Source organism: Buttiauxella warmboldiae (assembly GCF_003818135.1).
Classification (GTDB): domain Bacteria; phylum Pseudomonadota; class Gammaproteobacteria; order Enterobacterales; family Enterobacteriaceae; genus Buttiauxella; species Buttiauxella warmboldiae.
On sequence record NZ_RPOH01000018.1, the window covers coordinates 1 to 40,748 of the forward strand.

The window sequence follows — 40,748 nt, forward strand, 5'->3', positions numbered from 1 at the left end:
GCTATAGTTGTGAGGGAAGGGTGCCCCCACGCAGCGGTTTCAATATTATCAAACCCCACAATTGCAATATCTTCAGGTACTTTTAACCCACGCTGTTCGCACATATTAATGGCGATCATCGCGGTAACGTCGTTGTAGGCGAAAATAGCATCAGGAGGCGTTGGAAGATTGAGTAGTTCGTTCATGGCATAAATCAGCGACTGCTCGGTATCAACCAAAGGAGACGCAATCACCTCATATTCAGGCGGCATAAGAATTTGTGCTTCATACAGCGCCTGACGATAGCCTTTTTCACGCTGGCGGATACTGTAATGGGAAAGTGTACTCGCCAGGAAGGCGATACGTTTTCGCCCAAGATTAAGCAGGTGTTGGGTCGCTAAATATCCCCCCTGAACATTATCCGGATTGACACAAGGCAAACCGGGTGACCATAAATCAACCAGTACCATCGGTAATTTCATTTGCGCGAGCGTGGCTATCAGCTGGGGCTCAAAGTAACCGGCGCAAATCAGAGCATCTGGATGATGCAGCAGCACCTGGTCATTTATGGCATCCTCCGGGCCAATTGCCAGAAAGCTCATCGCAATCCCTTTAGCGCGACAGTGATCTTCCACTCCCAGCAGTAATGAGGAGTAAAAGGGTAGTGCACGCGCAATATCATGCTGGCGATGCAACAAGAAAAGAACCCGTTTTATCTTGTCATTATGCAGCCGGGAAAAGTCGTATCCCTGTTGTTCAGCAATGGCCACAATACGCTGGCGAGTCTCTTCTTTCAGGCCTGGCTGCCCTTTTAACGCACGTGAAACTGCGCCGACGGAAACCCCACACGCCTGCGCAATATCTCTAATTCTTACTGGCTTAGTCATGCCTCTCCCATTTAATGTCCTGATGTACTGTGGTGCTCATTCGCATCTTCCTTGTTGCGCTGAAAAGACTGGGCCATTTGCCGCTGACCGAGCCATGCAGCACCTCGTACTCCACTGCTGTCACCGTATTTTGCTGCAATCAGCGGGGTGCAACAGCGTTTACCAAATATATACTCTGCCATACGTTGCTGTAGCGAGGGATAAAGCTCAGCAATATTTGAGACCCCGCCCCCTATAACGATGATATCCGGATCCAGCAGATTAACCACACCAGCTAAAGCCCGGGCCACTTGATCAAGATAGTTATCCCAACACCGTATCGCAGCCGTATCATTGGCCCTGACAAGCGAGATGATGTCAGGGACTTTACCCTGTTTACTATAATTTTGATGGTACTGGCGTTCAAGCCCGCTACCTGAAATAAAGGTTTCCAGACAATTATGCTGGCCACAATAACAGGGGGAGATAATGCCATCTTTTTGCGGATTGTAATGGGGAAGTGGGTTATGGCCCCATTCCCCACAGCAGGCATTTGGCCCGGTCAGTAAGTGCTGCCCAACCACGACACCACCTCCACAGCCAGTTCCCAGAATCACTCCAAAAACTACATGATGCCCAGCGCCATTCCCATCTATCGCTTCGGAAAGGGCAAAGCAGTTAGCGTCATTCGCGACGGCAACAAATTTTCCCAACAATTCAGCGATATCAGCCGCAAAAGGCTGCTGATTAATTACTTGAATATTTGAATTCTTAATCAGATTTGTTTGCGGATCCGGCGTGCCGGGCAAACCGATACCAATGCTCACAGGACCGGGAGCATGGCTTGCTGCTTCCTGAATAATGGTACGAATGCTTTGCAGGAAAGCCGGGTAGCTTGATTTACAGGTCGCATAACGTTGGCGCCAGATGATTGTTCCTTGCTCATCGAACAATACGGCTTCTACTTTAGTTCCACCAATATCCAGACCCAATCTATTTGTAGTTTTCATTAAGTTACCTGCCAGTTAGCGGTTTGATTACTAAAAATAACATTTTAAGGGTGTGGCGATCATTAACTGGAGCCTGTTGCTGCTCTTTTTGATGGTTTTTTGTGGTTGTAGTCACATTGCATGCCATTAAAACATAGAGAATATGATGCTTGTCACGCTTTAATAAACAGCAATCTTTGCAGGGCTATTGTTAGTCATTATGGTGAGTGAGGTTTGTTTACTAAAAATAACTAATGAGGTGTCTATGTCTTCGTCAGGAAACGGGATACAAAAACAGAACTACCTTTTATCAAGCCTGTGGTTTCTGTTTTTCTTTATCTGCTGGGGGGCTTGCTTTCCCTATTTATCTCTGTGGCTCACCGAAAGAATTGGTATCAACTCTGCTGAAGTAGGAATGGTCTATACCTGTATTGCAACTATCGCCGTTATCTTCCAGCCCGTTTTCGGCATTCTTGCCGACAAGTTGCATTTCCGTAAGCATTTGATGTGGATGCTGGTCATTCTGATGATTGCCTTCGCACCATGGTGGATTTGGGTATTTGCGCCACTGCTTAAAGTTAGTGCGGTAGCGGGGGCGATAGCTGGCGGGGTCTTTATTGGCCTCGCATTTGGTTGCGGCTGTGGGGTCTGTGAAGCTTACATTGATAAAGTCTCACGCCTTGATGGTTTTGAATTTGGCCGGGCGCGTATGTGGGGTGGAATTGGCGCGGCGGTAGGCACGTTTATTTCTGGTAAATTGTTTGTCATCAACCCTGATTACATCTTTATGATGGCCAGTGCCGCAGGTATTTGTCTGGCGTTGATTTTGCTGGTATTTCGTCCCGGTAGAAACTTTCTCGGTAATGTCAGTTCTGAACGTGCGAAAGTCAATAAAACCGATATCTTCGATCTGTTATGCACCAAAAGATTCTGGTTCCTGGTATTGTATATGGTCGGTGTCGGTGCGGTATACGAAACATACGATCAGCAATTTGCGGTTTACTACAGCACCTTTTTTGAAAACAAAGCACGCGGTGCAGAAGTCTTTGGGTACTTATATACCGCGCAGATCTTCCTTGATGCCATGACAATGTTTTTTGCCCCAGCCATTGTTAATCGTATTGGTCCGAAAAATGCTTTACTGTATTGCGGATTTATTATGACCTTCCGCATTATTGGTAGTGCAATGGCCAGCGGCCCAGTGCTGATTTCTACAATGAAATTGTTACATGGTTTTGAAAGTTCGATTCTTATTATTGCTACCCTGAAATATATCTCTACCAATTTCGACTGGAAATTATCTGCCACCGTTTACCTAATTGGTTTCCAGTTTGCTAAGCAGTTTAGCCAGATATTTATGAGTACCACTATTGGTGGCATGTATGACGTGCTGGGCTTTAAAGAGTCATACACCATTCTTGGCTTAGTTGCTCTGGCCTTTACGGTTATTTCAATCTTCACTTTATCGCGTAACCGGGTGCAACCCCTTATTGCTGCGCACTAATTTATATTGAGGTTTTCATGTCTGACTTATTGAGTATTGTTGAAAACGGTATCACTATGGTTTTCGACCTGGCACAGCGTGCCCGTTTATTACATTTTTCAACATTACCGTTCAATGCACAGAATATTACCAATAATACTGATGCACAATCACGATTTAATCTGGTAGAGGTCAATTTATCCGGGCTTGATAAGCCGCTGGAGCGCCACGGTGCCGGTTTTACCGCTACGGCTCCAGGTTATACATTACAGTTTGATTCCTATAATGATATCCGCAATGAACAGGGGCGTAAGCTGACCTTTCTGCTTAATGATACCGGCAGCGAAGTGAACCTCGAAGTGCATTATCAGTTTTATAGCGAACTGGCGATAATTCGCAGCTGGACCGTTATCACTAATAAAGGTAGTGAGCCACAGACCCTGGAGTATCTGTCAAGTTTTGTCCTGAATGGTATTGAAAAAGACAGTGCGGCAGAGTGGGAAAAAAACTTCTCATTATTAATTCCGCACAATAGCTGGACGAGAGAGCTGCAATGGCGGGAGTATAGCTTTGATGAGTTAGGGTTTACCCCTTGTATCCAGAAAGGGTTGCAGCGTTCTTCGAAACCACTGCATTTTTCTAATACCGGGGCATGGTCAACTAAAGAATATTTACCGATGGCTTATTTACATGATAGCCATACTGGTGCGGGGTTATTCTGGCAAATTGAAAATAATGGTTCGTGGCATTGGGAAATTGGTGACCAGGCCGACCATTTATATTTGCAGTTAGGTGGCCCGAACGAATTTTACAGCCACTGGTTTAAGCAATTAAACCCGGGTGAATCCTTTACTTCTGTTCCGGTGGCTATTGGGGTGACCGCGCAGGGGTTCGAGCATGCAATGGGCGTGTTGACGCAATACCGCCGCCGTATTCGCCGGGTTAATGAAGATAACCAGAAGCTCGGGGTTATCTTTAATGACTATATGAACTGCCTGTTTGGTGACCCGACAACCGAAAAGTTACTGCCATTAATTGATGCCGCCGCCGCAGCGGGTTCGGAATACTTCTGCATTGACTGTGGTTGGTATGACAAAGGCGAATGGTGGAATGGCGTTGGGCAATGGTTGCCCTCGGCAGAGCGTTTCCCGGAAGGGATTGAATACGTCATCAGCTATATTCGCAATAAAGGGATGATCCCGGGATTGTGGTTAGAGCTGGAGGTTATGGGCGTGAAGTCGCCAAAACTTGCTGAGACCGATGACAGCTGGTTCTTCATGCGCCATGGGAAAAGGGTCTTTGATCGCAGCCGCTATCAGCTGGATTTTAACAGTCCTGCTGTTATTGCCCATGCTAATGAAGTGATTGATCGCCTGGTGAATACTTATGGCGTGGGTTACATCAAGATGGATTACAACATCGAGCCGGGAATAGGGACTGAGCAGGGGGCAGATAGCGTTGGTGATGGATTACTGAAACATAACCGCGCTTATTTGCGCTGGCTAGATGAGGTCTTTACTCGTCATCCACAGCTGATTATTGAGAACTGTGGCAGCGGTGGATTGCGTATGGATTATGCGATGCTGAGTCGTTGTTCGATTCAGTCGACCAGCGATCAGGAAGATTATCTGAAATATGCCACGATTGCCGCCAATGCCCCGACCGCGGTGACGCCGGAGCAGGCGGCTATCTGGTCTTATCCAATGCGCGATGGCGATGAACAGGAAGTGATCTTTAATCAGGTATCGGCCATGCTATTGCGCATTCATCAGAGTGGTCATTTAGCGGAACTTTCTGAGGCTAATTTTGGCCAGGTTCAGGAAGCGATCGGTTTCTATAAAACGTTACGTAATAACATTAAACAGGCATTGCCTTTCTGGCCTCTGGGACTGTCACGCTTTTCGGATGAATGGGTCGCTTTGGGACTTGTCGCTCCCTGCGGTAAACGTCTTCTGGCGGTGTGGCACCGTGAAGGGGAACAGGCGGTTTGTACGCTACCTATTAGCGATCTGCTGGGAAAAGAAGTCGACATTAAGCAAGGCTACCCTACCACGATCGCGCATCATACTAGCTGGGACGGAGCGAGCGGGCAGATGGTGATAGCTATGCCAAATCGATCTGCGGCGATATTTGAAATCAATACGCTCGGCTAAAAATACGATCTTTGGAGATGTTCAGCGCGTGGGTATTTGGGCTGGTGCCAGAGGGATTTGTTGTTCCGGAGTGAGAAGAATTTTCATAATGAGCAGCATGATCCCTCTGATTCGCAATAGCGGGCATCTTCAACAACCACGGGTATAAGTTAATTAAAATAGCGCCATTCCTGACGATAATAATCGGATGGCGTTTCACTTATCTCCCTGATTTTCCAAATCCGGGGCCGATCTTCATACCTTTATTACTGGTATCGGAATATACGCTCTGCTTCGAAAATATAAGCAATCTCAGGCTGATGACAAACGCACGTGTTTCGCAAAACGAACATAGGCCATCAATAAAAAAGAAGGAAAAACTACGCTTTTTCCTTCTTTGTCAGCAACCTTAATCTCATATTTTAACGTAGCCGGGGAATAGTCAGTTGCCCCGTGAACATCGGGCTATGTTGCGCAATTCTGTGAGTCACCCGTAAAAATTAAAATCTCACCAAATAATCTTACCCCTAAAGAGGTATTCCAGATGCCTGAAATTGATTAAAGACAGTATTTTGCATATGGTTTTTTGCTACACATTGGGGCGAACAATGTCATGACAGTATTTGCGCGGTTGCTGTTACGGAAAACAATAAAAAGAACCGTCATTGCCCCCAATGGCGTAATCTGGATGGTATCTCTATGGCAAGGATAATATTAAGCGCTCCTCGTTCCCTCGGTCTGATGCTCCTTCTGTTGTTCATTTCTTCAGTTTACGCGCAACAAACGCCTTCACCAGCAAAGGCCGCCGCCATTGAAGCAAGGAATGAAACCTTTGCTCCTCAGCATCCTGACCAGTATCTTTCGTGGCAAGCGACCTCGGAACAATCAGCCCGTGAAGATGCGCTCGCGGATGACCCAAGGTTAGTGATTTTATGGGCGGGTTATCCTTTCTCCCGCGATTACAATAAACCACGCGGGCACGCATGGGCGTTAACCGACGTGCGTGAAACCCTGCGTACCGGTGCGCCAAAAACAGCAGAAGATGGGCCGCTGCCGATGGCTTGCTGGAGCTGTAAAAGCCCGGATGTGGCGCGTCTGATTCAGAAAGAGGGTGAAGAGGCTTACTTTCACGGTAAATGGGCGCGCGGCGGTCCTTTAATCGTTAATACCCTGGGCTGCGCCGATTGTCACAATACGGCATCAGACGATTTTGCCAAAGGGAAGCCCGCGCTGACGCTGTCCCGGCCTTATGCCCAACGCGCGATGGAAACCATCGGTAACCCATTCGAGAAGGCCAGTCGTTTTGACCAGCAGGCGATGGTCTGCGGTCAATGCCACGTGGAGTATTATTTTGACGGCAAGAACAAAGCCGTTAAATTCCCGTGGGACGAAGGGATGAAGGTCGAGAACATGGAGAAATACTATGATGCCATTGCCTTCTCTGACTGGACGAACGCGCTGTCTAAAACGCCGATGCTTAAAGCACAGCACCCTGAGTATGAAACCTGGAGTGCGGGGATCCACGGTAAGAACAACGTGACCTGCATCGACTGCCACATGCCGAAAGTGCAAAACGCCGCAGGCAAACTCTACACCAGCCATAAGATTGGCAATCCTTTCGACAACTTTGCCCAGACCTGTGCAGGCTGCCACACCCAGGATAAAGCCTTCCTGCAAAAAGTCGTCGCCGAGCGCAAACAGGCTATTCATGACCTGAAAATCAAGGTTGAGGATCAGCTGGTGCATGCCCACTTTGAAGCGAAAGCGGCGTGGGATGCAGGGGCAACAGAAGCTGAAATGCAGCCTGTCCTGGAAAATATTCGTCATGCGCAATGGCGCTGGGATCTGGCGATTGCCTCACACGGCATTCATATGCACGCCCCGGAGGAAGGCCTGCGTATGTTAGGCAGCGCGCTGGACAAAGCCGCAGAAAGCCGCACCAGGCTTATCCGTTTGCTGGCCACCAAAGACATCACTGACGAAATTCCGCTACCGGATATCTCTACGAAAGAGAAAGCGCAACGGGCCATTGGCCTGGATATGCAGCAAATTAACGCTGAGAAGCAGGATTTCCTGAAAACAGTGGTGCCGCAGTGGGATGAACAGGCGCGTCACAACGGTCTGTTAAGCCAATAACCCCTTTCCGCCTCGCAGGAGGCGGATAACGCAACGGAGTGATTATGAGCGTATTACGTTCGTTATTAACTGCTGGGGTGCTGGCATCAGGTTTGTTCTGGAGCCTGTGCGGAATAACCGCGACCCCCGCGCCGCAGGAATTGGATAAGCAATGGACAGTGACCTTGCAGCGCAGCCCGGATGCGGCTTGTCTGGACTGCCACAAGCCGAAGAGGGAAGGCATGCACGGTAAGCATGCTTCCGCTCTCAACCCAAACAATAAGCTGCCGGTTACCTGTACCCACTGCCATGGACAGCCTGCGCTAAAACATCGTGAAGGAGTGAAGGATGTGATGCGCTTTAACGACCCCATGTTCACGGTGGAGCAGCAAAACAGCGTGTGTATGTCCTGCCATTTGCCTGAAAAACTGCAAAAAGCATTCTGGCCTCATGATGTACACGTCGCCAAAGTGGCATGTGCCAGCTGCCATGCGCTGCACCCCCAACAGGACAAAATGCAGACGTTAAATGATAAAGGGCGGATTAAAATTTGCGTGGATTGCCATAGCGATCGGCGCACTAATCCGCACTTTAATCCGGCGTCTGTTCCTTTGTTTAAGGAGCAGCCATGAGTTGTTCTCGTCGCCAGTTTCTTACCCGCGTTGGCGCACTGGTGGCGGTTAGCGGAGCCGCCGGAGGGGTGCTGGCACAAACGCTGAATATCAACGGCGTACGCTATGGCATGATACATGATGAGACATTATGCATCGGCTGTAACGCCTGTATGGATGCGTGTCGGGAAGTGAATAACGTGCCGGAAGGCGTATCGCGTCTGACGATTATCCGCAGTGAGCCGCAGGGGAGCTTCCCCGATGTGAAATATCACTTCTTCCGTCACTCGTGCCAGCACTGCGATGATGCTCCCTGCGTGGATGTCTGCCCAACCGGCGCATCTTACCGGGATGCTGCGAATGGCATTGTGGATGTGAACCCCGATCTGTGCGTGGGTTGCCAGTACTGTATCGCTGCCTGCCCTTACCGTGTGCGCTTTATCCATCCGATCGGCAAGACCGCAGATAAATGTGATTTCTGCCGGAAAACTAACCTGAAAGCGGGTAAACAGCCCGCGTGTGTCGAGTCATGCCCGACGAAGGCGCTGACATTTGGCAATCTGGACGATCCCGACAGCAGTATCTCGCGCATGCTGCGCCAGAAAACCACCTATCGCTACAAGCTGGCACTCGGCACTAAACCGAAGGTCTACCGCGTTCCCTTTAAATTTGGGGAGGTGCACCAATGACGCGCGTTTCTGCATTCCATTTTGAATCGCTGGTGTGGGACTGGCCCATTGCTATCTACCTGTTTTTGATTGGTATCTCTGCCGGGTTAGTCACGCTGGCAATATTGCTGCGCCGTTACCACCCGGAAGCCGGAGGAGCGGACAGTACGCTGTTGCGCACGACGCTGGTATTGGGGCCGGGGACGATTATTCTCGGCCTGCTGATTCTGGTATTGCACCTGACGCGCCCGTGGACGTTCTGGAAGCTGATGATTCATTACAGCTTCACCTCGGTCATGTCGATGGGGGTGATGCTGTTCCAGCTCTATATGGTCGTGCTGGCCCTGTGGCTGGCAAAAATCTTTGAAAAAGAGCTTATTGCTTTGCAACAGCGCTGGCTGCCGCGCCTGGGCTTGGTATCGAAAATACTGGCGTGGTTAACGCCGTTCCAGCGGATGATTGAGACAGTGATGCTGGTGCTGGCGGTGCTGCTGGGGGCCTACACCGGTTTCCTGCTCTCGGCGCTGAAATCCTACCCATTCCTGAATAACCCGGTCCTGCCCGTGCTCTTTCTATTCTCCGGCGTTTCCTCTGGTGCGGCGGTGGCGCTGATGGCGCAGGCGCTACGTTATCGCAATCACTCCCAAACTATTGAGACGCACTTTATTCATCGCATAGAAACCCCGGTGATATGGCTGGAGATATTCCTGCTGGTGGCGTTCTTTGCCGGGCTGGCATTGGGTGACGACGGAAAAATGCGGGCGTTAGTTGCAGCGCTGGGAGGAGGGTTCTGGACATGGTGCTTCTGGCTGGGCGTGGTGGGTCTTGGCCTGATCCTGCCGATGTTGCTAAAACCCTGGGCGCATCGCCGCTCGGCGTTTCATGGTGTGCTGGTGGTTTGCGCTGCCAGTTTGGCTGGCGTATTGCTGCTGCGCTTTTTTATTCTTTATGCCGGGCAGCTAACCGTTGCCTAGGCCGGATTTAAGGTGATCTCTGAACCTACTTCTTCCTGAAGCCGGATTTCTGGCGCTGTTACTGAGCCTCGGGGTCAGCATTCTGGCCCCGGCTGCTACGCTGGCCGGCGTACAACAGCGTTGGCAGGGGATCATGCGCCTGGCTTCATATGGCACAGGGCTGCAGTTTGTATTGCTGCTGCTGGCCTTTGTGATTCTGACTGTGAGTTTTCTCACCGATGATTTCTCCGTGATTTACGTTGCGCAGCACAGCCACCGACAGTTGCCCTGGGGGCTTAAACTGGCAGCGGTATGGGGAGGACATGAGGGGTCGTTATTACTGTGGGTGCTGTTCCTTTCCGGCTGGAGTTCGCTATTTGCATGGCAATACCTTAACGAGCCCGATCTCCTGTACCCGCTAACGCTCTGTGTATTATTGATAATCACGGCGTTACTGCTGCTGTTTGTGGTGGTGTGGTCCGATCCTTTTGTCCGTATTTTCCCTCCCGCCATTGAAGGTCGCGATCTCAACCCGATGCTGCAACATTTAGGGCTTATTTTGCATCCGCCGCTGCTCTATCTGGGCTATGGTGGCCTGATGATAGCCGCGGGTGTGGCGTTAGCATCACTGTCAGAGCGCGGTTTCAGCGCAGCCAGCGCGTGGGTCTGCTGGCGCTGGGCATTGCCCGGATGGTGTGCTCTGACGCTGGGAATTATTCTCGGTTCCTGGTGGGCATACTGTGAGCTGGGGTGGGGGGGCTGGTGGTTCTGGGACCCGGTGGAAAATGCCTCGTTATTGCCGTGGCTTGCCGCCAGCGCCTTGCTTCATAGTCTGTATGCCTCCCGCCAGCGCGGGATCTTTCACCGCTGGTCATTACTGCTGGCTATCCTGACGCTTATTTTATCTCTGCTGGGTACCCTGATTGTACGCACCGGCATTGTGATTTCGGTGCATGCTTTTGCGCTTGATAACGTGCGTGCTGTTCCGCTGTTGGTACTTTTTGCAATAGTGAGCCTGGCCTCACTAAGCCTGTATGGCTGGCGGGTAGCGGAAAAGCCTGCCGCCGCTCGTTTTGGCTGCTGGTCGCGTGAAATGTTTCTTCTGGCGACGCTGATGCTTTTTGGCGCGCTACTGTTGATTGTGCTCATTGGCACACTTTACCCCATGATTTACGGCCTGTTAGGGTGGGGAAGGCTTTCGGTTGGAGCCCCCTATTTTAATCTGGCTACGCTGCCGTTTGGCTTATTGATGCTGGTAGTTATCGGGTTCTCGGCGGGGGGGTTCTGGAAAAACACGCCACGAGATACGCGGCATCGCTGGGCGTGGCCTTGCGCTATTGGGCTACTGGTGATTGCCTTGTGCTGGCCTACTGGCGCTCTATCTGCACTGGCTTGTGGGCTGGTGGCTGCGGCCATGTTGCGGCTCTGGTTGCAGCCAGTCTGCGCATTGCGCCGTCAGCTTCCGGCTTTGCTGGCGCATACTGGCGTACTGATTGTTGCGGCGGGGATTATTGTCTCAGGTTCCAGCCGGCAGGAAATCAGCCTTAATCTCAGCCCGGGCCAGCAGGTTGCTCTGGCGGGTTATGAATTCCGTTTTGAAGGGGTCGAGCTTGCCGCGGTAGAGAATTACACCACCGAGAAGGCGCATATTACGCTTTGGCAGAAAGGAAAGAGATTTGGCAGCCTTATGCCGGAGCGGCGTTTCTACTCCGCACGCCGCCAGCAGATGATGGAGCCCGGTATTCGCTGGAACTTGCTGCACGACTGGTATGCGGTATTGGGGGAAAAAACCGGAGCAGAACAGTATGCCGTCCGTCTTTATGTCCAGGCTGGCGTACGCTGGATATGGGCTGGGGCGGGTCTGATGATGGTGGGTGCATTACTGAGCGGCTGGCGGGGGAGAAAACGTCATGCGTAGCGGCATCATCCTCGCCAGTTTTTTACTTCTCGTGGCATCAGCTTATGCACAAGTGGTCGATGTATGGCACTTTTCCAGCCCTCAGGAGCAGGAGAAATCTCTGTTTATTGCCAGCCGGTTGCGTTGCCCGCAATGCCAGAACCAAAACTTACTGGAGTCGAATGCGCCTGTTGCCGTCAGCATGCGCCACCAGGTTTATACCATGGTGGCCGAAGGCAAAAATGAACAACAGATCGTTGCCTGGATGACGCAGCGTTACGGTGATTTTGTGCGCTATGATCCACCGCTTCGCTGGCAAACGCTGCTGTTATGGGCGCTGCCGTGTGTGCTGTTATTGCTTTCTGGCATCCTCTTATGGCGAGTCATTGCGCGCCAGCGTAGCGGGGAGGCTGGTGAATGAGCCTGCGTCTGATAAATGCAGGGTTATTGCGCCACGCTGAGGATCAGGCAAAACAGAGGCTGGCGGCAAATGAAGCCGATCAGCTGCGGCGCGAGCTGCAATACGATCTGGCCGCTCCTGTGACGCCAGATAAACCCTTGCAGCCACTTCCCGTGAAGCTGCTGCTGATGGCTGGTCTGTTGATGATTATTGCCTGTGCAGGCGTCTATCTGCTGACCCCGAAATGGCAGGCTTTGCGCCATGAGCAGCAGCGCGTTGCCGATCCTTTAGCGGCTTTTTATGATGAAAATACGCAGCAAAAACAATTAGTTGTTCTACAAGAAAAAATTCGCGCTAACCCAAATGATAGCGTGCTGTGGGCTTCACTTGGTGAATATTACCTCTACCAGAATGCTTACGATAAAGCCCTTGAGGCCTATCATCTGGCGCTGAGCCTGCGGGGCGAAAATGCTGAGTTGTATTCGGCGCTGGCTACCGTGTTGTATTACCAGGCGGGTCAATCAATGACCCTGGAAACCCGCAGCCTGCTTAACAAGGCGCTGGCACTGGATGAAAACGAAGTCACAGCGCTAATGTTGCTCGCATCTGAGGCATTTACGCAGGCGGATTACATACAGGCAGCCTCTTTATGGCAAAAATTGCTCGATTTAAATACGCAACGTGTGAACCGTGCGCAACTCATTGAGGCGATTAACATGGCGAAACTTTTGCAGCATCAACAGAAGTAGTTTGTCGTGGGCTGGAGGCAATATCTTATCTCAACCAGATCAATGCTGGTTTCCAGCTTTTGTGGATATGTTGTTAGCCGGAGCAAATATTCACGACATAAAGTGGGCGCAGACGCTTCAGGCTGGCTGGGCAGAAAACTCTGCCTTCGCATGGTCAACTGCTATGAGGCTGAATGGTTGGCGGCATCGCTGAAAAACCGTCGCTATGCTCCTTTATCCGGTCAGGAAAAGAGGTGTCAGGCATCAGTAAAAACACGGATTTCAAAACTCATCGATGGGCTATCGATGGGCTATCAGGAGAGCACTCCACTGAATGAATCGCTTCCGTCGGGTCCTGATGCGTCTGAAAAAAATCGAAAATACAGTAACGGATAGTGATAAATGCACATGTTTGGTGCTGGAGCCGATTGTATATATAAGATAGTATGATTTTCAGGCTGCCGAATCTAATCAGGTAGGTGATGCCGATAGCCGGAATATTTAATTACAATGAATAGCTAAAAAGGAAAGGGGCAGGGATATTTTATTTTTAATACGATAAAACACCAGGTAAATGCACCATATAAATAATTATTAAAGCACAATAATAGTCTATTTGTGTGAATCATAATCATCTTTATTACGTTAACAAATATAGCTATTTTAGTTGGTTGTGCATTAGTGGGGGCGGTTTTGAAACTTTGTCTAAAGCAAGTTTTCAGATGCTTATGTTTAAACTGCATGTTTTATAAATAATAGCGTACATAATATAAAAATATGAAGATAACTACAAATAAAGCAGTAACTATCTTAATGTTTATAATGCTTATTCCTTTTGTTTTTATTAGCGCTTGTGCTTTTTTTTATATAAAAAATATAACCACAAATACTTTTTTTGAAACAATGACAAGAGTGACTGAAAATACAGCGCAATCTTGTATAGAACAACAGTCAGATGAAATAAAACTGGTCCTTAAGTCATTATCTGAAAATCTTGATGATCATAATATAACTGAATTCACTTCTAATGAACGCACTGAGCTACATAAAATAATCCCATCAATTATAAATTCAACAATATTTTTTAAGGGTGCGCTAATTTCTAGCGTTGATGGTCATTACAAACTGTATCCGCAATCTATAAAAATTAATAATTTTCAGCCAAATAAAAAACAATGGCAGCCTTATTTAGGAATGAAAAGTGAGACTTTTTTTTCCAATCCGTATATACCAGTTGTTGGCAGTGATATTGATGAAAATAGCAACATGCTGATAACAGCAAGTACCAATGTCTTCGATGCTCAGTCAGAAATAAAAGGAAGTATAGTACTTAAACTTGATTTGAAAAAAATGAGCCGGATCTTACAAAGTAAGATAATACCTTATGGAGGTCATTTCAAAGTTGCTACCAGGAGCGGTAATGTAATCATGCATGCCAATGCTAATGAGATATTATCAACAAAGGTTCCTGCCTTATGGGTGAAGAACTCTACTGAACTGTATGGCAATTTCTATGATGCTGAGACTAAATCTATAATATTCTATCGCACCTACAATAATCCCGACTGGATAGCTTTTACTATTGTTAGTCAAGAATCCTACAATCATGCTATTTATTCTTCATATACTTTGTTATTTGCAGTTATAGCTACATGTATTGTTCTTTATTTGATTATTTTCCTGCTTCATCGGATTTATTTCAAACAATTACTAAGCATGCTATATATGAATGTTAATGGAGTTGAAATCTGTGATGAAAGGGCTACTTTTGAAAATATCTCTAGCAGCATTATCCAAAAGCAAAAAAAATTGGAATTTGCAGAAAATTTATCCATGATCGATGAGTTGACAAAATTAGGTACCAGAAGAAAGTTTAATACTGATATTCAAGAGCTTATAGAAAATGAAACATGCTTTTATCTTGCTATGATAGATCTGGATAATTTTAAGTTCATTAATGATAATTTTGGACATCAGACCGGTGACTCGGTATTAAAATATGTGAGCCAGTCAGGAGTTAGAGTTATTTCAAATGCAGGGCAGCTCTATCGATTTGGTGGTGAAGAAATAACGGTGCTGTTTACTATTCACAATTTTAAAGAGGTATATAAACTTCTGGATAAATGGCGTTCTGGTATTTTTGAGAAAAAGTGGCGAGAAGAAAATATCACGGTATCATTTAGTTGTGGAATAACCAAATGGAATAGTGGTGAAACATCTGATCAGATATTAGAAAAGGCGGATAAATTACTTTATAAAGCTAAGCGTGCAGGCAAAAACTGTATCATTAGTTCTGGGTATTGGTCATGATACGAAAGTATTAATGCCATAATGTTTTTATTTCGGGTTCTAACAATACCATTTACAATCAAAAAGTTTTGCGGCTTTACCGCCAGAATTAATCATTCCGTAAACAGGGAGTCGGGGCGTCTTATAGCTATTCAGGAAGACTACTCAACTAGCGGGTACTGGAAATCAGCGTATCCTGGGTCAGTTTACTACCCCTGGATTTGGTATTTTCAATCCGTGTGGAGAAAGCATATTTATAGCCATACGGGCATCTTTGAGGAACATTGATAGTCGAACTGGACGGAGGATACTATCAGAATGGTGCAATATCATTGAAATGATATGAATCTTGCCTGGTGTTTTTTTTAATTAATAGATTGATTTTAATGGTTTTTTAAGTGATGAGAGATGAGTTGATGGTGTCCCCTGCAGGAATCGAACCTGCAACTAGCCCTTAGGAGGGGCTCGTTATATCCATTTAACTAAGAGGACAAGCGGGCGTAGTATACCCGCTTTTCGTGCCGGGGTAAGGGGTTAACGGGTTGATTGCCTGAATCGTAACCAGTTTCTCCTTTACGCCTGCCGTTTTCCCTCTTTACCTTCTTGTTCACCGCCTTCCGCTTTGCGCTTTACTTTGGCTTTTGCCTCGGCTTTCTTCTTGTTGCTCATGTCATTACGAATTTGCGCGTGGCTGATAAGCGCGAAGATAAAGGTGCCGCCGCAGATATTGCCCGCAAGGGTGGGCAGGGCGAACGGCCAGAAAAATTCGCTCCAGTGAAGGGTGCCGTTAAAGACCAGATAAAGAATTTCAACTGAACCGACCACGATATGGGTTAAATCCCCCAGCGCGACCAGCCAGGTCATAATAACGATTACCACAATTTTTGCCGCCCCTGCGGATGGGAACATCCACACCATGGTGGCGATTATCCAGCCGGAAATAATGGCGTTGGCGAACATCTCACCCGGCGTGTTGTGCATCACATCCATGCCGATGGAAACGAAAGCGTTGCGTGTCTGTTCATCAAAAATCGGCATATATTCAAAAGCAAAGGCGGCAAGACCCGTGCCGATGATATTACCGAGCAGAACCAGGCCCCATAGGCGCATTAACAGCAGGAAATTGACCCCGTTAGGTTTTTGCATAATGGGCAGCACCGCCGTGAGGGTGTTCTCAGTGAACAGCTGTTGGCGCGCCATAATGACGATGATAAAACCGAAGGTGTAACCGAGGTTCTCGAGCAAAAAGCTGCCGGGTACGCCTTCAAGATTGACGTGAAAAACCCCTTTCGCCAGCAGCGATGCGCCCATCGATAAGCCCGCGGCAATGGCTGACCACAGCAACGCCATTGCATCGCGCTCCAGCTCTTTTTCACCGTCCTGACGGATATGCTCATGGATCGCCATCGCCCGCGACGGCAGGTTCTCCTCATCCACCTCTATCTGCTCCCCCTGGTCTTTCTCGTCGCTTTCGACCTCAATTTCATCGGTGGATTTGTCTATCTTTTCTTCTTTTATTTCACCCATTTTTCAGACCGCTCGCACATAAATGATTTCTTTAAGCGTAGCGGCTTTTTACCCGCTTCCCCGTTGCGCGGGCGAATTCGACTTAATTTTGATCTTATATGTGTGTATTACCTCTTTTGGAGTAGCGCTGAAGCCGCTGTCCGCCTGGAGCAAGCCGGTTGATGTGTTATGATTTTGCCTCCAGAGACAAGGAGCGACTCCTCAAATGCTTGATGCGATTAACCTTAGCTGCATACGTGATGACCGTGAGTTATTTCGCGGGCTGTCATTTACCGTCCTCCCCGGGGAAATGGTGCAGATCGCAGGTAAAAATGGCGCAGGCAAAACCTCTCTGTTACGGATTCTGGCGGGGCTTGCGCAGGCAGAGGAGGGAGAGGTCAAGTGGCAAGGGGAAGGCCTGCCCCGTATACGCTATCAGTATCATCAGGATTTGCTGTGGCTTGGGCACCAGGCTGGTATCAAAACCGTTCTTACCGCCTACGAAAACCTGCGTTTTTATCACCCGCACAGCGCGGAATCTCTACGTTGGCAAGCGCTTACTGAAGTTGGCCTGGCGGGTTTTGAAGATATTGCTGTTAATCAGCTTTCTGCCGGGCAGCAACGCCGTGTCGCGCTGGCTCGTTTATGGCTAAGCACCCAGAAACTCTGGATTCTGGATGAGCCCTTTACCGCCATTGACGCCACCGGCGTGACAAAACTTACCCGCAAACTCACGCAGCATACCGAAAATGGCGGCATGGTGATCCTCACCACGCACCAGCCGTTAGCGGTGGACAATGTGCGCCAGATTCACTTACAGGAGAAGCTGGCATGATGTGGCGAATTTTCCGGCATGAGCTGCGCGTGGTGTTTCGCCGAAGCGCGGAGATCGCCAACCCGCTGTGGTTTTTCCTTATCGTTATCACCTTGTTTCCGCTAGGAATCGGCCCGGAGCCGCAGCTGCTGGCACGTATTGCTCCAGGGGTAATTTGGGTGGCCGCGCTGCTGGCATCGTTGCTGGCGATGGACCGGCTGTTTCGTGATGATTTTCAGGATGGGACGCTGGAGCAACTGATGCTGTTGCCGATCCCTTTGCCAATGGTGGTGTTAGCGAAAGTGACCGCTCACTGGGTGGTCACCGGCCTGCCGCTGTTAATCCTGTCGCCGCTGGCGGCTTTGCTGTTGGGAATGGATTTTTACGGCTGGCAGGTGATGGCGTTAACGCTGCTGTTGGGAACGCCAACCCTGAGTTTCCTCGGCGCGCCTGGCGTGGGGTTGACCGTCGGGTTACGGCGCAATGGCGTGCTGTTAAGTTTGCTGGTCTTGCCGTTAACTATTCCATTGCTAATTTTTGCTACCGCAGCAATGGACGCGGCCTCGATGCAGCTTCCCGTTGATGGTTACCTGGCCATTCTTGGCGCCATGCTCGCGGGGTGCGCCACATTAAGTCCGTTCGCTACGGCCGCAGCACTGCGTGTCAGTGTGCAATAAGAATTTTGTCGGGAGTCGCCTGGTTTATCCGGGCGACATCCGAATCATTATGTTGGATCAACTTTAAAAACAGGCAGTTTTTGTAGAGTGGATCGGCGCAGCATATCCACCAAAGCAACCTTTTTGTGAGCAACGATTATGTGGAAATGGTTACATCAACTGGCTAAACCCGAGCGGCTTTATCGGCTTTGCGGGCGTTTGGTGCCGTGGTTTGCGCTTATCAGCGCAGCGTTACTGGTTGTCGGCTGCATCTGGGGCTTTGGTTTTGCGCCCGCCGACTATCAGCAGGGCCAGAGCTACCGGATTATGTATCTTCATGTCCCGGCGGCTATCTGGTCGATGGGGATCTACGGTTCGATGGCCGTGGCCGCTTTTATTGGCCTGGTCTGGCAAATGAAAATGTCGGACCTTGCCGCGGCGGCGATGGCACCGGTAGGGGCGGTGTTTACCTTTATCGCCCTGGTGACCGGTTCAGCCTGGGGCAAACCTATGTGGGGAACCTGGTGGGTTTGGGATGCGCGTCTGACTTCCGAACTGGTGCTGCTGTTTCTCTATATCGGTGCGATCGCCCTGTATAACGCCTTTGACGATCGCCGTCTTGCCGGGCGGGCGGCGGGCATTCTGGTGCTGGTCGGGGTGGTGAATTTGCCCATCATTCACTTCTCGGTGGAGTGGTGGAACACGCTGCACCAAGGGTCTACCAATATGCAGCAAAGCATCGACCCTTCCATGCGCACCCCGCTGCGTCTGACCATCTTCGGTTTCCTGACGCTCTTTATCACGCTGACGTTAATGCGTCTGCGTAACCTCATCTTGCTGCAGGAGCAGCGTCGTCCGTGGGTAACGGAGCTGGCGAATCAAGGGAGAAAGGCATGACCAGCGCTTTTTTAAACTGGGGTGATTTTTTTGCCATGGGGGGCTATGCGTTTTACGTCTGGCTTGCCGTCGCGCTGACCGTTATCCCATTACTGTTGCTGGTGGCGCATACTCGCCTGCAACGCCGCACTATTTTACATGCTGTCATGCGCCAACAGGCGCGGGAAAAACGGATCCTCGCAGCACAACAAGCAGAGGGAGCTGAATGAATACGCGTCGCAAAAATCGACTTTATCTGGCGCTGTCGGTGCTGGTGGGCCTGGGGTTGACCATCACCCTGGTGCTCTATGCATTGCGCAGCAATATTGACCTGTTCTATACGCCGAGTGAAATTCTCTATGGCAAAGGTGCCAGCCATCAGCTGCCGGAAGTGGGCCAGCGCCTGCGCGTGGGCGGCATGGTGCAACCGGGAAGCGTAAAGCGCGATAGCCAGACCCTGAAAGTGAATTTCAGACTTTATGATGCCAGCGGCGTGGTGGATGTCAGCTACGTCGGCATCTTGCCGGATCTTTTCCGTGAAGGGCAAGGGGTGGTGGCGCAGGGCGTGTTCGCTGCGGGCAATAAAATTGAAGCCAAAGAAGTGCTGGCAAAGCATGACGAAAATTACACGCCGCCGGAAATTAAAGCTGCGATGGATAAAAATCACCAGCGCGCTCCACAGGCCGATAAGGATAACGCCCTATGATGCCAGAAATTGGCAGTTTCTTACTTTGCCTGGCGCTGGGCTGGTCACTGTTGCTCAGTGTTTATCCGCTGTGGGGCGTGAAGCGCCATGACTCGCGGCTAATGGCTTCTGCTCGTCCGCTGGCCTGGGCGCTGTTTATCACGCTGTGCGCCAGTTTCCTGCTGCTGGTGAATGCTTTTGTGGTGAACGACTTCACGGTGCTGTATGTCGCCAGTAACTCCAACAGCGAGCTGCCGGTCTGGTATCGCGTTGCCGCGACCTGGGGGGCGCACGAAGGCTCATTGCTGCTGTGGGTCCTGTTGCTGAGCGCATGGACTTTTGCCGTGGCGCTGTTTAGCCGCGGTATGCCGCAGGAGGCGCTGGCACGCGTGCTGGCGGTGATGGGGATGATCAATTTCGGCTTTCTGCTGTTTATCATCTTCACTTCAGATCCGTTCACCCGCACTCTGCCGGACTTCCCTATCGAAGGGCGTGACCTGAACCCGCTGTTGCAGGATATCGGCCTGATATTCCACCCGCCGCTGTTGTATATGGGGTATGTCGGGTTCTCCGTGGCGTTTGCCTTCTCCATTGCGGCGCTGATGGCCGGGAAACTTGATACCGCCTGGGCGCGCTGGACTCGTCCCTGGACGCTAGCCGCCTGGTCATTTTTAACCATCGGCATTGTGCTGGGATCGGCCTGGGCTTATTACGAACTGGGCTGGGGTGGCTGGTGGTTCTGGGACCCGGTAGAAAACGCCTCGTTTATGCCATGGCTTGCGGGCACTGCATTAATCCACTCGCTGTCGGTAACAGAAAAGCGCGGCAGCTTTAAAGCCTGGACAGTGTTGCTGGCGATTACCGCATTCTCGCTTTGCCTGTTGGGCACCTTCCTGGTGCGCTCCGGCGTGCTGGTTTCGGTGCATTCATTTGCCTCAGATCCCGCGCGCGGCATGTTTATTCTCGCTTTCCTGGTGATGGTGATTGGCGGTTCGTTGCTGCTGTATGCGGTGCAGGGCAGCAAAGTGCGATCGCGCGTGGGGAACAGCTTATGGTCCCGGGAATCCTTTTTGCTCGGCAATAACGTGCTGTTGATTGCCGCCATGCTGGTGGTATTGCTGGGTACGTTGCTGCCGCTGGTCCACAAGCAGCTTGGGCTGGGCAGTATTTCTATCGGCGAGCCGTTCTTCAACACCATGTTTACCGCGCTGATGGCACCTTTTGCGCTGCTGCTTGGGATCGGGCCGCTGGTGCGCTGGCGTCGCGATGAACCACAAAAGTTAGTCAAAAGGCTGGGGGTGGCGCTGGGCATTACCGTGGCGCTGTCACTGATCCTGCCATGGCTGATGCAGGACCGTATCGAAGCGATGACGGTAGTTGGGCTGCTGATGGCGGTTTGGGTCTTCGTGCTGGCGCTGATGGAAGTTTATCAACGAGCGACAAATCGCCATGGCTTGCTTAAAGGTTTATGGAAACTGCCGCGCAGCCATTGGGGGATGGTGTTTGGCCATCTGGGGCTGGCGGTGACGGTTGTTGGCATCGCTTTTAGCCAGAATTACAGCATTGAGCGTGATGTGCGCATGAAAGCGGGCGACAGCATCGACATTCACCAGTACCACTTTGTCTTCCGTGACGTTCACGAGCTGACCGGCCCGAACTACCGTGGCGGCGTGGGCATTATCGAGGTGACGCGCAATGGCAAACATGAAGCCACGCTGCATGCCGAGAAGCGCTTCTACAACAGCAACCGCGCTATGATGACCGAAGCCGCGATTGACGGCGGCGTCACGCGCGATCTGTATGCCGCGCTCGGGGAAGAGCTGGACGACGGAAGCTGGGCGGTTCGCCTGTATTACAAACCATTCGTGCGCTGGATTTGGATTGGGGGGATCTTAATGACGATAGGCGGCCTGTTCTGCTTGTTTGATCCACGCTATCGCCAGCGTAAAAACGTGCCGGAGGCTGCATGAAGCGCAAAGTATTATTTATCCCGCTGGTGCTCTTTTTACTGCTGGCTACGATGCTGTTGTGGCAGCTGGCGCGTAATGCGCAGGGTGATGACCCGACCAATCTTGAATCGGCGCTGGTCGGGAAACCGGTGCCGCTGTTTCGTCTTGAGTCGCTGGAAAACCCCGGCACCATTTACGATCAGGCGGTTCTTACAGACGGCAAACCTTTGTTGCTTAATGTGTGGGCCACCTGGTGCCCTACCTGCCGCGCCGAGCATCAGTACCTTAATGGCTTGAAAGCACAGGGCGTACGCGTGGTAGGGATGAACTATAAAGACGACCGGCGTAAAGCAATTAACTGGCTGAATGAATTAGGCAATCCTTATGCGTTAAGCCTGTTTGATGGCAACGGCATGCTGGGATTAGATCTGGGCGTTTACGGCGCGCCGGAAACCTTCCTGATCGATGGGAAAGGGATCATTCGCTATCGTCATGCGGGCGATCTTAACGATCGCGTCTGGCAGCAAGAGATGAAACCGCTGTGGGATAAATATAACAAGGAGGCGGGGGCATGAAACGAGGATGGCTACTGATAGCCGCACTGCTGTTTTCGTTTAACGTGCTGGCGGCGATAGACACCTTTAAGTTCCAGGACGAAGCGCAGGAGCAGCAGTTCCGCCAGTTGACGGAGCAATTACGCTGTCCAAAATGCCAGAACAACAGCATCGCGGATTCGAATGCGATGATTGCTTCTGATATGCGTCTGAAAGTTTATGAGCTGATGCAGCAGGGTAAAACAAAGCAGCAGATTATTGACTATATGGTGCAGCGTTACGGTCACTTCGTGACCTATGAACCGCCGATGACGCCTGCCACCATTATTCTGTGGGTGTTGCCGGTGCTGTTTATTCTCGGCGGTGCGGGCGTGATTGTGCTGCGCAGCCGCAAGCGACGCGTGCATTTTAGTGACCAGCCTGAAGCTCATCAACATCAAACCGTTACCCGAAAAGCCCACTTCTGGTTTTTTGCACCCGGTGCGGCTCTCTTAGTGGCGGTGAGCGTGGGGGTGTATGTAAAAACCTCTGACTGGAGGCAGGTCCGGGCCTGGCAACAGGTGGCTAACCAGACGCCACAGCTATTACAACGGGCGTTAGACCCGCAGGCTGAGCCGCTGAATATGGCAGAAATGGCTAACCTCGGTCTGGGATTACGTACCCGCCTACAGCACGAGCCTGACAATATTGAGGGGTGGATGATGCTGGGGCGAATTGGTATGGTTCTGAATAATGCATCAACCGCTACACAAGCCTTTGCTCATGCGTATAAACTGGCTCCGACTAACGGTAACGTAAAGCTGGGCTATGCTGAAGTGTTGACCCGCAGCGGCGATCCGCAAGATAACCAGCTAGCCGGGGATCTTTTGCGCGAATTGCTCAGGACTGACCATACCAATGTCCGCGTCTTAAGCCTGCTGGCGTTTAACGCTTTTGAACAACAGCATTTCCGCGAAGCTATTGGGGCATGGCAAATCATGCTGAAACTCTTACCGGCAAACGACCAGCGCCGGGCTGTGGTGCAAAGAAGCATCGAGCAGGCACGGGCGGCGCAGGCTGGTACTGACGAAACTAAAGCCGAGCGCGAGCAATAATAACAGGGAGACAGATATGAATTTCCGCCTGACCGGGCTGGCACTGGCCGCTACCGTTTTAGTAGGCTGTGCAGGCGCGGCCGATACCCAACCGCAAGGGCGTTCAGACCCGTTAGAAGGGTTCAACCGAACAATGTACGACTTCAACTTTAACCTGTTGGACCCGTATATTGTGCGCCCGGTGGCTGTGGCGTGGCGTGATTACGTGCCACAACCGGCACGTAATGGTCTGAGTAACTTTACCAGTAACCTCGAAGAACCCGCTTCTATGGTGAACTATTTCCTGCAAGGCGACCCGTATCAGGGAATGGTGCATTTCACCCGTTTCTTCCTCAACACGCTGTTGGGGATGGGTGGTTTCATCGACGTAGCAGGGATGGCGAACCCGAAACTGCAGCGTATGGAGCCGAATCGCTTCGGCACTACGCTAGGGCATTACGGGGTAGGTTACGGTCCTTACGTTCATTTACCCGCATACGGCAGCTTTACCATTCGTGAGGATGGTGGCCAGTGGGTAGATGATTTATATGCCCCTCTCTCCTGGCTTACCTGGTGGATGTCGGTCGGTAAGTGGACTATCGAAGGGATTGAAACGCGTGCCCAGCTGCTGGATTCGGAAGGCCTGCTCAAACAATCTTCAGATCCGTATATTCTGGTGCGTGAAGCCTACTTCCAGCGTCATGATTTTATGGCAAACGGCGGGAAGCTGACGCCGCAGGATAATCCGAATGCGGCATCGATTGAAGATTCTCTGGAAGATATCGATTCGCAGTAAGTGCGGGATGGTTAAGATATAAAAAAAGGCGAAACCTCGGTTTCGCCTTTTTTATCACGATTAACTATCAGAATGCGTAGTTAAAGTTCATACCGTACAGCCAGGCTTTACCTTCAGACTGGAAGGTGTGCCCTTCTTCTTTGAACTCAACATGCTGACCGTGCATGTAGGAAATACCCAGGTCGATGGAAGCATCATCGTTAAAGGCGTAAGTCGTACCTGCGCTCAGCCAGAAGCGGTCCTGATCCGGAATAGAGATCGAGCGGTTTTCAGCCGGAACCGGGCTATCGTCAAATGCGATACCGGTACGGAAGGTCCAGTTCTTATCCATAAAGTAGGTGGTACCTAAAGCAATACGGTACGCATCCTTAAAGTTTTCTTCTTTTTGGAACAGCGTCTGGCCATTGTTATTAGTGGCTTTCAGCTCCTGGAACTGGCTCCAGCTGGTGTAGGCCACGCTGTAGTGGATAGCCCACTGCGGCGCGACTTTGTTATAGCCCGACAGCTCCCACATTTCAGGCAGGTTCAGGGTCAGAGAGCCTGGAACGGTTTGCCCGCTGGTGCCCCAGGGGAACGTTGTTCCTGCACCTGGTACGCGGTTAAATGCGGTATTGATATTACTCTTGTAATCGCCATTAAAGTCAATTTTAACTTCAGAACGATAGGTAAAGCCGTAGCGGTTATCTTTATCGATTTCATAAAGAATACCGGCGTTCCAGCCATAGCCCCACTCATCACCTTCCAGGTGCGCGATTTGGGTACCCGGAGCTGCCAGGCCAGCCCCTGCCAATCGCTCACCGGCATAACGTTCAATTTTCGCTTTCGCGTAAACAGCATCAAACCCAAGCCCAAAGCTCCAGTTATCGTTTAAACGATAAGCGCCACTCAGGTTCAGGTTTAAAGTGGTCAGGTCGGTTTTACCACCATATTCGCCAGCGATGTAATCATTGTTAAATTCAGTGGCAAGGCCGTAGTTTGAAGTAACGGAAGCTCCCCAACCAAATTGTTCATTGATAGGCGCAACAAAATGCAGGTTAGGTACCCATGCAGTTGGCGCGATATTATTGGCATCCGTGCTCCGTCCGGTGTATGGAGATTTACCAGAGATGTTCACGTCCGGATCAATAAATACTGCGCCACCGGAGAACATTGGGCGGTCAAACATCATAATGGTTGCAGGGTTACGGCTGGCAGAGCCCGCGTTATCTGCGACTGCACCTTCCCCGGAATAAGCTCGGCCCAGGCCTGAGGAAGAGAACTCGTTTAATTGAAAGCCGGCTGAGTACGCCTGCGATGAGACAATTGCCACTGCAACCGCGAGGGCTGACTTTGTAAACAGGTTTTTCTGGCTCATGACCAAAACCTCATAATTGATTTATTTTTATACAAAAAATGTTACATACCGTAACAGGAGCGCGAATAGTAGGGGCTGATCCGTTACAGAGAAAGCAGACCAGTGGCAAGAGTATAGGTCTGACCAGATGTAATGTTGCAAGTTTGTAGCGTAGTTTTTTCAACTTTGATCATCGAAACGAGATCTGTCTGGCAAAAACGGCCGTCGGGTCACTTAACCAAAAGGGTGAAACTTGTTTTAGATCATTTTTAACCGTGATTTGGGTCACTGGCAGAGTTTGACAAGATTAACGACTGGAGTCGCTTCAACCGGCAGCGTAAAATAAGCAGGAATTGTTTAATCCTGTTCAATACCAAATACAGAGGAAATCATAAATGAGTAAAAACAGTGCTGATGAAACCCCGGTTTGCTGCTGTATTGATGTCGGTTCTATCATCGATAATACTGACTGCACAGCCACTTACAGCCGCCTATTCGCCACTAAAGCCGAAGCGGACGAAACCCTGGCAGCGCTGAGTGAAAAGGCTCGTGCAGCAGAATCAGAACCTTGCCAGATTGTCCCGCGTTACACCGAAGAAGCTGATGGCATCCGTCTGGATATCGACTTTACTTTCAGCTGCCAGGCTGAAACCATGATCTTCCAGCTGGGCCTGCGTTAATCTCCTGCTGCTGTTCTGGCTCTCTTCTTTTTTCGGGAAGAGAGCTTTATCGGTTAGCATGTTCCCCACTCAAAGCGTGTCCCCTCTCCCAAATATTGACTCCCTCAGTTGGCTGAATGTAACTTTTTGGTTAAAACTGTGATCAGGTCAGACCACTATTGGTTAATTACAATTTTATTCCCCGGAAATATGAAGTTACAGCTATGCCGCTGGAGATTCACAGACATAGGGGAAAACAGGGGAGCTTATGAGTCAGGCACTTCCGTTAGTCACACGTCAGGGGGAGCGTATTGCCATTGTCAGTGGCTTACGCACGCCTTTTGCCCGGCAGGCGACGGCCTTTCACGGCATACCCGCGGTCGATCTCGGCAATATGGTCGTTAGCGAACTGCTGGCGCGCAGCGAAATCCCCCCGGAAATCATCGAACAACTCGTTTTCGGCCAGGTCGTGCAGATGCCGGAAGCACCGAATATCGCCCGTGAAATTGTTTTGGGCTCCGGGATGAGCGTGCATACCGACGCCTACAGCGTGAGCCGCGCCTGTGCGACGAGCTTCCAGGCCGTGGCGAACGTTGCTGAAAGTTTAATGGCCGGGACTATTCGCGCGGGTATCGCGGGTGGCGCGGATTCATCGTCTGTTTTACCGATTGGCGTCAGTAAAAAACTGGGGCGCGTACTGGTCGATGCTAATAAATCCCGTACCCTGGGGCAAAAATTGAAACTCTTTTCCCGCTTACGCCCTCGCGACCTGTTACCTGTTCCTCCTGCCGTCGCCGAGTATTCGACCGGTTTACGCATGGGCGATACCGCCGAACAAATGGCGAAAACGCATGGCATTACCCGTGAACAACAAGATGCGCTGGCGCATCGCTCTCACACCAAAGCCGCGATGGCCTGGAAAGAGGGCAAACTGGCCGCGGAAGTGATGACGGCTTTTATTCCTCCTTATCGTCAGCCTTTCAGCGAAGACAATAACGTGCGCCAGAATTCTTCCATTGCCGATTATGCGAAGCTGCGCCCGGCATTCGATCGCCAACACGGCACGGTCACCGCCGCCAATAGTACGCCGTTAACTGACGGTGCCGCGGCGGTTATTCTGATGACGGAATCACGCGCTAAAGAGCTGGGCCTGAAACCGCTGGGCTATTTACGCAGCTACGCATTTACGGCGGTGGATGTCTGGCAGGATATGCTGCTTGGCCCGGCATGGGCGACGCCTTTAGCGCTGGAAAGGGCAGGTATCACCCTGAACGATCTGACGTTATTTGATATGCATGAAGCCTTTGCGGCGCAAACCCTGGCGAACCTGAAAATGCTCGCCAGCGAACGTTTTGCCCGTGACGTATTAGGGCGTGCTCATGCTACGGGTGAAGTGGACGACTCGAAATTTAACGTGCTGGGTGGCTCGATTGCTTACGGGCACCCGTTTGCGGCCACAGGGGCGCGAATGATTACCCAGACACTTCATGAGTTACGCCGCCGGGGCGGTGGCTTTGGCCTGGTTACCGCGTGTGCAGCCGGTGGATTGGGTGCTGCAATGGTTCTGGAGGCCGAATAATGGAACAGACTTCTGCTTTCCACTTACATATCCGTCTCGACAATATCGCGGTGGTGACTATCGATGTGCCGGGCGAAAAAATGAATACGCTGAAAGCCTCTTTCGGCCCGGAAGTCCACAACATCATCAAACAGGTACGCGACAATACCGCGCTGCAAGGGGTGATCTTTATCTCTGGCAAGCCGGATAACTTTGTCGCAGGCGCCGATATCAACATGATTGCCCATTGCCAGACCGCACTTGAGGCGCAAAACCTGGCGCATCAGGGGCAGCAAATCATGGCGGAAATTGCCGCATTGCCCATTCCGGTGGTGGCGGCAATTCATGGCGCGTGTCTCGGCGGTGGGCTTGAGCTGGCGCTGGCCTGTCATTCACGCATTTGTACCGATGATGAAAAAACCAAACTTGGCTTGCCGGAAGTGCAGCTTGGCTTATTGCCTGGTTCCGGCGGCACCCAGCGTTTACCTCGTTTGATTGGCGTCAGTAACGCGCTGGATATGATTTTGACGGGTAAACAGTTACGCCCGCGCCAGGCGCTAAAACTAGGTCTGGTCGATGAGGTGGTTCCCCACTCTATTTTACTGGCCGCCGCGGTTGAACGTGTCGCAAAGGGGCGCCAGACGTCGCGCGCATTACCGGTTCGGGAACGCATCCTGGCAGGCCCTCTTGGCCGCTCTGTGCTGTTCAGTATGGTGAGTAAGAAAACCGAGCAAAAAACTCGCGGCAATTATCCTGCCGCGCAGCGCATTATTGAGGTAATAAAAATCGGCCTGGGGCAGGGGAGTTTTAGCGGTTACGAGTCAGAAGCGAAAGCCTTTGGCGAGCTGGCGATGACGCCGCAATCGGCCGCTTTACGTGGGCTATTCTTTGCCAGCACCGAGCTTAAAAAAGAGTACGGCGCTGATGCACCGCCGCGTCCAATAAAGGCGGTCGGCATATTGGGTGGCGGTTTGATGGGGGGAGGCATTGCGTTTGTCACGGCGACCAAAGGCAAACTGCCGGTGCGTATTAAAGATATCAATAATGAAGGCATTAACCACGCGCTGAAATACAGCTGGGATCTGCTGGATAAAAAAGTGCGCCGTCGCCATCTGAAAGCTGCGGAGCGCCAGCGAGAAATGGCGCGCATCTCCGGCGGCACCGATTATCACGGTTTCCATCATCGCGACATTGTCGTGGAGGCCGTTTTTGAAGATCTCGCCCTCAAGCAAAAGATGGTGGCAGAAATCGAACAAAACGCTGCGCCGCACACCATCTTTGCTTCCAATACTTCTTCGCTGCCGATTGCTGACATTGCCGCCAACGCGGCACGGCCGGAGCAGGTGATTGGCCTGCATTATTTTAGCCCGGTCGATAAAATGCCGCTGGTTGAAGTTATCCCCCACGCAGGGACCAGTGCGCAAACAATTTCTACTACCGTTCAACTGGCTAAAAAACAGGGTAAAACGCCGATTGTGGTGGGCGACAGCGCCGGGTTCTACGTCAACCGTATTCTCGCCCCCTATGTGAATGAAGCGATGCGCTGCCTGCTGGAGGGCGAGCCCGTCGATAAAATTGATAACGCGCTGGTGGCGTTTGGTTTCCCTGTCGGCCCAATCCAGCTTCTGGATGAGGTGGGAATTGATGTCGGGACTAAGATTAGCCCTGTGCTTCAGCAGGCTTTCGGCGAGCGTTTTGCTGCTCCGCAAAAGATTGCAGCAATATTGAATGACGATCGCAAAGGTAGAAAAAATGGGCGCGGTTTCTATCTTTATCCGGGCAAAGGGAGTAGAAGCAAAAAGCAGGTTGACCCTGCAATCTATCCCCTGCTGGGCGTGTCGCCTGAAGGGAAGCTGGCGGAAAAAGAGATAGCGCAACGCTGCGTGATGATGATGCTCAATGAAGCGGCTCGCTGCCTTGATGAAGATGTGGTGCGCAGCGCCCGCGATGGCGACATCGGTGGCGTATTCGGTATTGGTTTTCCACCGTTTCTCGGTGGCCCGTTCCGCTATATGGATGCGCTGGGGATGGGTGAAGTTGTCGCACAGCTACAGCGTCTGGCAAGTCAGTACGGGGAGCGTTTTGCGCCCTGCGACAGACTTTTACAAATGATGGCACAACAGCAAAGTTTCTGGGGGGAAGTGAACCCCACAGAGGAAGCTGTAGTCAAAGAAACATGAGGTTATCACCCGGTGAATGGATGCTGCTCGGTCACTTAATAAACAGTGATTGACTATACTTGCACCATTGAGGTACAAAACAGCGTTTCATTCGATGTACGGATAAGGCACAATGCCCGGCTGCTGAATTTCCCGGCGCAAGCTTCAGAGGAATTCAGGCCTTCCTGGTTAACAAAAGCGGTGCAATATGCAAGTTTTTATCATGCGTCACGGCGACGCAGCTCTCGATGCCGCCAGCGATTCGGTACGTCCACTCACCCAGTGTGGCTGTGATGAATCCCGAATGATGGCGACCTGGTTGAAAGATCGGGTGGTAGATATCGAACGTGTTCTGGTGAGCCCTTACCTGCGAGCAGAACAAACCCTGGATGTGGTACGGGAAGCACTGACGCTTCCAGGCAAAGAAGACATTCTGCCGGAATTGACGCCGTGCGGCGATGTAGGCTGGTAAGCGGCTATTTGCAAACCCTGGCGAATGAAGGCGTCGCCTCGGCACTGGTGATTTCACACCTGCCGTTAGTCGGATATCTGGTCTCTGAGCTTTGCCCGGAAGAGACACCGCCGATGTTCAGTACCTCGGCCATTGCTAATGTCACGCTTGATCCTGAAACCGGGAAAGGGGTATTCAACTGGCAGATGAGCCCATGCAATTTGAAAGTAGCTAAAGCTATCTGATAGCCGTAAGCATGAAAAATAGAAGAGCCGCGCAATGCGGCTCTTTCTGTTTGTCGCTCTCCTGTGGGGCAGGGGCGGGGGCATCAGGCCACTCGAACTCTACGGCAGCTCCGGCGGCATCCACTCTTCGATTTCAATCAACACCAGCAATGCAGCATCACCACCATACTCTTTTGGTGCCTGGTGAAACGCCATAATGTGCGGATGCTGCGCCAGCCATAATGGTGTTTGCTGCTTCAAAACGTGTTTGCCATGCCCGTGCATCACGCAGGCACAAAACACATGCTCGCGCCGACAGGCTGCGATCAACGCCCCTAATTCCTGCTTGGCCTGTAACTGGGTCAGACCATGCAAATCAAGGAATAGCTCGGGAGAGTAATCACCACGGCGAATTTTTTTCAGCTCAAAATGGCTAACGTCTTCGCGCACATAGCGCGTCGGGCCTTCAGTTGCCAGGCGCGGCTGGAATTCGTCAGAAAAGTAATGACTCGCATCGGCTTGTTCCTGCAACAGCCGTTTTACTGGAACTTGCTGGACTTTCTTACGCATCGGGCGATGAACAATGGTGTCCTGAGTTAATTTTTTGGTGCCGCTCATCAGATCGTGGAAAAGGTTCCGATCGTCAGCGCTGAGCGGATTTTTCTTCTTCATCGGTTTCTCGTCTCGCATCTGCATTAGCGCCAGTTTACCTGGTTTGTCGTCCATCGCTAAATAAAACGCAATTTTCACCGCAGTGACAGTGATTGAAATGCTGATTTGTCGCGGCCTTCATGGCAAACTAATCGCTTATTGAATTAGCGTGAACGGCCTGCGGAGGGCAACGTGGATAAAATTTTCGTCGATGAGGCAGTCAATGAACTGCACACCATTCAGGATATGCTGCGCTGGGCAGTCAGTCGTTTTAGCGCCGCCAACATCTGGTATGGCCATGGTACGGATAACCCGTGGGACGAAGCCGTTCAGTTAGTGCTGCCAAGCCTCTATCTGCCGCTGGATATTCCTGAAGATATGCGCACCGCGCGTCTGACGCCAAGCGAACGCCATCGTATCGTTGAGCGCGTGATCCGCCGCGTCAACGAGCGCATCCCGGTCGCCTATCTGACCAACAAAGCCTGGTTCTGCGGCCACGAATTTTATGTCGATGAGCGCGTGCTGGTGCCGCGTTCGCCAATCGGTGAGCTTATCACCAACCGTTTTGCCGGCCTGTTTGATAACGAACCGCAGCATATCCTGGATATGTGCACCGGCAGCGGCTGTATCGCCATTGCCTGTGCTTACGAATTCCAGAATGCGGAAGTGGACGCGGTTGATATTTCTCTTGATGCGCTGGCGGTTGCCGAGCAAAACATCGCCGAGCACGGCCTGGAAAACCAGGTGACGCCGATTCGTTCAGACCTGTTCCGCGACCTGCCAAAAGTGCAGTACGACATTATCGTCACTAACCCGCCGTATGTGGATGCGGACGATATGTCTGACCTGCCGGGCGAGTTCAGGTTCGAGCCTGAATTAGGTCTGGCGGCAGGAACCGATGGCCTGAAGCTGGCGCGTCGTATTCTGGCCTGTGCGCCTGATTACCTTGCCGATGGCGGGGTTCTGATTTGTGAGGTTGGAAACAGCATGGTCCACCTGATGGACCAATACCCGGACGTGCCGTTCACCTGGCTTGAATTCGACAACGGCGGCGACGGCGTGTTTATGCTGACCAAATCGCAGCTTATCGACGCGCGCGAACATTTCAGCATCTACAAAGATTAATCTGTGCAGGCGGGCCTTACGGCCCGTCTTCTTTTGCTCACAACACAACGAAAATGACAACGGTAAGGAGCCGTGACAGAAGATGGCAGGAAACTCTATTGGACAGGTATTTCGCGTAACGACTTTTGGTGAGTCCCACGGTGTGGCGTTGGGCTGTATTGTGGATGGCGTGCCGCCGGGCATTCCGCTGACCGAAGCTGATTTACAGCACGATCTCAATCGCCGCCGCCCGGGCACTTCTCGCTACACTACTCAGCGGCGTGAACCCGATCGGGTGAAGATCCTCTCCGGCGTTTTTGACGGCGTGACGACCGGTACCAGCATCGGTTTGCTGATTGAAAACACCGATCAGCGCTCGCAGGATTACAGCGCGATCAAAGACGTGTTCCGTCCGGGCCACGCTGATTACACCTACGAACAAAAATATGGCCTGCGCGATTACCGTGGCGGTGGCCGTTCTTCTGCCCGCGAAACCGCAATGCGCGTGGCGGCTGGGGCGATTGCTAAAAAATATCTGGCGCATAAATACGGCATCACCATTCGTGGCTGCCTGACGCAAATGGGCGATGTGCCACTGGAAATCAAAGACTGGGATCAAGTTGAGCAGAACCCGTTTTTCTGCCCTGACCCGGATAAAATCGAAACCCTTGATGAACTGATGCGGGCGCTGAAAAAAGAGGGCGACTCTATCGGTGCGAAAGTGACCGTGGTGGCTGACAACGTGCCGCCGGGCCTGGGAGAACCGGTATTCGACCGCTTAGATGCCGATATCGCGCACGCGCTGATGAGCATTAACGCCGTGAAAGGCGTGGAAATCGGCGCGGGCTTTGGCGTGGTTAATCTGCGCGGTAGCCAGAACCGTGACGAAATAACCAAAGAGGGCTTCCAGAGCAACCATGCTGGGGGCATTCTTGGGGGGATCAGCAGCGGCCAGCAAATTGTCGCGAATATGGCGCTGAAACCGACCTCCAGCATTATGGTTCCGGGTCGTACCATCAATCGCGAAGGCGAAGAAGTTGAGATGGTCACGCGCGGCCGCCATGACCCTTGCGTGGGTATTCGTGCGGTTCCGATTGCCGAAGCCATGTTAGCGATTGTATTGATGGATCATATGCTGCGTCAGCGTGCTCAAAACGGTGACGTGACTTTCCCTTTGCCGCGCTGGTAATGCGATGAAAAATACGCTCGTGGGGCTACTGGCATTGCTTGCCAGTACCGCTACTTTTGCCGCTACCCCGTGGCAGAAAATTAGCCATCCGATTGCCGGGAGCCCGCAGTCTATCGGCGCTTTTTCTAACGGCTGTATCGTGGGCGCCCACGCGTTGCCGCTTAACGATCCCCGCTATCAGGTGATGCGCCCGGATCAGCGCCGCTATTTTGGCCATCCCGATTTAGTGACGTTTATCCAGCGCCTGAGTAACCAGTCTACGCAGCTGGGCCTCGGTACGCTGCTGGTTGGCGATATGGGCATGGCGGCGGGCGGTCGTTTTAGTTCAGGCCATGCCAGCCACCAAAGCGGGCTGGACGTCGATATCTTCTTGCAGCTTCCCAAAGCGCGCTGGACGTCAGCTCAGCTTCTTAAACCGCAGGCGCTGGATTTAGTCGCCAGCGATAATCAGCATGTGGTGCCGCGTTTGTGGCAGCCGGAAATCAGCAGCCTGATTAAGCTTGCGGCGCAAGATAATGACGTCACGCGTATTTTCGTCAACCCGGCGATAAAGCAACAGTTGTGCCTTGATGCGGGGGCCGATCGCGACTGGCTGCGCAAAGTGCGCCCGTGGTTTGCGCACCGTGCGCATATGCATGTGCGCCTGCGTTGCCCGGCGGATAGCCTTGAGTGTGAAGACCAGCCCTTACCTCCGCCCGGCGACGGCTGCGGTGCCGAATTGCACAGCTGGTTTGCGCCGCCAGCGCCCGGCGAGCGGCCAGCGAAAAAGAAAACGCCGCCCCCTTTACCCGCCTCTTGTCAGGCTTTGCTGGATGAGCACGTTCTCTAACGGATAAGTTCATGGAATGGAAATAACTGACAAGAAAGGAAAAAACGTGGTTTTTCCTTTCTTGTGGGAAGCAGCCGAAAATCAATCAATTGATTTTCCTTGTTAATTTTTTAGTGAGATCTTTTCGTTTCACGATTGCATGAGGTTTGTCATCTCTTTGATGGAATGGTTCATGGTTTCCCCCCTGATGCTGGTGGCGCTATTTTTCGTCGCCATGCTGGCAGGGTTTATTGATTCACTGGCGGGCGGCGGCGGCCTGATCACCGTTCCCGTCCTGTTAGCTACGGGAATGTCCCCCGCACATGCTTTGGCGACTAACAAACTCCAGGCCTGTGGCGGTTCGGTTTCTTCCTCGCTCTATTTTATCCGCCGTAAGGTGGTGAACTTAAAAGATCAGAAACTCAATATTCTGATGACCTTTATTGGCTCAACATCCGGAGCGTTGCTGGTTCAGTATGTGAAATCAGACGTGCTGCGCCAGATCCTGCCGCTATTAGTTATCTGCATTGGTTTATATTTTTTACTGATGCCAAAACTGGGTGAAGAAGACAGGCAACGCCGTTTGTACGGCCTGCCGTTTGCGCTGGTGGCAGGCGGCTGCGTCGGTTTTTACGACGGTTTCTTCGGGCCGGGGGCGGGGTCTTTTTATGCGCTGGCCTTTGTCACGCTATGCGGCTTTAACCTCGCTAAATCTACCGCTCACGCCAAAGTATTAAACGCCACCTCGAATCTCGGCGGCCTGCTGCTGTTCATTATTGGCGGCAAAGTGATTTGGGGAACCGGTTTTGTGATGATGGCCGGCCAGTTCTTAGGGGCGCGAATGGGATCGCGCCTTGTGTTGAGTAAAGGGCAAAAACTGATCCGTCCGATGATTGTGATAGTTTCGGCGGTGATGAGTGCCAAACTCTTATTTGATAGCCACGGAACGGAGATCCTCCATTGGTTGGGGATAGTTTGAGATGACCACAGCGAATATGACCATAGCGACAGAGCACCATTATCAGGAACTTATCGATATTTTCGATAACTGCTTTCAGGATGAATTTAATACCCGTCTGATTAAAGGCGACGACGAACCGATCTATCTTCCTGCTGATGAGGAAATTCCTTATCACCGCGTGGTGTTTGCCCACGGTTATTATGCCAGCGGTATGCACGAGATTTCTCACTGGCTTATCGCGGGTAAAGCACGCCGCGAGCTGGTGGATTTTGGGTACTGGTATTGCCCGGACGGGCGTGATGCCGAAACACAAAGCAAATTTGAGGATGTGGAAGTCAAACCCCAGGCGCAGGAATGGTTGCTGTGCGTGGCGGCAAACTTCCCGTTCAACGTGAGCTGCGACAACCTGAGCGGAGATTTCGACCCGGACAGGATCGCCTTCCAGCGCCGTGTCCACGCCCAGGTGATGGTTTACCTGCAGGAAGGCATTCCGGCGCGTACGGCAAAACTGATTGAAGCATTGCGGGAATACTACCAAACCCCGCCGCTGGCCGCAGAGCAGTTCCCGTGGCCGGAAGATTTAAACTAAAAACCTGCAAAAGAGGAAGTACGATGATCGCGGAATTTGAGACACGCATTCTGGCGCTAATTGATGAGATGGTTGAGACGGCCAGCGATGACGAACTGTTTGCCAGCGGTTATCTGCGTGGCCATCTGACGCTGGCAGTCGCCGATCTGGAACTGGGGGAAGACCATAGCCCGGAAGCGCTGCATACTGCGGTCTCTGGTGGTCTGGAAAAAGCGATTCAGGCCGGTGAACTGTCGCCGCGCGACCAGTCTTTGGTGCTGGAAATGTGGGACAACCTGTACCAGAAAGCGCAATTCTAATCCCTTGTGCTGGATGACGCCGCCGCTTATCTACCCTACGAATTTGTAGGTCGGGTAAGCGCCGCGTCACCCGATATAACTATTTGACTTCTCTTCCTTTCAGCAACTTCCGCACCCAAAATCGATTTGGATTCAGAGCCGCCAGCGTTTCGCCATCCAACGGGATAGGTTCATTACTCATTTGCGCGGCCAGAATCTCTGCCGCCAGCGGTGCGCTGCATAACCCTCTTGAGCCCAGGCCCGCCAGCATAAACAAGTCTGGATAAACCGGCGCGGTTTCGGCATTTTCACGGCTTTCAACCAGCTTCGCATACGCTTCAAGCGTGGCGTCATAACGCGGAACACTGCCAATTAACGGCATATGATCGCGTGTCGCACAGCGCACGCCGCAGCGTGCTTCACCGGCAGAAATATCCACTTCCTGCGGCCACCCCGCATCCGGCAAGCAGTTCAGCAAACGCTGGCGGTTATGCTGCTGATCTTCATCGTTATAACGCATTTCTTCCACGCCACGATGGTAGCTGGCACCGATACAGTGTTGCTGATTGTTCGGGTTCTGCGGCGTCAAATAGCCGTCGTAACACAGTACCTGGCGTAACTGAGAAAGCGACGGGCCGCTGGGAATATGGCTGACCTGGCCGCCAACCGCAGAAAATGGCAGATTTTGGGTTTGTGCGAACTTGCTGATTTTAAAGCCGTTGGCCAGCACCACCGCCGTATGGCGTTTTGCTGCTTGTGCGGCAAAGGTTAATTGCCAACCCTCAGGCGTTTGAATTAATTCTTCAACATGATGCTGATAATGGGTTTTAAGCCCCATTTGTGCCGCAAGCGCAAGGGCGCCAGCCGTCAATTGCGCAGGGCACAACCAACCACCGAGCGGATAGGTTGCGCCACCGTGCCCGGTTTGCAGGCCGCAAAGTTTAGCGGCAGTTTCCGCATCGACAGCATGGGCAAGTAACTCAGGAAATTCGAGGCTCAGCATTTGTTCGATTTTATGCTGACTCTTCTCATCCCAACCCAGTTGCGTCACGCCACACCAGAGGTGATCAAACTCAACGGGCAATGAGTCGTATAAGCGCCGGGCAAAGGTGAACGCCGCGCTGAAAAAGTTTGTTAGCGAAGCGTCGTGCGTATTGAGCAGCGGATAAAGCGCTCCCTGACGGTTGCCGGAAGCACCGAGTGCCGGAGCGCTGTCTTCACAGTACAGCGTGACCTGCCAGCCACGGCGCAGCAAAGCAAGCGCGAGCAGGGCGCTGGCAACACCGCCGCCCACGATCGCGACTTCCTGTCCAGATGCTGCCGGACGGGCGAACCACGGCGTGCGGGCCGGCGTTTCCAGCGTATTTTCCATAAAACCCGTCAGCATTTCACGTTTGCGGCCAAAGCCTTTGGTTTTGGTCATCGTGAAGCCTGCTTCAATCAGCCCACGACGCACAAAACCGGCGCAGGTGAATGTCGCCAGCGTGCCGCCCGGGCGTGCCAGTTTCGCCATGGCGGTAAACAGCTGTGGCGTCCACATATCCGGGTTTTTTGACGGTGCAAAGCCATCGAGGAACCAGGCGTCGACCTGGTTATTTAAGCTGTCATCTAATTGCGGTATTAGCTCGTTAATATCGCCAAACCAAAGGTCGAGAGTCACGCGCCCATCAGCCAGTAAAATACGGTGGCAACCGGCAAAAGGCTGTGGCCATTGTTGCTGTAGCTGGCGTGCAAAATCGTCCAGTTCGGGCCAGTGTGCGTGCGCGGCCTGTAAATCTTTTACGGTTAGCGGGAATTTTTCAAAGCTAATAAAATGCAGACGTTGCAGCGCGGCCTGCGGCTGTTTTGTGCAAAATTCCGTAAAAGCTTGCCATAAAGTCAGGAAGTTAAGCCCGGTGCCGAAGCCGCTTTCAGCGACCACAAACAGCGAACGAGGGTGGGTGGCGAAACGCTCTTTCAGATGATTTCCCCCCAGAAAGACATAACGAGTTTCCTCCAGTCCATTATCATTAGAGAAGTACACGTCGTCGAACTCTCGGGATACAGGTGTACCCTCTTCATTAAAGTCCAGGTTGGCAGATTGTATTGGGGAGTGTTTCACGTAAGTTACTCGTCTGGCAGGGCGTGCAGGGATAGTAACGATGTGTGCGCAGCGGTGCAAATTTCCGGCCAATTTGGCTGATCGGACTTGTTCGGCGTACAAGTGTACGCTATTGTGCCTGTCGAAATCCTAACAGTGCAGTAGAAGAGGTATTGAATGAAACGTGCAGTGATTACTGGTCTGGGCATTGTTTCCAGCATCGGTAACAACCAGCAGGAAGTCCTGGCATCTCTGCGTGAAGGTCGCCCGGGGATCACTTTCTCTCAAGAATTCAAAGATTCTGGAATGCGCAGCCACGTGTGGGGTAACGTTAAACTGGACACCACCGGCCTGATTGACCGTAAAGTGGTCCGTTTCATGAACGATGCCTCTGTCTATGCTTACCTTTCAATGCAGCAAGCGATTGAAGATGCTGGTTTGAAAGAAGAAGTTTATCAAAGCAACCCGCGCGTAGGCCTGATTGCCGGTTCCGGTGGTTCGTCTAAATCTCAGGTGTTCGGTGCAGACGCAATGCGTAGCCCGCGCGGCCTGAAAGCGGTTGGTCCTTATGTTGTGACCAAAGCGATGGGTTCTGCGGTTTCCGCCTGCCTCGCGACTCCGTTCAAAATTCACGGTGTGAACTATTCCATCAGCTCCGCCTGTGCCACTTCTGCGCACTGCATCGGTAATGCCGTTGAGCAAATTCAGCTCGGCAAGCAGGATATCGTTTTTGCCGGCGGCGGCGAAGAGCTGTGCTGGGAAATGGCCTGTGAGTTTGATGCCATGGGCGCGCTGTCTACCAAATATAACGAAACGCCGGAAAAAGCGTCCCGTACCTATGATGCGAGCCGTGACGGTTTCGTTATCGCAGGCGGCGGCGGCATGGTCGTGGTTGAAGAGCTGGAGCACGCTCTGGCTCGTGGCGCACACATCTACGCTGAAATCGTTGGCTACGGCGCCACGTCTGACGGCGCAGATATGGTTGCTCCATCAGGTGAAGGCGCAGTGCGCTGCATGAAGATGGCAATGCACGGCGTGGATACCCCGATTGACTACCTGAACACCCACGGGACTTCAACACCGGTCGGTGATGTGAAAGAACTGGGCGCAATCAAAGAAGTGTTCGGTGATAATTCACCAGCAATGTCTGCGACCAAAGCGATGACCGGCCACTCTCTGGGGGCCGCAGGCGTTCAGGAAGCGATTTACTCTCTGCTGATGCTGGAGCACGGTTTTATCGCGCCAAGCATTAACATTGAGCAGCTGGATGAGCAGGCAGCGGGCCTGAACATCGTGACTGAAACTACCGAGCGTCAGCTGAACACGGTTATGTCTAACAGCTTCGGTTTCGGTGGTACTAACGCAACTCTGGTGATGCGTAAAATTAACGCATAATCCAGATGGACGTTAATAAGCGGGGCGCCTTGTGCGCCCCGTTTTTTTTTGCATAATGGCTGCTACCAGGGAGCCATAGTATGTCCTCAATAAATCAGTCTCATCGAAACAATAAATCCGAAAACAAGTCCTTATTTGGCATTACCTTCGCGGTGTTTCTCACCTATATGACGGTGGGTCTGCCGCTGCCGGTTATTCCACTTTTTGTCCATCATGAACTCGGGTTTGGCAACACCATGGTGGGGATTGCCGTGGGTATCCAGTTCCTCGCAACGGTATTAACGCGTGGCTACGCCGGGCGGCTGGCCGATCGGCAGGGGGCAAAACGTTCGACCCTGCAGGGAATGTGCGCTTGTGCGCTGGCCGGCGTTGCTTATCTGTTGGCGGCGTTATTGCCCGTCGATGCGACGGCAAAATTTGCTTTGCTGGCTGTGGGGCGTTTGATTCTTGGTTTTGGTGAAAGCCAGTTGCTGACCGGAAATCTCACCTGGGGTTTGGGCCTGGTGGGCCCGGCACGCTCCGGCAAAGTGATGTCGTGGAACGGGATGGCGATTTATGGTGCATTAGCCGCTGGCGCGCCGATCGGCTTACTGTTAAACAGCCGCTGGGGATTTGTCGCGCTGGGGGTTTCCACTATCGCACTGCCGTTGGTCGCGTGGGCGTTTAATGGCCGCATTCGCGCCGTGCCTGCATATAAAGGCGAGCGTCCGTCGCTGTTCGCCGTCATTGGCCTTATCTGGAAACCGGGGCTTGGCCTTGCGCTACAGGGCGTGGGGTTTGCGGTGATCGGCACCTTTGTCTCCCTCTACTTTGCCTCGAACGGTTGGGCGTGGGCGGGTTTTACGCTGACCGCCTTCGGCGGCGCTTTTGTGCTGATGCGCGTGCTGTTTGGCTGGATGCCCGATCGCTTTGGCGGCGTGAAAGTGGCGCTGGTTTCACTGGCGATTGAGGCCGTCGGTCTGGTGTTGCTATGGCAAGCTTCCGGTGCTGGCATTGCGCTAGCTGGTGCCGCATTGACGGGCTGTGGCTGTTCATTGATATTTCCGGCGCTCGGTGTGGAAGTTGTAAAACGGGTTCCCGCACAGGTGCGCGGTACGGCGCTTGGGGGATACGCCGCGTTTCAGGACATCTCATACGGCATCGCTGGCCCGCTGACCGGGCTGTTAGCGACTTCTATGGGCTATCCTTCGGTGTTTCTTACCGGGGCGATAGCGGCAGCGCTCGGCATAGTTGTGACGTTAATGACTATGCGCCAATAGCCTGCGCCAGCGATTGCTGACAAAGAAGGAA

General features: G+C 51.9%; 35 protein-coding genes, 1 tRNA gene and 3 pseudogenes. 32 read left to right on the forward strand and 7 right to left on the reverse strand.

The window, feature by feature from the left end:
* On the reverse strand, window positions 1-866 hold an 866-nt coding region (locus tag EHN07_RS05490), incomplete at its 3' end, for a LacI family DNA-binding transcriptional regulator (RefSeq protein ID WP_148085464.1).
* 11 nt (window positions 867-877) lie between these two features.
* Window positions 878-1,855, reverse strand: a complete 978-nt coding sequence (locus EHN07_RS05495; RefSeq protein ID WP_124023180.1) for an ROK family protein — start codon at window positions 1,853-1,855, stop codon at window positions 878-880.
* 244 nt (window positions 1,856-2,099) lie between these two features.
* Here EHN07_RS05495 and EHN07_RS05500 point away from each other — a divergent pair, with 244 nt between their 5' ends.
* The 10 genes from EHN07_RS05500 to EHN07_RS05545 all read left to right on the forward strand — a co-directional run bounded on the left by EHN07_RS05500 (window position 2,100) and on the right by EHN07_RS05545 (window position 15,131).
* Window positions 2,100-3,338 (forward strand): oligosaccharide MFS transporter, encoded by a 1,239-nt coding sequence (locus tag EHN07_RS05500; protein WP_124023210.1) that lies wholly within the window; start codon window positions 2,100-2,102, stop codon window positions 3,336-3,338.
* A 17-nt stretch (window positions 3,339-3,355) separates the two neighbouring features.
* Window positions 3,356-5,470, forward strand: coding sequence for a glycoside hydrolase family 36 protein (locus EHN07_RS05505; RefSeq protein WP_124023181.1), 2,115 nt, complete (start codon window positions 3,356-3,358; stop codon window positions 5,468-5,470).
* 678 nt (window positions 5,471-6,148) lie between these two features.
* Window positions 6,149-7,585, forward strand: coding sequence for an ammonia-forming nitrite reductase cytochrome c552 subunit (nrfA, locus tag EHN07_RS05510; protein WP_124023182.1), 1,437 nt, complete (start codon window positions 6,149-6,151; stop codon window positions 7,583-7,585).
* Window positions 7,586-7,629: 44 nt separating this feature from the next.
* The gene (gene nrfB, locus EHN07_RS05515; RefSeq protein ID WP_124023183.1) at window positions 7,630-8,196 is read left to right on the forward strand and encodes a cytochrome c nitrite reductase pentaheme subunit; all 567 of its coding nucleotides are present in this window, start codon (window positions 7,630-7,632) and stop codon (window positions 8,194-8,196) included.
* Window positions 8,193-8,864, forward strand: a complete 672-nt coding sequence (nrfC, locus tag EHN07_RS05520) for a cytochrome c nitrite reductase Fe-S protein (protein WP_124023184.1) — start codon at window positions 8,193-8,195, stop codon at window positions 8,862-8,864. Before nrfB ends, nrfC begins: the two co-directional genes overlap by 4 nt.
* Window positions 8,861-9,817: a cytochrome c nitrite reductase subunit NrfD gene (gene nrfD, locus EHN07_RS05525; protein WP_124023185.1), complete on the forward strand. Its 957-nt coding sequence runs from the start codon at window positions 8,861-8,863 to the stop codon at window positions 9,815-9,817. The genes nrfC and nrfD overlap by 4 nt, the downstream gene beginning before the upstream one ends.
* A 19-nt stretch (window positions 9,818-9,836) precedes the next feature.
* Window positions 9,837-11,714, forward strand: coding sequence for a heme lyase CcmF/NrfE family subunit (locus tag EHN07_RS20615; RefSeq protein ID WP_244202358.1), 1,878 nt, complete (start codon window positions 9,837-9,839; stop codon window positions 11,712-11,714).
* Entirely contained in the window at window positions 11,707-12,114 is a 408-nt protein-coding gene (nrfF, locus tag EHN07_RS05535; protein ID WP_124023187.1) for a heme lyase NrfEFG subunit NrfF, read from the forward strand. The genes EHN07_RS20615 and nrfF overlap by 8 nt, the downstream gene beginning before the upstream one ends.
* On the forward strand, window positions 12,111-12,842 hold the full coding sequence (nrfG, locus tag EHN07_RS05540; RefSeq protein WP_124023188.1) for a heme lyase NrfEFG subunit NrfG: 732 nt from the start codon (window positions 12,111-12,113) through the stop codon (window positions 12,840-12,842). The genes nrfF and nrfG overlap by 4 nt, the downstream gene beginning before the upstream one ends.
* Before the next feature lie 756 nt (window positions 12,843-13,598).
* Window positions 13,599-15,131, forward strand: a complete 1,533-nt coding sequence (locus EHN07_RS05545; protein ID WP_124023189.1) for a sensor domain-containing diguanylate cyclase — start codon at window positions 13,599-13,601, stop codon at window positions 15,129-15,131.
* A gap of 396 nt (window positions 15,132-15,527) precedes the next feature.
* Here EHN07_RS05545 and EHN07_RS05550 read toward each other — a convergent pair.
* Window positions 15,528-15,602, reverse strand: a tRNA-Arg gene (locus tag EHN07_RS05550).
* A gap of 81 nt (window positions 15,603-15,683) precedes the next feature.
* Window positions 15,684-16,628 carry a formate/nitrite transporter family protein gene (locus EHN07_RS05555; protein WP_124023211.1) on the reverse strand — a complete coding sequence of 315 codons (945 nt, stop codon included), beginning with the start codon at window positions 16,626-16,628 and terminating at the stop codon, window positions 15,684-15,686.
* Window positions 16,629-16,842: 214 nt separating this feature from the next.
* Between EHN07_RS05555 and ccmA the strand changes: the two genes are divergently transcribed.
* The 10 genes and pseudogenes from ccmA (at window position 16,843) to mlaA (ending at window position 24,019) form a co-directional block, all read left to right on the forward strand.
* Window positions 16,843-17,451, forward strand: coding sequence for a cytochrome c biogenesis heme-transporting ATPase CcmA (gene ccmA / locus EHN07_RS05560; protein ID WP_124023190.1), 609 nt, complete (start codon window positions 16,843-16,845; stop codon window positions 17,449-17,451).
* Complete coding sequence (gene ccmB, locus EHN07_RS05565) at window positions 17,448-18,107, forward strand: heme exporter protein CcmB (RefSeq protein ID WP_124023191.1); 660 nt, start codon at window positions 17,448-17,450, stop codon at window positions 18,105-18,107. Before ccmA ends, ccmB begins: the two co-directional genes overlap by 4 nt.
* A gap of 138 nt (window positions 18,108-18,245) precedes the next feature.
* A complete protein-coding gene (locus EHN07_RS05570; protein ID WP_124023192.1) occupies window positions 18,246-18,983 on the forward strand; it encodes a heme ABC transporter permease in 738 nt (245 codons plus the stop codon).
* The gene (ccmD, locus tag EHN07_RS05575) at window positions 18,980-19,192 is read left to right on the forward strand and encodes a heme exporter protein CcmD (protein WP_124023193.1); all 213 of its coding nucleotides are present in this window, start codon (window positions 18,980-18,982) and stop codon (window positions 19,190-19,192) included. Before EHN07_RS05570 ends, ccmD begins: the two co-directional genes overlap by 4 nt.
* Window positions 19,189-19,668, forward strand: a complete 480-nt coding sequence (ccmE, locus tag EHN07_RS05580) for a cytochrome c maturation protein CcmE (protein WP_124023194.1) — start codon at window positions 19,189-19,191, stop codon at window positions 19,666-19,668. The genes ccmD and ccmE overlap by 4 nt, the downstream gene beginning before the upstream one ends.
* Entirely contained in the window at window positions 19,665-21,617 is a 1,953-nt protein-coding gene (locus EHN07_RS05585) for a heme lyase CcmF/NrfE family subunit (RefSeq protein ID WP_124023195.1), read from the forward strand. Before ccmE ends, EHN07_RS05585 begins: the two co-directional genes overlap by 4 nt.
* Complete coding sequence (gene dsbE / locus EHN07_RS05590) at window positions 21,614-22,171, forward strand: thiol:disulfide interchange protein DsbE (RefSeq protein ID WP_124023196.1); 558 nt, start codon at window positions 21,614-21,616, stop codon at window positions 22,169-22,171. The genes EHN07_RS05585 and dsbE overlap by 4 nt, the downstream gene beginning before the upstream one ends.
* A pseudogene (locus EHN07_RS20840) lies at window positions 22,168-22,591 on the forward strand (cytochrome c-type biogenesis protein); the annotation flags it as partial. The gene dsbE and the pseudogene EHN07_RS20840, both read left to right, overlap by 4 nt.
* Before the next feature lie 110 nt (window positions 22,592-22,701).
* Window positions 22,702-23,244, forward strand: a pseudogene (locus EHN07_RS20845) (tetratricopeptide repeat protein); the annotation flags it as partial.
* Window positions 23,245-23,260: 16 nt separating this feature from the next.
* Window positions 23,261-24,019 (forward strand): phospholipid-binding lipoprotein MlaA, encoded by a 759-nt coding sequence (gene mlaA, locus EHN07_RS05600; RefSeq protein WP_124023198.1) that lies wholly within the window; start codon window positions 23,261-23,263, stop codon window positions 24,017-24,019.
* Between the two features lie 67 nt (window positions 24,020-24,086).
* Here mlaA and fadL read toward each other — a convergent pair whose 3' ends face one another.
* Window positions 24,087-25,373 carry a long-chain fatty acid transporter FadL gene (gene fadL, locus EHN07_RS05605; RefSeq protein WP_124023199.1) on the reverse strand — a complete coding sequence of 429 codons (1,287 nt, stop codon included), beginning with the start codon at window positions 25,371-25,373 and terminating at the stop codon, window positions 24,087-24,089.
* A 374-nt stretch (window positions 25,374-25,747) separates the two neighbouring features.
* Here fadL and EHN07_RS05610 point away from each other — a divergent pair, with 374 nt between their 5' ends.
* From EHN07_RS05610 to sixA, 4 genes and pseudogenes are all read left to right on the forward strand, one after another.
* Window positions 25,748-26,032: a YfcZ/YiiS family protein gene (locus EHN07_RS05610; RefSeq protein ID WP_124023200.1), complete on the forward strand. Its 285-nt coding sequence runs from the start codon at window positions 25,748-25,750 to the stop codon at window positions 26,030-26,032.
* Between the two features lie 247 nt (window positions 26,033-26,279).
* On the forward strand, window positions 26,280-27,590 hold the full coding sequence (gene fadI / locus EHN07_RS05615) for an acetyl-CoA C-acyltransferase FadI (RefSeq protein ID WP_124023201.1): 1,311 nt from the start codon (window positions 26,280-26,282) through the stop codon (window positions 27,588-27,590).
* A complete protein-coding gene (gene fadJ / locus EHN07_RS05620; RefSeq protein WP_124023202.1) occupies window positions 27,590-29,749 on the forward strand; it encodes a fatty acid oxidation complex subunit alpha FadJ in 2,160 nt (719 codons plus the stop codon). The genes fadI and fadJ overlap by 1 nt, the downstream gene beginning before the upstream one ends.
* Window positions 29,750-29,936: 187 nt before the next feature.
* Window positions 29,937-30,424 (forward strand): annotated as a pseudogene (gene sixA, locus EHN07_RS05625) (phosphohistidine phosphatase SixA).
* A gap of 99 nt (window positions 30,425-30,523) precedes the next feature.
* On the opposite strand, the gene smrB reads toward sixA, so the two are convergent.
* Window positions 30,524-31,075 carry an endonuclease SmrB gene (gene smrB, locus EHN07_RS05630; RefSeq protein ID WP_124023212.1) on the reverse strand — a complete coding sequence of 184 codons (552 nt, stop codon included), beginning with the start codon at window positions 31,073-31,075 and terminating at the stop codon, window positions 30,524-30,526.
* 171 nt (window positions 31,076-31,246) lie between these two features.
* Here smrB and prmB point away from each other — a divergent pair, with 171 nt between their 5' ends.
* From prmB to EHN07_RS05660, 6 genes are all read left to right on the forward strand, one after another.
* Window positions 31,247-32,179: a 50S ribosomal protein L3 N(5)-glutamine methyltransferase gene (prmB, locus tag EHN07_RS05635; RefSeq protein ID WP_124023203.1), complete on the forward strand. Its 933-nt coding sequence runs from the start codon at window positions 31,247-31,249 to the stop codon at window positions 32,177-32,179.
* A gap of 82 nt (window positions 32,180-32,261) precedes the next feature.
* Window positions 32,262-33,347, forward strand: a complete 1,086-nt coding sequence (gene aroC / locus EHN07_RS05640) for a chorismate synthase (RefSeq protein WP_124023204.1) — start codon at window positions 32,262-32,264, stop codon at window positions 33,345-33,347.
* 4 nt (window positions 33,348-33,351) lie between these two features.
* Complete coding sequence (mepA, locus tag EHN07_RS05645; RefSeq protein WP_124023205.1) at window positions 33,352-34,176, forward strand: penicillin-insensitive murein endopeptidase; 825 nt, start codon at window positions 33,352-33,354, stop codon at window positions 34,174-34,176.
* A 160-nt stretch (window positions 34,177-34,336) separates the two neighbouring features.
* Window positions 34,337-35,134 carry a sulfite exporter TauE/SafE family protein gene (locus EHN07_RS05650; RefSeq protein WP_124023213.1) on the forward strand — a complete coding sequence of 266 codons (798 nt, stop codon included), beginning with the start codon at window positions 34,337-34,339 and terminating at the stop codon, window positions 35,132-35,134.
* Window positions 35,135-35,150: 16 nt separating this feature from the next.
* Window positions 35,151-35,705 carry an elongation factor P hydroxylase gene (locus EHN07_RS05655; RefSeq protein ID WP_167467287.1) on the forward strand — a complete coding sequence of 185 codons (555 nt, stop codon included), beginning with the start codon at window positions 35,151-35,153 and terminating at the stop codon, window positions 35,703-35,705.
* A gap of 23 nt (window positions 35,706-35,728) precedes the next feature.
* Window positions 35,729-36,004 carry a YfcL family protein gene (locus EHN07_RS05660; RefSeq protein WP_124023206.1) on the forward strand — a complete coding sequence of 92 codons (276 nt, stop codon included), beginning with the start codon at window positions 35,729-35,731 and terminating at the stop codon, window positions 36,002-36,004.
* A gap of 79 nt (window positions 36,005-36,083) precedes the next feature.
* Here EHN07_RS05660 and mnmC read toward each other — a convergent pair whose 3' ends face one another.
* Window positions 36,084-38,084: a bifunctional tRNA (5-methylaminomethyl-2-thiouridine)(34)-methyltransferase MnmC2/FAD-dependent 5-carboxymethylaminomethyl-2-thiouridine(34) oxidoreductase MnmC1 gene (mnmC, locus tag EHN07_RS05665; RefSeq protein WP_208646981.1), complete on the reverse strand. Its 2,001-nt coding sequence runs from the start codon at window positions 38,082-38,084 to the stop codon at window positions 36,084-36,086.
* A gap of 156 nt (window positions 38,085-38,240) precedes the next feature.
* Here mnmC and fabB point away from each other — a divergent pair, with 156 nt between their 5' ends.
* Window positions 38,241-39,458, forward strand: a complete 1,218-nt coding sequence (fabB, locus tag EHN07_RS05670) for a beta-ketoacyl-ACP synthase I (protein ID WP_124023208.1) — start codon at window positions 38,241-38,243, stop codon at window positions 39,456-39,458.
* A gap of 80 nt (window positions 39,459-39,538) precedes the next feature.
* The gene (locus EHN07_RS05675; RefSeq protein WP_124023209.1) at window positions 39,539-40,717 is read left to right on the forward strand and encodes an MFS transporter; all 1,179 of its coding nucleotides are present in this window, start codon (window positions 39,539-39,541) and stop codon (window positions 40,715-40,717) included.
* Window positions 40,718-40,748: the final 31 nt, after the last annotated feature.

Excerpts from the sequence above, each read along its gene's own strand:
- EHN07_RS05545 (WP_124023189.1), top strand. The coding sequence starts at position 13,599 with ATGAAGATAACTACAAATAAAGCAGTAACTATCTTAATGTTTATAATG.
- ccmA (WP_124023190.1), top strand. The coding sequence starts at position 16,843 with ATGCTTGATGCGATTAACCTTAGCTGCATACGTGATGACCGTGAGTTA.
- nrfB (WP_124023183.1), top strand. The coding sequence starts at position 7,630 with ATGAGCGTATTACGTTCGTTATTAACTGCTGGGGTGCTGGCATCAGGT.
- ccmB (WP_124023191.1), top strand. The coding sequence starts at position 17,448 with ATGATGTGGCGAATTTTCCGGCATGAGCTGCGCGTGGTGTTTCGCCGA.
- nrfG (WP_124023188.1), top strand. The coding sequence starts at position 12,111 with ATGAGCCTGCGTCTGATAAATGCAGGGTTATTGCGCCACGCTGAGGAT.
- fadL (WP_124023199.1), bottom strand. The coding sequence starts at position 25,373 with ATGAGCCAGAAAAACCTGTTTACAAAGTCAGCCCTCGCGGTTGCAGTG.
- nrfD (WP_124023185.1), top strand. The coding sequence starts at position 8,861 with ATGACGCGCGTTTCTGCATTCCATTTTGAATCGCTGGTGTGGGACTGG.
- EHN07_RS05660 (WP_124023206.1), top strand. The coding sequence starts at position 35,729 with ATGATCGCGGAATTTGAGACACGCATTCTGGCGCTAATTGATGAGATG.
- EHN07_RS05505 (WP_124023181.1), top strand. The coding sequence starts at position 3,356 with ATGTCTGACTTATTGAGTATTGTTGAAAACGGTATCACTATGGTTTTC.
- EHN07_RS05495 (WP_124023180.1), bottom strand. The coding sequence starts at position 1,855 with ATGAAAACTACAAATAGATTGGGTCTGGATATTGGTGGAACTAAAGTA.
- ccmE (WP_124023194.1), top strand. The coding sequence starts at position 19,189 with ATGAATACGCGTCGCAAAAATCGACTTTATCTGGCGCTGTCGGTGCTG.
- dsbE (WP_124023196.1), top strand. The coding sequence starts at position 21,614 with ATGAAGCGCAAAGTATTATTTATCCCGCTGGTGCTCTTTTTACTGCTG.
- EHN07_RS05585 (WP_124023195.1), top strand. The coding sequence starts at position 19,665 with ATGATGCCAGAAATTGGCAGTTTCTTACTTTGCCTGGCGCTGGGCTGG.
- mlaA (WP_124023198.1), top strand. The coding sequence starts at position 23,261 with ATGAATTTCCGCCTGACCGGGCTGGCACTGGCCGCTACCGTTTTAGTA.
- EHN07_RS05500 (WP_124023210.1), top strand. The coding sequence starts at position 2,100 with ATGTCTTCGTCAGGAAACGGGATACAAAAACAGAACTACCTTTTATCA.
- EHN07_RS05675 (WP_124023209.1), top strand. The coding sequence starts at position 39,539 with ATGTCCTCAATAAATCAGTCTCATCGAAACAATAAATCCGAAAACAAG.
- fabB (WP_124023208.1), top strand. The coding sequence starts at position 38,241 with ATGAAACGTGCAGTGATTACTGGTCTGGGCATTGTTTCCAGCATCGGT.
- fadI (WP_124023201.1), top strand. The coding sequence starts at position 26,280 with ATGAGTCAGGCACTTCCGTTAGTCACACGTCAGGGGGAGCGTATTGCC.
- EHN07_RS05650 (WP_124023213.1), top strand. The coding sequence starts at position 34,337 with ATGGAATGGTTCATGGTTTCCCCCCTGATGCTGGTGGCGCTATTTTTC.
- nrfF (WP_124023187.1), top strand. The coding sequence starts at position 11,707 with ATGCGTAGCGGCATCATCCTCGCCAGTTTTTTACTTCTCGTGGCATCA.
- fadJ (WP_124023202.1), top strand. The coding sequence starts at position 27,590 with ATGGAACAGACTTCTGCTTTCCACTTACATATCCGTCTCGACAATATC.
- EHN07_RS05655 (WP_167467287.1), top strand. The coding sequence starts at position 35,151 with ATGACCATAGCGACAGAGCACCATTATCAGGAACTTATCGATATTTTC.
- ccmD (WP_124023193.1), top strand. The coding sequence starts at position 18,980 with ATGACCAGCGCTTTTTTAAACTGGGGTGATTTTTTTGCCATGGGGGGC.
- EHN07_RS05610 (WP_124023200.1), top strand. The coding sequence starts at position 25,748 with ATGAGTAAAAACAGTGCTGATGAAACCCCGGTTTGCTGCTGTATTGAT.
- aroC (WP_124023204.1), top strand. The coding sequence starts at position 32,262 with ATGGCAGGAAACTCTATTGGACAGGTATTTCGCGTAACGACTTTTGGT.
- nrfA (WP_124023182.1), top strand. The coding sequence starts at position 6,149 with ATGGCAAGGATAATATTAAGCGCTCCTCGTTCCCTCGGTCTGATGCTC.
- mepA (WP_124023205.1), top strand. The coding sequence starts at position 33,352 with ATGAAAAATACGCTCGTGGGGCTACTGGCATTGCTTGCCAGTACCGCT.
- nrfC (WP_124023184.1), top strand. The coding sequence starts at position 8,193 with ATGAGTTGTTCTCGTCGCCAGTTTCTTACCCGCGTTGGCGCACTGGTG.
- EHN07_RS05570 (WP_124023192.1), top strand. The coding sequence starts at position 18,246 with ATGTGGAAATGGTTACATCAACTGGCTAAACCCGAGCGGCTTTATCGG.
- smrB (WP_124023212.1), bottom strand. The coding sequence starts at position 31,075 with ATGAAGAAGAAAAATCCGCTCAGCGCTGACGATCGGAACCTTTTCCAC.